General features: G+C 54.3%; 40 protein-coding genes and 3 riboswitches (1 of these 43 running past the window's edge). Of the genes, 21 read left to right on the top strand and 19 right to left on the bottom strand.

The genetic code is table 11. From position 1 onward, the window contains the following. Positions 1-401 carry the 5' portion of a branched-chain amino acid transport system II carrier protein gene (brnQ, locus tag ACF8D4_RS04715; protein WP_044735101.1) on the bottom strand. 1,009 nt of this gene lie to the left of the window's left edge, so the window shows 401 of its 1,410 coding nt (coding positions 1-401); its start codon is at positions 399-401; its stop codon lies beyond the left edge, outside the window. A gap of 576 nt (positions 402-977) precedes the next feature. Between brnQ and ACF8D4_RS04710 the strand changes: the two genes are divergently transcribed. The 7 genes from ACF8D4_RS04710 to ACF8D4_RS04680 all read left to right on the top strand — a co-directional run bounded on the left by ACF8D4_RS04710 (position 978) and on the right by ACF8D4_RS04680 (position 11,191). Then, the gene (locus ACF8D4_RS04710; protein ID WP_392468486.1) at positions 978-1,709 is read left to right on the top strand and encodes a tRNA1(Val) (adenine(37)-N6)-methyltransferase; all 732 of its coding nucleotides are present in this window, start codon (positions 978-980) and stop codon (positions 1,707-1,709) included. A 107-nt stretch (positions 1,710-1,816) separates the two neighbouring features. After that, entirely contained in the window at positions 1,817-3,043 is a 1,227-nt protein-coding gene (srmB, locus tag ACF8D4_RS04705; RefSeq protein WP_025008996.1) for an ATP-dependent RNA helicase SrmB, read from the top strand. A gap of 182 nt (positions 3,044-3,225) precedes the next feature. Further along, positions 3,226-4,437: an efflux RND transporter periplasmic adaptor subunit gene (locus ACF8D4_RS04700; RefSeq protein ID WP_037474157.1), complete on the top strand. Its 1,212-nt coding sequence runs from the start codon at positions 3,226-3,228 to the stop codon at positions 4,435-4,437. Then, entirely contained in the window at positions 4,437-7,586 is a 3,150-nt protein-coding gene (locus tag ACF8D4_RS04695; RefSeq protein WP_037474087.1) for an efflux RND transporter permease subunit, read from the top strand. Before ACF8D4_RS04700 ends, ACF8D4_RS04695 begins: the two co-directional genes overlap by 1 nt. Before the next feature lie 170 nt (positions 7,587-7,756). Next, entirely contained in the window at positions 7,757-8,374 is a 618-nt protein-coding gene (locus tag ACF8D4_RS04690; protein WP_028779394.1) for a TatD family nuclease-associated radical SAM protein, read from the top strand. Between the two features lie 179 nt (positions 8,375-8,553). Then, complete coding sequence (locus tag ACF8D4_RS04685; protein ID WP_392468482.1) at positions 8,554-10,773, top strand: PAS domain-containing protein; 2,220 nt, start codon at positions 8,554-8,556, stop codon at positions 10,771-10,773. A 94-nt stretch (positions 10,774-10,867) separates the two neighbouring features. After that, positions 10,868-11,191: a hypothetical protein gene (locus ACF8D4_RS04680; RefSeq protein WP_392468479.1), complete on the top strand. Its 324-nt coding sequence runs from the start codon at positions 10,868-10,870 to the stop codon at positions 11,189-11,191. A 111-nt stretch (positions 11,192-11,302) separates the two neighbouring features. Here ACF8D4_RS04680 and ACF8D4_RS04675 read toward each other — a convergent pair whose 3' ends face one another. The 4 genes from ACF8D4_RS04675 to gbpA all read right to left on the bottom strand — a co-directional run bounded on the left by ACF8D4_RS04675 (position 11,303) and on the right by gbpA (position 18,644). Continuing rightward, positions 11,303-13,459, bottom strand: coding sequence for a S46 family peptidase (locus ACF8D4_RS04675; protein WP_335901187.1), 2,157 nt, complete (start codon positions 13,457-13,459; stop codon positions 11,303-11,305). A 136-nt stretch (positions 13,460-13,595) separates the two neighbouring features. After that, on the bottom strand, positions 13,596-14,789 hold the full coding sequence (locus ACF8D4_RS04670) for an aromatic amino acid transport family protein (protein WP_025008990.1): 1,194 nt from the start codon (positions 14,787-14,789) through the stop codon (positions 13,596-13,598). A 570-nt stretch (positions 14,790-15,359) separates the two neighbouring features. Continuing rightward, positions 15,360-16,628, bottom strand: a complete 1,269-nt coding sequence (locus tag ACF8D4_RS04665) for a dicarboxylate/amino acid:cation symporter (RefSeq protein WP_198556982.1) — start codon at positions 16,626-16,628, stop codon at positions 15,360-15,362. A 573-nt stretch (positions 16,629-17,201) separates the two neighbouring features. Next, positions 17,202-18,644 (bottom strand): N-acetylglucosamine-binding protein GbpA, encoded by a 1,443-nt coding sequence (gene gbpA, locus ACF8D4_RS04660; RefSeq protein ID WP_392468476.1) that lies wholly within the window; start codon positions 18,642-18,644, stop codon positions 17,202-17,204. Positions 18,645-18,727: 83 nt separating this feature from the next. Next, positions 18,728-18,812: riboswitch (cyclic di-GMP riboswitch) on the bottom strand. Positions 18,813-19,046: 234 nt separating this feature from the next. Next, positions 19,047-19,219, top strand: a riboswitch (yybP-ykoY riboswitch). Between the two features lie 20 nt (positions 19,220-19,239). Between gbpA and ACF8D4_RS04655 the strand changes: the two genes are divergently transcribed. After that, a complete protein-coding gene (locus tag ACF8D4_RS04655; RefSeq protein WP_025889349.1) occupies positions 19,240-19,797 on the top strand; it encodes a TMEM165/GDT1 family protein in 558 nt (185 codons plus the stop codon). A 64-nt stretch (positions 19,798-19,861) separates the two neighbouring features. Here the strand turns inward: ACF8D4_RS04655 and katB are convergent, their stop codons facing one another. The 6 genes from katB to ACF8D4_RS04625 all read right to left on the bottom strand — a co-directional run bounded on the left by katB (position 19,862) and on the right by ACF8D4_RS04625 (position 28,532). After that, positions 19,862-21,325 carry a catalase KatB gene (gene katB, locus ACF8D4_RS04650; protein WP_392468473.1) on the bottom strand — a complete coding sequence of 488 codons (1,464 nt, stop codon included), beginning with the start codon at positions 21,323-21,325 and terminating at the stop codon, positions 19,862-19,864. A gap of 331 nt (positions 21,326-21,656) precedes the next feature. Further along, the gene (locus ACF8D4_RS04645; RefSeq protein ID WP_044735110.1) at positions 21,657-21,944 is read right to left on the bottom strand and encodes a YgjV family protein; all 288 of its coding nucleotides are present in this window, start codon (positions 21,942-21,944) and stop codon (positions 21,657-21,659) included. 10 nt (positions 21,945-21,954) lie between these two features. Then, a complete protein-coding gene (locus tag ACF8D4_RS04640; protein WP_025889350.1) occupies positions 21,955-22,425 on the bottom strand; it encodes a cupin domain-containing protein in 471 nt (156 codons plus the stop codon). Between the two features lie 38 nt (positions 22,426-22,463). Continuing rightward, the gene (locus ACF8D4_RS04635) at positions 22,464-22,901 is read right to left on the bottom strand and encodes a PaaI family thioesterase (RefSeq protein ID WP_025889351.1); all 438 of its coding nucleotides are present in this window, start codon (positions 22,899-22,901) and stop codon (positions 22,464-22,466) included. 118 nt (positions 22,902-23,019) lie between these two features. Next, positions 23,020-25,611, bottom strand: coding sequence for an extracellular exonuclease ExeM (exeM, locus tag ACF8D4_RS04630; protein WP_392468469.1), 2,592 nt, complete (start codon positions 25,609-25,611; stop codon positions 23,020-23,022). Between the two features lie 419 nt (positions 25,612-26,030). Then, positions 26,031-28,532 carry a S8 family serine peptidase gene (locus ACF8D4_RS04625; RefSeq protein WP_392468466.1) on the bottom strand — a complete coding sequence of 834 codons (2,502 nt, stop codon included), beginning with the start codon at positions 28,530-28,532 and terminating at the stop codon, positions 26,031-26,033. Positions 28,533-28,944: 412 nt separating this feature from the next. Between ACF8D4_RS04625 and ACF8D4_RS04620 the strand changes: the two genes are divergently transcribed. Next, complete coding sequence (locus ACF8D4_RS04620; RefSeq protein WP_025008981.1) at positions 28,945-29,373, top strand: curlin; 429 nt, start codon at positions 28,945-28,947, stop codon at positions 29,371-29,373. 18 nt (positions 29,374-29,391) lie between these two features. Next, complete coding sequence (locus tag ACF8D4_RS04615) at positions 29,392-30,828, top strand: curlin (RefSeq protein WP_045282999.1); 1,437 nt, start codon at positions 29,392-29,394, stop codon at positions 30,826-30,828. Positions 30,829-32,385: 1,557 nt separating this feature from the next. Here the strand turns inward: ACF8D4_RS04615 and ACF8D4_RS04610 are convergent. Beyond that, positions 32,386-33,051: a response regulator transcription factor gene (locus ACF8D4_RS04610; protein WP_025008979.1), complete on the bottom strand. Its 666-nt coding sequence runs from the start codon at positions 33,049-33,051 to the stop codon at positions 32,386-32,388. A gap of 211 nt (positions 33,052-33,262) precedes the next feature. After that, on the bottom strand, positions 33,263-33,868 hold the full coding sequence (locus ACF8D4_RS04605) for a DUF2238 domain-containing protein (RefSeq protein WP_107005047.1): 606 nt from the start codon (positions 33,866-33,868) through the stop codon (positions 33,263-33,265). 158 nt (positions 33,869-34,026) lie between these two features. On the opposite strand from ACF8D4_RS04605, the gene serA reads away from it, so the two are divergent. Then, on the top strand, positions 34,027-35,256 hold the full coding sequence (gene serA, locus ACF8D4_RS04600) for a phosphoglycerate dehydrogenase (protein ID WP_028779409.1): 1,230 nt from the start codon (positions 34,027-34,029) through the stop codon (positions 35,254-35,256). Positions 35,257-35,365: 109 nt separating this feature from the next. Further along, a complete protein-coding gene (gene ygfZ / locus ACF8D4_RS04595; RefSeq protein ID WP_096140954.1) occupies positions 35,366-36,328 on the top strand; it encodes a tRNA-modifying protein YgfZ in 963 nt (320 codons plus the stop codon). 58 nt (positions 36,329-36,386) lie between these two features. On the opposite strand, the gene ACF8D4_RS04590 is transcribed toward ygfZ, so the two are convergent. The 3 genes from ACF8D4_RS04590 to ACF8D4_RS04580 all read right to left on the bottom strand — a co-directional run bounded on the left by ACF8D4_RS04590 (position 36,387) and on the right by ACF8D4_RS04580 (position 43,209). Next, positions 36,387-37,418, bottom strand: coding sequence for a two-component system response regulator (locus ACF8D4_RS04590; RefSeq protein ID WP_028779411.1), 1,032 nt, complete (start codon positions 37,416-37,418; stop codon positions 36,387-36,389). 88 nt (positions 37,419-37,506) lie between these two features. Then, positions 37,507-42,810 (bottom strand): PAS domain S-box protein, encoded by a 5,304-nt coding sequence (locus ACF8D4_RS04585; RefSeq protein WP_392468462.1) that lies wholly within the window; start codon positions 42,808-42,810, stop codon positions 37,507-37,509. Between the two features lie 249 nt (positions 42,811-43,059). Continuing rightward, on the bottom strand, positions 43,060-43,209 hold the full coding sequence (locus ACF8D4_RS04580) for a hypothetical protein (RefSeq protein ID WP_157823005.1): 150 nt from the start codon (positions 43,207-43,209) through the stop codon (positions 43,060-43,062). 90 nt (positions 43,210-43,299) lie between these two features. Here ACF8D4_RS04580 and ACF8D4_RS04575 point away from each other — a divergent pair, with 90 nt between their 5' ends. Further along, the gene (locus tag ACF8D4_RS04575; protein WP_392468459.1) at positions 43,300-44,208 is read left to right on the top strand and encodes a LysR substrate-binding domain-containing protein; all 909 of its coding nucleotides are present in this window, start codon (positions 43,300-43,302) and stop codon (positions 44,206-44,208) included. Here ACF8D4_RS04575 and ACF8D4_RS04570 read toward each other — a convergent pair. Continuing rightward, positions 44,193-45,560, bottom strand: coding sequence for an alanine/glycine:cation symporter family protein (locus ACF8D4_RS04570; RefSeq protein ID WP_392468456.1), 1,368 nt, complete (start codon positions 45,558-45,560; stop codon positions 44,193-44,195). The genes ACF8D4_RS04575 and ACF8D4_RS04570 overlap by 16 nt on opposite strands. A gap of 117 nt (positions 45,561-45,677) precedes the next feature. Beyond that, positions 45,678-45,778, bottom strand: a riboswitch (glycine riboswitch). 355 nt (positions 45,779-46,133) lie between these two features. Between ACF8D4_RS04570 and ACF8D4_RS04565 the strand changes: the two genes are divergently transcribed. The 8 genes from ACF8D4_RS04565 (at position 46,134) to ACF8D4_RS04530 (ending at position 55,712) form a co-directional block, all read left to right on the top strand. Next, positions 46,134-46,799 carry an ABC transporter ATP-binding protein gene (locus ACF8D4_RS04565; RefSeq protein ID WP_028779415.1) on the top strand — a complete coding sequence of 222 codons (666 nt, stop codon included), beginning with the start codon at positions 46,134-46,136 and terminating at the stop codon, positions 46,797-46,799. Continuing rightward, positions 46,792-49,365: an FtsX-like permease family protein gene (locus ACF8D4_RS04560; RefSeq protein ID WP_392468453.1), complete on the top strand. Its 2,574-nt coding sequence runs from the start codon at positions 46,792-46,794 to the stop codon at positions 49,363-49,365. The genes ACF8D4_RS04565 and ACF8D4_RS04560 overlap by 8 nt, the downstream gene beginning before the upstream one ends. Continuing rightward, complete coding sequence (locus ACF8D4_RS04555; RefSeq protein WP_392468451.1) at positions 49,365-50,555, top strand: lipocalin-like domain-containing protein; 1,191 nt, start codon at positions 49,365-49,367, stop codon at positions 50,553-50,555. The genes ACF8D4_RS04560 and ACF8D4_RS04555 overlap by 1 nt, the downstream gene beginning before the upstream one ends. Positions 50,556-50,812: 257 nt before the next feature. Further along, a complete protein-coding gene (locus tag ACF8D4_RS04550; protein WP_025889977.1) occupies positions 50,813-51,112 on the top strand; it encodes a chaperone NapD in 300 nt (99 codons plus the stop codon). Beyond that, complete coding sequence (napA, locus tag ACF8D4_RS04545; RefSeq protein WP_025008973.1) at positions 51,109-53,592, top strand: nitrate reductase catalytic subunit NapA; 2,484 nt, start codon at positions 51,109-51,111, stop codon at positions 53,590-53,592. The genes ACF8D4_RS04550 and napA overlap by 4 nt, the downstream gene beginning before the upstream one ends. Before the next feature lie 10 nt (positions 53,593-53,602). Then, the gene (gene napG / locus ACF8D4_RS04540; protein WP_129979636.1) at positions 53,603-54,346 is read left to right on the top strand and encodes a ferredoxin-type protein NapG; all 744 of its coding nucleotides are present in this window, start codon (positions 53,603-53,605) and stop codon (positions 54,344-54,346) included. Then, complete coding sequence (gene napH, locus ACF8D4_RS04535) at positions 54,343-55,275, top strand: quinol dehydrogenase ferredoxin subunit NapH (RefSeq protein WP_392464923.1); 933 nt, start codon at positions 54,343-54,345, stop codon at positions 55,273-55,275. The genes napG and napH overlap by 4 nt, the downstream gene beginning before the upstream one ends. Next, positions 55,272-55,712 (top strand): nitrate reductase cytochrome c-type subunit, encoded by a 441-nt coding sequence (locus tag ACF8D4_RS04530; RefSeq protein ID WP_025889974.1) that lies wholly within the window; start codon positions 55,272-55,274, stop codon positions 55,710-55,712. The genes napH and ACF8D4_RS04530 overlap by 4 nt, the downstream gene beginning before the upstream one ends. A 106-nt stretch (positions 55,713-55,818) precedes the next feature. Here the strand turns inward: ACF8D4_RS04530 and ACF8D4_RS04525 are convergent, their stop codons facing one another. Together ACF8D4_RS04525 and ACF8D4_RS04520 are read right to left on the bottom strand one after the other, a co-directional pair. Further along, positions 55,819-56,454, bottom strand: coding sequence for a class I SAM-dependent methyltransferase (locus ACF8D4_RS04525; RefSeq protein ID WP_208129084.1), 636 nt, complete (start codon positions 56,452-56,454; stop codon positions 55,819-55,821). Positions 56,455-57,299: 845 nt separating this feature from the next. Continuing rightward, the coding region (locus ACF8D4_RS04520; protein ID WP_392468448.1) for an IS110 family transposase at positions 57,300-57,671 on the bottom strand (372 nt) is incomplete at its 5' end.

Genomic DNA, 57,671 nt, shown 5'->3' with positions numbered 1-57,671 from the left:
GGCTTGTTCAGCTCAAGCCCGAGAATATTCACTACCGATGCAGGGTCTTGAATAAAAGGCAGCGCGCCGATCTCATAGGCTACCAGACCGGTACGAGGCGCCGCGAAGGCTGGGCCAATAATGATATAGATAGCGACTGCCAGAGCGGTCGCGGCAAAGGCCGGCAAGAGCTTCATCACCTTGCCCTGCGCCTTGGCCACAGCTATCAAACCGGCCAGCGGCAAACCCACGGCGGTAATCAAAAAGCCAATCATGGCCATTGGCATGTTTTCGCCGGCCAACTGCCCGGCAAAAGGAGGAAAAATCAGGTTGCCCGCCCCCAGGAAAAACGCAAAGGTCATGAATCCCAGGCCCAGGGTGTCACCAAGTGTCAATTGAGTCTTGTGCACTGTATGCCCCATCTTGTTATGTTTTTCTAATAAACTTAAGTGATTGCAACATTTTTAGCTATAGCTGAAATAATAGCCGTCGCGCTCGCCCTACTCGAGTGTAAAGCCTTTATTACAGATATCCGTGGTAAATTTGGCCTATTCTTGGCGAGTTTATGAACAAATGGCAGGGGGTTTTCGCTGCTTTGCTTATCCTAAAACTGTTTTACCTTGATCTAATTCGCAGAATGCCGCGAATTAAGGGGGAACACTAGTACCAGACCCTCTTAAAGTGCGCAATAAGCCAACCAAACAGCAGCCTAAAAACACAACAGATGCAAAACTCAGGATGAGAAAAAGTTGTTCAAGGTCACACCCAGCCCCAATTGAGGCAACAGGCGTAGCATTTTGCAAACATTTGTCGACTCCCCAACGCCCTTGCTGGTACGACCTTTAACACTTGTCCTGCATCACCAGCCTAAAGTTAGCAGCATCCCCTGCCAAAGTATGAACCAGACCGAAACAAAACGGCGCCAAAGCCTTGGCGAATGATGACTCTTTCGGGATAAAATCCCCGCCAAGCATTCTGCTTGGGAGGTTGAGCACTCAATGGCATTCAGTTTCAAGGCATTTCATATCGAAGATTACGGTTGCGGTATGCCGGTCAGTACAGATGGGGTGCTCTTGGGCGCTTGGGCGCCATTGACCGGGGCCAAGCGGGTGCTGGACATAGGGGCCGGCAGCGGCTTACTGAGTCTGATGGCGGCGCAGCGCAGTGAGGCAGAGATACTGGCGGTTGAGCTCGACAGCAGCGCAGCCCATGCAAGCCGTGCCAACTTCAAGGCTTCGCCCTGGGCGAGCCGACTCGCTTTGTATCAAGGCTCAATTCAGGCCTATTGCGATGAGCATGCCTTGGCAGACTCAGCGCTGTTCGAGCATATACTTTGCAACCCGCCCTATTTCGAAACCGGCCCACGCTCGGATGACCCCAAACGAGCCACAGCGAGACACACAGAGCATCTGAGCTTTGACGAGCTGTGTCTGGCGATAAAGCAATTACTCAAGCCACAGGGGCAGGCGAGCCTTATTCTGCCGGTTCAGAGCCTGGACAGATTTGCGTGCGCCGCAATAAAGGCAGGCTTGCGACTGGCCGCGCTGGTCAGTGTCAGCAGCACGCCTCAAAAGCCCAGTAACCGAGAGTTACTGCTGCTTGAACATGCCAAGGAAGGCGAAGCGGTTGCCGCGCCAAAAGCTCATTCCTCCCTCTATATAAGAGAAGCAGACGGCCGCTATTCGGAGGCCATGGCGCAACTGACCCGGGATTTTTACCTGAAACTCTAAGTCGTTGCCTGTTGCAAGGGACTTATTCTCAGCTTCCCAAGCGACAAGCTGTGCACGGCACCCCAGACAAGGTATACTCCCGCGCATTATTGTTTGAGATGCTCCCCATGCTATTTGAAGATTTCGATCTGGACCACAGGCTTTTGGATTCACTGAAAGCCATGGGCCACAAGACCCCGACCAGTATTCAGCAATTGGCTCTGCCTTTGGCGCTGGAGCAGCGGGATATTCTTGCCCATGCCCCAACCGGCACAGGTAAGACCGCCAGTTTCCTGCTGCCGGCACTGCAACATCTGATTGACTTCCCCCGCCGTCGTCCCGGCCAGGCCAGAGTACTGGTGTTGACCCCGACCCGCGAGCTGGCCAGTCAGGTTCACAGATATGCCTGCCATCTGGCGACCGGTCTTGGGCTGGAGATTGGCATAATCACAGGCGGTGTCCCTTACGCCCCACAGGAAGAAACCCTGGCCGGTAACCTGGATATTCTGGTGGCGACCCCAGGCCGCCTGCTCGAATATCTTGAGAAGCGCAAGTTTGAAGCCACCGAAGTGGAACTGCTTATCATAGATGAAGCCGACCGCATGCTGGATATGGGCTTCTCCCAGGTAGTGCAGACCATAGCCATAGAAGCGCAGGGACGTAAGCAGAACATGCTGTTCTCCGCCACGCTGGAAGGTGGCGGCGTGCGCCGTTTTGCCACTGAGTTGCTCAACGATCCTGTGTTGGTGGAGGCCGAACCGCCACGCAGCGAAAAAGCCAAGATCCATCAATGGATCCACCTGGCCGACAACAAGGAGCACAAGTTCGCTCTCTTGTGTCACCTGCTCAATCAGGAAGAAACCAAGCGCGCCATCGTCTTTTGCAAGACCCGCGAAGTGGTCAGCAGCCTCGAGGGTTTGTTGCTGCAGGCCGGGATCCCGGCCGCCTTTATGCGCGGCGATATGGAGCAGAAGAAGCGTTTCCAGGCTCTGGGTCGTTTCACCAAGGGTGAAGTCAAAGTGCTGTTGGCTACCGATGTCGCCGCTCGCGGCATAGATATCGAAGGCATCACCCATGTGATCAACTATGATATGCCCCGCTCTGCCGATGCCTATGTGCACAGAATAGGCCGCACCGGCCGCGCCGGCGCCAAGGGCACAGCCATCTCTCTGGTGGAAGCCCATGATATGCGGATCCTCAGCAAGGTTGAGCGCTATATCGAGCAGAAGCTGAAACGGCGTGTCATCGAAGAGTTGCGCCCCAAGCACAAAGAAGCCAAGGTGCCGACCAAGAAAAAGGTCAAAGCCAAGGATGCCAGCGCCAAAAACAGCAAGAAAAAGAAGAAGAAAAAATAAGCTTCGACTTAATTTCTCGTTTAAAAAGGACCTTTGGGTCCTTTTTTTTGTTACCTGCCTCACAGCCCTCCCGCCGCCGACAGCTTTTGACACATTTTATTTACAAAAACACATTTATTGGCCGCAGCTTGTCTGGTAATTTAAGCTCAGATTAAGCCTCCAGCATGGATATGCAGAAGAATATGAAGACATTTTTCCGAAGAATAGCGCCGCTGCTCATCATAGTGGTCGCCGTACTCGGCGCCGAACTCCTGATGATGACCAAGCAGGAGCCGGAGCAAAAAGCGGAAGAGATCCCGCTGCCTGTGGTCGACGTGACTCAGGTCGAACAACAGACAATGTCACTCAACCTGCCCTCTTACGGCACTGTGACTCCCAAGTACAAGACTCAGCTGGTCAGTGAAGTTCAGGGCCGTATCCTCAGCATAGCCCCGGCCTTTGTGGCCGGTGGCGTGGTGCATCAAGGCGATGAACTGGCGGTGATAGAACCTTCTGATTATGAGGCCGACCTGATGCAGGCTCAGGCCACTCTGGCCCAGGCCAAGGCAGCATTGGATGAAGAAATCGCTCGCGGCGAAGTCGCCAAGATAGAATTCAGCGGTTATGACAACGGTATGCCACCCGAGCTTGGCTTGCGGGTTCCTCAGTTGAAGAAAGAGCAAGCCAACGTCAAGTATGCCGAAGCGGCACTCGCCAGAGCCAAGCGCAACCTGGAACGCACCGTTATCCGGGCACCTTTCGATGCCATAGTGCGCGCCCGCAGTGTCGATTTGGGGCAATACGTTTCCATAGGCACCAATCTGGGTGAGCTGTACGACACGGCTGTAGCCGAAGTGCGCCTGCCGCTGGCCAACAAAGACCTGGCCTATCTGGAGTCGGTGGACAACCCTGAGACTCAGGTAACCCTGAGCGCCGCCCTGGCGGGTAAAACCGTGACCTGGACCGGCAAGGTAGTGCGCAGTGAGGGGGTGATAGATCCGGATAACCGCATGGTCTATCTGGTGGCCGAAGTGCAGGATCCTTATCTGCGAAAGCAGAAACAGACCGGCCAACTGCCGCTGAAATACGGCAGCTTTGTCAACGCCGTGATCAAGGGCCGCACCGTCGATGGCCTGGTGAAACTGCCAAGGTATATGGTGCGTAATCAGCATGTGGCCGTGGTAGACAAGGACAACAAGATAGAGATGCGTCACGTCAACGTGGTACGCACAGATCTTGAGTATGTCTACATCAAAGACAGCCTCAAGGATGGCGAGCGAATCTCCAAGACCAATCTCAACAATATGACCAATGGTCAGTTGGTGCGGGTTGCCAACAGCAAAGATAAAGACGCTTCTCACAGCGAAGAGGATGAAACTCAGGAACAGCGTCTGGCTGCGGCGGGTGAACTCTGATGGAGCAGGAAAAAGGAATCATTGCCTGGTTCGCTCGCAACAATGTTGCCGCCAACCTCTTGATGTGGATCCTGCTTATCGGCGGGATCTTCAGCGCCTTTCTGATCAATAAAGAGGTCTTTCCCAGCTTCGAACTCAACTATTTGCGGATCTCAGTCGCCTACCCAGGCGCGGCGCCGCAGGAGATTGAAGAAGGGATCACCATCAAGATTGAAGAGGCGATTCAGGACATCAGCGGCATCAAGAAGGTTACCTCGGTTGCCAGCGAAGGAGTGGGCTCTGTCACCATAGAGGTGGAAGACGGCTATGATGCCAAAGAGGTGCTGGATGAGGCCAAACTCAGGGTCGATGCCATTGCCACCTTCCCGGCCAATATCGAAAAGCCGGATATCTACCGGATCAAGCCGGAAAACAACGTTATTTGGGTGTCTGTCTATGGCGACATGACACTGCACGACATGAAAGAGCTGGCCAAGGAGATCCGTGATGAGATCACCAACCTGCCGGCGGTGACCCGTGCCGAAGTGACCGGGGTGCGCGACTATGAAATCGGTATCGAAGTCTCGGAAGATAAGCTCAGAGAGTACGGCCTCACCTTCACTCAGGTGGCGCAGGCAGTACAAAACACTTCGATAGATCTACCCGGTGGCTCAATTCGGGCTCAGGACGGTGACATACTGCTGCGTACCAAGGGCCAGGCCTACACGGGAGATGACTTTGCCAACATAGTGGTCAGCACTCGCGCCGATGGCAGCCGGGTGATGCTGCCCATGGTGGCCGAGATCAAGGATGACTTTGAGGAGCGGCTCGAGTACACCCGCTTCGACGGCATGCCGGCGGCCATCATAGAGATCACCAGCATAGACGATCAAAACGCCCTGGCGATTGCCGATCAGGTCAAAGGTTTTATTGCCGAGCGTCAAGCCACTCTGCCCAGCGGCGCCAAGCTGGACTACTGGGGCGACCTGACCCACTATCTCAAGGGCCGCCTCAACATGATGCTGTCCAACATGTTTATGGGTGCCTTGCTGGTGTTCATTATCCTGGCGCTGTTCCTGGATCTGAAACTGGCCTTCTGGGTCATGCTGGGGCTGCCTGTGTGCTTCCTCGGTGCCATGGCACTGATGCCGATGGAACCTTTTGGCCTGTCTATCAACATGTTGACTCTGTTCGCCTTTATTTTGGTGCTGGGGATAGTGGTGGATGATGCCATAGTCATAGGCGAGAGTGCCCATACCGAGGTTGAGCGTCACGGCCACTCGATCACCAATGTGATCCGCGGTGCCAAGAAGGTCGCCATGCCCGCTACTTTCGGGGTGTTGACCACAATTGCCGCCTTTATCCCCATGTTGATGGTGCCAGGTCCCATGGGGATCATCTGGAAATCCATCGGCATGATAGTGATCCTCTGCCTGGCCTTCTCGCTGGTGGAGTCCAAGTTCATTCTGCCGGCGCACCTGGCGCACATGAAGCCCAGCAAACCCAATCCCAACCCAGGGCCATTTGGCCGCTTCAAGCGCGCCTTCAACGAAAAAGTGCAACATTTTATCCACCACAGTTACCGCAACTTTATGGAGCGGATGATCCCCCACAGATATACCCTGGTGGCGGGCTTTATCGGCGTGCTTATTCTGTCGGTCGCCATGGTCACCAGTGGCAAGGTGCGCTGGGTGTTCTTCCCGGATATTCCGTCCGACTTTATCCAGGTCAATCTGGAAATGGATGAAGGCAGCTCAGAGCTCAACACCCTGGATGTGGTGCAAAAAATTGAAAATGCCCTCTATACCATGAACCAGCAGATGGAGTCCGAAATCGGCTACCCTGTGGTGAAGCACAGCTTTATCAATATGAGCAGCCGCACCTCGGCATTTATCTTTGCCGAGCTGACCAAGGGTGAAGACAGGGACGTGGACGGCGTGACCATAGCCGAGGCCTGGCGCAAGCAGTTGCCGGACTTGGTGGCGGTGAAGAAACTCAATATCAATGCCAGCACCAATGATGCCGGCGGCGATATCTCTTTCCGCTTTACCTCCACCGATCTGGAACAATTGTCTGCAGCCGCCAAAGAACTGAAACAGAAGCTTGCCAGCTATGAAGGCGTTTATGATATTGCCGATAACTTCTCCTCCGGCAGCCATGAAATTCGCCTCAAGATTCGTCCCGAGGCCGAGGCGCTGGGGCTGACATTATCGGATCTGGCGCGCCAGGTGCGTTATGGCTTCTATGGCTATGAGGCGCAACGAATTTTGCGCAACAAAGAAGAGGTCAAGGTAATGGTGCGTTATCCGCTGGAGCAGCGCCGCACCATAGGCCACCTGGAGAACATGATGATCCGCACGCCAAACGGCATGGCGGTGCCCTTCTCTACCGTGGCCGAACTGGAGCTGGGGGAATCTTACTCTTCCATTACCCGGGTGGATGGTCGCAGGGCGATTACAGTGACCGCCAACGCCAACAAGGATAAAGTGGAGCCCTCCAAGGTGGTGCAGGAGATCCAGGAGAAGTTTATGCCCGAACTCGAGCGTAAATATCCTCATATTTCCGCCAGTCTCGATGGTGCCAGCCAGGATGAACAGGCCGCCATGGTCGGCTTGTTACAAGGCTTCTTCTTCGCGATATTTACTATCTATGCCTTGATGGCCATTCCGCTCAAGTCCTACAGCCAGCCGCTGATCATCATGTCGGTGATCCCCTTCGGTATGATAGGTGCGCTGTTCGGTCACTTTATTCTGGGGCTGTCCATGAGCATTCTCAGTCTCTGCGGCATAGTTGCTCTGGCCGGGGTAGTGGTGAATGATTCATTGATTTTGGTGGACTTCGTCAACCGCGCCCGTGAGCAGGGTCAGTCAGTGGTCAAGGCGGCCATAGATTCGGGGTGTTATCGTTTCCGGGCGATTATCCTCACCTCGCTGACCACTTTTGTCGGCCTGGTGCCCATCATAATGGAGCGCAGCCTGCAGGCACAGATAGTGATCCCCATGGCCACCTCTCTGGCATTCGGTATTTTGTTCTCCACCCTGGTGACCCTGATCCTGGTGCCCATGCTCTATATCATTCTCGATGATCTGAGCCACAAGAGCCGAGCGTTTTATCACTGGTGGTGGCGGCCGAAAGAGGCAGAGGCCCAGTTAAACGAGTCGCAACACTGAGTAAGTGATTGAAGGGAGCCCAAAGGCTCCCTTCCCTTATCAGGCAACAAATTCAACTCTACCGCATCTCGTGTGGCTCCTAAGTGGGTGTTTTCTGATCCTGCTAGCATTTTTCACTGCGGCTCTTGGTTAGACTCCAAGTTATCTCCTGCATGCCTTATTGAGTCGTTATGAGCAGCACAGCCCAAAGCCAACCCACACTCGTCTATGACATACGCAACAGCCGCTATCTGAATATCACCGGCCGCTGCACCCTGAGATGCCGCTTCTGTCCCAAGCATAACGGCAGCAAGAGCATTCATGAGTATCAGCTGGATCTCAAGGTTCGCCCCCGCGGCAGCGATATCATTCCGCTGCTCGGCGAGGTAACCCGTTTCGATGAATACGTGTTCTGCGGCTATGGTGAACCGACGCTCAATCTCGAAACCTTGCTGGAAGTGGCCCGCGAAATAAAACGCCGCGGTGGTAAGGTCAGGGTCAATACCGATGGCTTGGGTAACCTGTTTCACAGGCGCAACATATTGCCTGAGCTGGCCGAGTGCGTCGATGCCCTGTCGGTCTCACTCAATGCCGACACTGAATCAGGCTACATTAAACACTGTCGCCCACGTCTGGCAGGTTCCTGGGATGCGGTCAACGCCTTTATTCGCGAAGCTCCCCGTTACATCAAGCAGGTGCAGGTATCGGCACTCGATGGCCTGGAAGGGGTGGATATCGACGCCTGTCGCAAAATAGTGGAAGACGCCGGCTGTCAATTCAAGCACAGGATCCTGGGACAGCTGGGTTAGCAAAGAGGCGGCACCAAGCAGATGGACCTGTAAACCCGCGCAGGCCCCATAGGGATGTGTTCGCGCCTTCAGGGGCCACAGTGTTAACTGCCCGGTGAGCGGTCGGTAGCTGCCGATGCCCACTGGGTTATTTCGTGTTAACATGAGCGCAATTTTCACTCTGGAGCCAGCACAGTTCCATGTTCAAAAAGAATACCGGACTCAAAGACACACCTCTGCTTATCTCGGCTCAGGGTATTCACTGGTCCCGGCAGCGCTTGCTGGCCGTTGCCAGTCAGCTGAGCATGTTGGTGATCACTGTGATACTCATTACCAATGTGTTGATCACCTTGGGCGAGCGACGTCTGCAGGAAGAGTGGGCGGTACAAAGATACAGCGAGCTGCAAACCGTTGGTGCCCTGCTGGCCGATAAAATCTCCTTCCAGCAGTTTCGCACCCAGATGTTTGCCAAGTCAGAGTATCTGCGCCAGTACCTGGATAATCCGGGACACAAAGAATATCAACGGCTGATGACGAGCTGGGAAAGCCTGAAGCGCAGCACCCCAGAACTGCTGGACCTGGCGCTGTTTGATGCCGACGGCAAGTTCCGTATCGCCACCAGCAATACCTTCGGCAGCATGTCCATGCCGCCGGCACTCCTGGGTAACAAGCGCAATCTGGGGGGGCAGGAAATCTATACCTCGGCATTGGAGTTTGCCCCGATTGACGGCCGCCTCGAGCCATACATTTACCAGTTGGCCTGGCTGGAAAATCAGGATCAGAGCGTGCGCGGTTATCTGGTCACCTACAACTCCATGTTGCAGATGCTGCAAGCGATAAAGCCCGCCTTCTCCAGTAATGCCTCACCTCTGCTGCTGTTTGACAATCAGGGCCTGCTTTATGCCGGCGCCTCAGATCTGGACCCTTTGGCCAGGCTGCCTGAAACCATGGGCAGCAGCATAAGACAGAGCTATCCGGCACTGTGGAGCAAGATGGCCAGAAGTAACTTTGGTCAATTCCACGGAGAAGACGCCACCTTCGTCTATCTCAAGGTACAACTGGCTTCGCAAAACGATACCAAGCGCGAATATCTGCTGCTTTCCTATATCCGCAATCACGACATCGCCTCCCGTTTCTTTCAGTGGCGCAACATCCTTTTGGCCTGCGCCGCCATACTGACCATTCTGGCAACCGCGGTTATCCTGCTGACCCATATGTTCCGCCTCGAACAGCGCGCCAGACAAAACAGTATCGAGTTGGCCCGCGGCCTGTTCCGCTCCAACCTGGGTTGTGTGCTGGTCAACCCCAGCGGCCGTATCGTCAGCGCCAATGCCACCGCCGCCCGCACTCTGCAACTCGAGCAGGATGAGCTGCCGGATCGCAGTTTGCAACGGATCCTGCAGTTGGAAGACGAGCTTTATTCTTCGATGAAACAACAGTTGGCGGATGTCGGCGAGTGGCGCGGCGAAGTGCAGCTCGAATCCCTGGACAATGCCCAGCTCAGATTACATATCCGCCGCTACAACGCCAGCAGTCAAACCTATTTGCTGATCACCTTTGAAGATATCGGCGAACTGAAACAAGCCCAGCAGGAAGCCTTCCTTAGCAAGCTATTGACCGGCAGCAATGTGGCCACCGCCCTGACCACGCCCTCTGGGCAGTTGCTCAAGGTCAATGAAGCCTTTGATAAGCTGATGCAACTCAACGGTGATCTCAGCCACAGCCTGGCAGCTTTGCTGGAAAACGATCTTGGCAACCAGTGGCAGAGAATTAGCCAGTTGGTGAGCATGCAAGGCCAGTGGCAAGGGCAAATACTCTGCACCCACAGCCACGGCAGTTGCCTGCAGGCCACGCTTAAGGGCTATCTGGATGAAGACGGCGAGATTGAATATCTGGTGTGCACCCTGGAGCAGGCAACCCCAAGAGGCAAGATTGAGGCCAGTGGCGATCTGGTGCCACACCGCAGCACCATCCTGGTGAACCTCAGGGATCTGGATCGCTACTTCAAGTCCATGTCCGAAGAGGAAAAGCTACAAGCCAGTCTGCTCCTGATGGACATCAGCCCCGAGGGCATGCTCAGCCATATGAGTGATATCGGCCAGCTGGAGAACCGCCAACACGAGGTGGAGATGCAGCTGCTCAGGGATCTGCCCAACAGCTATCAGATGTCCCATTGGCAGTTGGGTAAGCTGATTATCATACTACCGGAAACCGATGCCAATCAGGCGCATCACTATGCGGTCAAGGCACTGGCCAACTTGGGCGAAAACGGCTTGGCAGAAGGGATCAGTATAGGCATAGCCGCCTATCTGCCTGGCCAGAGCCTGGAGCAGTTCCTCGGCAATGCCGAAGTGGCGCTGAAACGAGCCAAGCAGACGGGTGAGCAGAATATCTGCCAGGCCTATACCCGTCAGCTCTGAGATGCAGCAGCCTTTGATACTGGTGTCAATCGGCGCTGTTTTTCGCGGCGCTGTTTTTCATGGCACGGGCCGTCGCATTCTACTTCAGTGACAGTTGATCTGGCTGGCCACGTCGGCTCTGCCGCTGACTTTGGGCTCTGTCTTGCTGGCCTTGATGTGTCTCTATGGCCTAAGGCCAGGAACGATTTCCCTCAGCATCCATCAGCATGGCATCTGCTACCGCTCTTTGCTGCGGACACAGAAGCTGGACTGGCAGGATATCAGCGAATTTCATCTGTTTAATATTCAGCGAAACCCGCTAATTGGTTACTACTCAGATAGTTACCTGGCAAGGCTGGCACAGCGCAGCCCGCTCAGGGCCAAGGCCCGCCGGGTACTGCAATCTTTGCCCGCTAACTTTGAACGCCCGGCCGCCTAGGTGTGTGAGTTGTTGGATCAGACGCGCCTTCAGGCTCTGCAACGCTCAACAACCCAGCGCTAGCTAAAAAAATCCCCGCAACTTGGCGGGGATTGTTGTTGATGGCGAAGCTTACTTAACGATTTCCATCTCTTGCAGCAGGTTGTCTGCATTATCCAGATACTTCATCACCCACAGCATGTAACGGCTGTCCACCTGAATGGAGCGGTTGATGTTATCGTCGTAGTTCCAGTCACCTATGATGCTCTCATAAACACCGTCAAACAGCAGTCCCACCAACTCGGCGCGGCCGTTGAGGGTTGGCGAGCCTGAGTTACCGCCTGTGGTATCCAGAGTTGAGAGAAAGTTGACCGGTACCGAGTCAATATCCTTGAAGTAGAAGTCACCATATTGCTTGGCCTTGATAAGCTCCAGCTCTTTCTTGGGAGCATCGAAAGGCTCAACCCCGGTGTCTTTCTGCACTATGCCTTCCAGACGAGTGAAAGGTACGGCGTAGAGACCATCTTTGGGTGAATAGCCCTTCACATGGCCCACCGTCACCCGCAAGCTGGAGTTGGCATCGGCATACACAGGTTTACCTTGCTCACGGTTGTAGGCAATGATGGCTTCCATGTACTGAGGACGCACCTTCATCAGCTCACCGGCCAACTCTTTCTTCTTCTGCTCCAGCTGCATACCTGTGTCATAGAAGGCCACGGCAAACTGGATCATAGGATCTTTCGAGGCCTTGAAATCGGCAACCGACTTGTCCATCCAGGCCAGACGCACATCTTTGTTATCCAGCTTGGTATTCTTGTACATCTTGTCCAGAGTCTTCTTCAGCTTGGCCTCATCGAGCTTGTTGCCTATGCCGAAGTACTTGTCCAGCGCAGGCAGGCGCTCAGACTTGGGCAGCGCCGCATAACGCTTGAGCATCTCAAACACCAGCGCCTTGTCGACACTGGCGGCATAACGGCGATCGATACGCTCCATACCGGCCTTGAAGCGGATCATGTCACGCTCCTGGAAACCCGGCTCACGTTCCATGTCCGGCAGCGCCTTTTCATTGGCCAGACGATAGAGCTCGCGGGCCGTTGGCAACATAGTGGTATACCCCAGATAGCCCAGGATAATGTCACGCTGCTGATCCGCCTGGCTTTGGGCGACCAGCTTATCCAGCTGTGCCAACACCTCGCCATACTGGGCCTTGCGGCTGCTGTCGGCATCGATCCAGCTCTTGAGCTTGGCTTCCAGGGCACGCTTGTCTTCCAGCATGGTCGACTTGCCGTAGAACTCAATCATCGAGGTGAAGTTCTTGGCATAGTTAGCCAGACCGGCGATCAGGCTCTCGTACTTGATGCGTTCATCACTGCCTTCCGGGGCCGTCTCTTTAATGATCTCGATAAAGCGCTCACGCAGCTCCTTGCCTTGTGGGTAAGACCACTCAAACTGGTTTTCCACTTCATTGCCGGTGCGGTATCTGTTGGTGCGGCCCGGGTAACCGGCTACCATCACAAAGTCCCCTTCCTTGACCCCTTTGGCCGACACCTTGAGGAAGCTCTTGGGCTCGTAAGGTACGTTATCCTTGGAGAAATCGGCCGGCTTGCCATTTTTGTTGACATAGGCGCGGTAGAAGGAGAAATCGCCTGTGTGGCGCGGCCACATCCAGTTGTCAACATCACCGCCGTACTTACCCACGCTGGCCGCCGGGTTATACACCAGACGAACATCACGGATTTCCAGCTGCTTCACCAGATAGTACTCGAGACCACCGTGGAAGCTGTAAACCTGACAGCGATAGCCATCTTCTTTTTCACACTGGGCCACCAGTGACTTCTCGGCCGCCTCGACGCCCTTGTAGAAAGCGTCGCCCTGCTTGTTGTCCAGGCCTTGCCTGACCTTGTCGGTCACATTGGTGACCTCTTCGGTGACATATACCCGTGAGCCCGGAGTTGCCGGCAGTTCTTCGGCAAAGTTTTTCGCCAGGAAGCCATCACGCAGCAGATTCTTCTCCGGGGTGGAGTTGTACTGGATGGAGCCGTAGGCACAGTGATGGTTGGTTACCACCAGGCCCTTGGGCGAAACGAAAGACGCGGTGCAGCCGCCCAGGCTTATCACGGCGTTCATCGGGAATTCGGTCAGCTTGGAGATAGACTTGGCGTCTATTTCCAGTCCTTTGGCCTTGAGTTCATCGGCCATGGCCGGCAATTGGTAGGGCTGCCACATGCCCTCATCGGCCTGAGCACCAAAACTGGTGGCTATGGCCGTTGCAAGTAACCATTTTTTCATTCTAGTAAGTCCATTCGCTGGTATCAGTTCAATTTGTTGTTTTTGTGCAACAAAAAAGCCGGGCACAAGTCCCGACTTTAACACAGACTACCAAGCGGCTACAGACTCGGAAAAATTCCCTTACAAAGGGCTTGTCTTAGGCCCCCAGCGTCGCATACAGCTGGGCAGCTATAATGCCTATCCCCAGGAGGGCCATCAGTGCCATCGCCGGTTTGCCACCGGCAACTTTATAGCCTTCCGGCGACTCACGCCGCTGTTTCAGCGCTATGGCTATCGGCAGGAAGATGATGATCACCACTAAAGGCACGGCGGCAAAACCCAGCAGCGCTGAAAAACCTTCGGGCAGATACAGGGCGCAGGCCAGCGGCGGAATAAAGGTCAGCAACCAGGTCTGCAAGCGGCCGACAAAGTTACTCTTGGCGCGGATAAGCTCGGCGCTGAAGTCAAACAGGCTCAGGGTCACTCCAAGAAACGAGGTGATCAACGCCAAGTCGGCAAACAGCCCAATGCACTTGCTCACCAAAGGCTGCTCGCTGATGGCCTGTAAGGCACTGATGAGTTTTGACAGTGAACCGCCAAAGCCGTGAATGGTATCGCCGCCAACGGTACCTAGGGTTACCAACAGCCAAAGCAGATAGCAGGCCAGCGGAATGCCGGAGCCTATCAGCAGCACCTTGCGCAGGGAAACCGTGTCACCATCGAGATAGCGCACCAAAGTGGCAATACAGACATGGAAACCAAAAGAGGTAAATACCACAGGCACGGCGGCCAGCCACACATTGGCATAGGAATCGGTCGGCGCCTGCTCCAGTAAGGTATTCATATTCACCTCAGGCAGCAGAAACAGTACCACCAGCACCAGCATGACTATCATGGCAGAAAACAGCCCGCGGGAGAGCTTATCGACCCAACCGACTCCCAAGGCGGCAAAACTGCCAAGAGCCAGGGTAAACAAGAGTACCGCGTCCTGGCCATCCAGGGTCATATCGAACCAGGCCTTGGCCTTGAGCACCAGGAGATCAGCGCCACCGGTCAGGTAGGCGGCGGTCAGGGCAAACAGCAGGCTGAGAAAAGCGGCGCTTTGAATCAGTTGCCCCGTCTTACCCAAGGCTTTACCTGTGATGGCATGCAGGTTATCCCCCACGCCGGAGCGCAGATTGACTTCCAACATCAACAGTGAGGTGTAGGCGGAAATGCCCCAAATGACCAACATCAATAACAGTGCCGGCAGTAAGCCCATGGCAGCCGTTGCCAGTGGCAAGGCCAACATACCGGCGCCAATCGCAGTACCCGCGACTATGGCTATAGAGCCCAATATTTTTAAGTTCACTAAAATTCGTCCTGTTCTTTTGTCTTATTATCTTTAAGGTCAGATTTAACTCATGGGAAAGGCGAATTGTCAGCGCAGCTGGCAAGCTGTAACGTCTTGGCCGCAGATGAAATTCCGCCTTACGGAGTTTCATTGGCCCCAACAGCTCAGCAAACAGAAGAGGTATGCCACCAAGCCACTGGGGCTAACTAAATCGTGGACAGCGGAATTTGGGACTGCAGAGATGCAAACTCAACACGGAGGCTCTTTCTCAAAAAATTGACTTAACCGGGACATTAACAGAGCCACAGCCCTTGGGCAAGCGGGGAAGCGCGACTATCGGCCCTAAGGCGAAAAGCAGGCCGGTTCCATCAAAAACAGGGCAGAATATCATTATCGGTAAATGCGCCGCTGCTGATATTAGGGAAAGTGCGAACAAGTCCTCGTGGCGTTCTCTTTTGTAGGGATTGGCTTGCACAGCAATTGGCGTTCAAAGCATCCAGGCAGAGCCTATTCACTGCGATAGCCTATCAGGACAATATCGCAGTGAATTTAAGCCCAGTCGATCATGACTCACGTATTGAGTTCGACTCAGGCGACCTCAGCTTGTGGCTGTGGAACTATGTCAGCTGTGTCACTGAGGGCATTCTCGCTCTTGGCCACCACGCTGGCGGCAATACTGTTACCCAGCACATTGGTAGCCGAGCGGCCCATATCGAGGAAGTGGTCGACCCCGAGCAAGAGCAGGATCCCCGCCTCGGGAATGTTGAATTGCCCAAGGGTGGCGGCAATCACCACTAACGAAGCTCTGGGCACACCGGCCATCCCTTTGGAGGTGACCATCAACAGCAATAACATGGTCAACTGCTGCCCCAGACTCAGCTCAAAGCCATAGGCCTGGGCAATAAACATGGTAGCAAAGGTGCAATACATCATGGAGCCATCCAGGTTGAAGGAATAACCCATTGGCAGTACAAAGCTGGAGATACGTTTGCTGCAGCCGAACTCTTCAAGCCGCTGCAACATTTTCGGATAGGCCGACTCAGAGCTGGCGGTGGAAAATGCCAGCAGCAAAGGCTCACGCATCAAGCTCAGTAAACGACGGATACGGCCGCCGAGGAACAAGGAACCCGCAGCAATCAACACCAACCACAACAGCCCCATGGAAAGATAAAACTGTCCCATAAAGCTGCCATAGGTGAGCAATATGCCACTGCCCTCCTTGGCCACCATGGCACCTATAGCGGCAAATACGGCAAAAGGAGCAAAGTTCATCACATAAGCTGTCACCTTGAGCATGATATCTGCGCCACTGCTGAGCACTGAAATCACCGGCTTGGCATGTTCACCGCAAGCCGCAGCCGCCAAACCAAAGAAGAGTGAGAACACCACTATCTGCAGAATTTCGTTGTCGGCCATGGCACCGATAACACTCTTGGGGATCGCATGGGAGACAAACTCTCTCAGGCTCAAACCACCGGCCTCCAGGCCTGTCACGGCATGGCTGTCCGGCAGCGCCAGGTCGAGCCCCACTCCCGGCTCCAGCAAGCTGACCATCAAGAGTCCCAACAGCAGCGAGATAACCGAGGCCATCATAAACCAGGAAAGTGTCTTCAAGCCGACCCGGCCAACAGTGCGGCTGTCTCCCATCTTGGCAATACCCACGGTCAGGGTGGTAAACACCAAGGGAGCTATGATCATCTTGATCAGATTAAGGAATATATCTGTGAGTATGGTAATGCTGTCTGCAAAGGTCTGGGCTTGTTCGGGGGAATACCAGCGCAAAATCTGGCCTGTCGCAATACCCAGCAACATGGCGAGAATAATCGACAGGGTCAACTTGTTCATTTTCATTATCATGTGTCGTGCTCCAGTGAATGCCTGGGAGATGGATCCGCCGCCAACGCAGGGGTGCAAAAGGCCATAAGGCCAGAGAAATGCATAAAAAAGCCAGCTCAGATCCAGACAGAATGTCTTCAATAACGCTCATGACTTACATGCATATCCTATGGAGGCAAAAACTGGCATAAGCAGTCCTGGAAGACGGTGAGATTGCCACTGGAGTAAGCCGATGAGCGTCAGCATCTTGAAACGTATCGTCCCGGAAGGGAAGCCTTAAGACTGGGTGGGCAAGTCGTCACCGTCATCTCTGACGGCTAAAAATGGCGCTTGCACTACAGGCTCGATTGGCGGGATAAGGCGAGTCAGTGTCCAATTCTATATAAATTTCAAATTATTAAAAATGTTTCGACACTAACTATTAAGATGGAAACTTTTAAAAAGAAAACCAGATTAACTGAAGATGAAACTTTATTTATCTAACTAATTTAGTGAGTTACTTCACGGCATTGTTGCGCTTGAAAAGACCACCAGGCATGAAACAGTAGCCGCAGCAGTCGCTGCGGCTATCGAGTCAGCTTTGGAAAGCACTTATCACTCGGCTATCCAGGCCAGTTGCCAATGACTGCCGACACCGGGTTCAAACTGGGTCGCACTGGCCGACCATTGGCGGCAATAACCACTTTCCGGGAAGGGCTTGCAACGGTATATCTTGCCATCTTTGGGCTGCAGTACCCTGGTTCCCTCTGTGTATGACCCCAAACCATCAGGGAAATGGAAATCCGCCGGCGCCGCATCACCGGCTTGACGCAGGAAGAAACCAAACTCCTGGGTCAGCTCCTTGCCCTCTTGGGTCTGAGCCTTCAACTGCATGTGGTAATGTCCGGCAGCGGGCTCCAGCACTTCGATGTTGAAGTCGGCGCTGTTATTGTCAATCTGCTGCACGGCAGAACCGGATGCCTTGCCGTCATGAGTACTGATAAAGGCACTGACCTGCATTCTGGCATCTGTGGTTACAGTAAAGCCAACGCTGGCCTTGCCATCGACTATCTCATAATTGTCGCTCAGGCCGCTGACACTGAAATCGCAGCCGGGCAGAGGCGCCAACTCAAAACCAGTTTCGACCCGGGTAATCCCGGAATCATTCTGGGCGAAGACATCATTCTTGCCATAGACGGGCACTATCTCACCATTGGCATTCAATTGCCCTGCCTTAAGGCCGGTGCCACCGGCATTGATCGCCTCAGCCAACAAACTGGGCCAGGTATTATGATTACCCTGCCCGGCATCGGCTATGGTGAGCCGGGTAGACAACGAAGGTTGTTCTCCGTTGTCACCAAACACCCGAGTGAACACCTGATCGCCAGCCTTAAGATCCTGGGACGGGTTGATATTCCCCACGTCCTGCCATTCGGAAGGAGTCGGGGCAGCGCCGTCAAAGTTCACATCTATGACATTGTAGAAACTGTTGCTGGTATCCCCCACTTCCCAAACCGCCAGCACAAGCTGATAACCGCTACGCTGTGGCAACTGACACTGATGCGTCAGCGTCTTGGGAGGCTGCACCATGCCGCCATCGACACTGCAAAATGGTTCGGACTCAAAGGCCGCCCGGCTCAAAGGTGCGTTGGGGTCCCAGTTTTGCTTGGTCAGATAGTAACGCCAATCGCGGGTAACATGATTGGCGGTCAGCTGCCAGGTAAAGTTGATAGGGCCGGCACTCACAGGTTGTTTGGTCCAGCGACTGGATGACTGCTGATCCAGCTCTCTGAAACTGGCATTTCCGGCACTGGCTATCTGACCATCGGCCGGGCCGGATGCCGGAAATCCTGAAGGCCCTTCGACGCTTTGGGGTTCCCACTGAATCGCACCACAGCTGGTGTTGTTGTGCTGATTACAGGCGTAGGCTCTGGACTCTGGGCTTTTCACATAGCCATGAGCCAACACCTGGGTAGATAACCCTACCCCAGCGGCTGCCAATGCCAAGGACAAAGCTGTTGTTTTAAATGATGATTTAACCACTTTGCAATACTCCATTTTGCTGCCTTAACGACAGTTCCTTGAACAAGCGGTATTTGGGCACACAAGAGAATGACTCTGTTGCAGACACAGTCAGCGACTGTGGCAGCCCCGCTATCTTAACCCGAGGGCCTTAGACCGGAAGCTTTGCGTCCTGAGCTTTCGCTCAGTTTGCCAAATACCCAGAAGCTCCCACCTCAGTTTCCTGCGGCTGAGAGTTCTATGAGTAAAGGCAAAAATGACAACGATGTCAAAGAAGAATTTCTTTAAAAACCAAAAAGTTAAAAACAGACAATGCGTACAGCATACTGAGCATCACAACATCTGCTTGATTCATATCGGATAAACGAAGTACCGTAAAATCCCCCTGTCACTGAGCCGACCAGTGTTGCCATGACGAGCTTTATGGTTATAATGGCCGCCTCTGTCTTAGGGGAGTAGCTAACCTGGGTCCCGCCCAGGGGTAAGCATCAACACACTTGGCCTCATGCCATGGTGCTTACAGCAAGTTTAGGCTTGCCAGGCAAGACCTGAGCACGGTATACCGCACAAATATAAAGGGGTGGGCGGTGGACTGTGCTTGGAATTTTGCCACCCCTAAGGAACGCCCATTTTGGAAGCACTCATCGCCTCAACTCTCACTGTCGCCGTAGCCGAAATCGGTGACAAGACTCAGCTGTTGGCCCTGTTGTTGGCCGCCCGTTTCAAAAACAAGACCGCGATTATCTCCGGGATCCTTGTCGCCACCCTGCTCAACCATTTTGCCGCCGCCTGGCTGGGCCAATGGGCCATGGGTTGGCTCAGTGCCGATATCGGCCGTTACCTTGTTGCCGGCAGTTTCTTTGCCATCGCCCTCTGGGTGCTGGTGCCCGATAAGGTCGATGCCGAAGAAAGCCGCTTCTACCGTTATGGCCCCTTCGTGGCCACCTGTTTGCTGTTCTTTATCGCCGAAATGGGTGACAAGACCCAGGTCGCAACCGTGGTACTGTCGGCCAAATACGATAGCCTGCTGATGGTAGTAACAGGCACCACTGTCGGCATGCTGCTGGCGAATGTTCCCGTGGTGCTGGCCGGCCATTTCAGTGCCGACAAGCTGCCCATGATCTGGATCCACAGAGGTTGCGCCCTGCTGTTTGCCCTCTTGGGGATAGCCACCCTGCTGTGGGAATAGGGAAACCGCTGACAGCGCAAAAGGGGCAGCTCAAGCTGCCCCTGTTATTTCCGGCGTGCCACTATCAGCTGGCCAGCATCTCTTGCACCCGGCGGCCGTAGTCGGCATCGGCCTGGCTGAAGTGGCCAATCATTCGCTGCTGCACATCCTGAGTCGCTTGACTCAGAGTACCGCAGATATTGCTGATAAGCCTGGCCTTTTCTTCTTCCGGCAACAGGCGGTAAAGGTTGCCAGCCTGGGTATAGTCATCCTGCCCATAACGGCTGTATCTGTCGGCTTCACCATCCAGGCGCAGCGGCGGCTCTTTGAACTCTGTGGCATCCTGCAGGCCGCTTGGCTGCGAGTTGGGGCCATAGTTTGCCGACGCATCGCCACCTGTCTGGCTTCCATGGTACGGGCACTGAGCCCCGGCCATGGCACCGGCACGTTGATGGTGATTGGCCTGAGTCGCATGGGGGCAGTTCACCGGCAACTGGTTATAGTTGGCTCCTATCCGATAGCGCTGGGCATCGGCGTAGGCAAACAGGCGAGCCTGCAACATCTTGTCAGGTGACGCGCCGACACCGGGAACCAGGTTACTCGGCGCCAGTGCCACCTGCTCTACTTCGGCGAAGTAGTTCTGTGGCAGACGATTGAGCTCCAGTACCCCAACCTCTATCAGCGGGTAGTCCTTATGTGGCCATACCTTGGTCAAATCAAACGGGTTGATATGGTAAGTATTGGCATTGGCTTCCGGCATTATCTGCACCTTGAGCTTCCAACGGGGGAAGTTGCCATCCTGGATTGCCGCCACCATATCACGCTGGGCATGATCCGGATCGATTCCCTTCACCTTGGCGGCCTGCTCTTCAGTCAGGTTGGCTATGCCCTGCTCTGTCTTGAAGTGGAACTTGACCCAGAAGCGCTCCCCCTTGGCATTCCAAAATGAGAAGGTGTGCGAGCCAAAGCCATGCATCTGCCGATAGTTGGCCGGAATGCCCCGGTCAGACATCAATACAGTCACCTGATGCAAGGACTCTGGGTTGAGCGACCAGAAGTCCCACATCGCCTGAGGGTCTTTCAAATTGGTGTGCGGATTCCGCTTCTGAGTGTGGATAAAGTCAGGAAACTTGATGCCGTCACGCAGGAAGAAGGTGGGGGTGTTGTTGCCCACAATGTCGTGATTACCGCGCTTGGTGTAGAAACGCACTCCAAAGCCACGGGGATCGCGCTCGGCATCGGCGCTGCCCATCTCACCGCCTACGGTCGAGAAGCGAACAAAGGCCTCGGTCTGGGTGCCAATCCCCTGGAAATGTTCGGCTATGGTGTATTGGCTCATATCATTGGTCACTGTGAAGGTGCCATAAACCCCCGTGCCTTTGGCATGCACGACCCGCTCTGGGATCCGCTCGCGGTTGAAGTGGGCCAACTTTTCAATCAGGTGCCAGTCCTGCAGCAACAGGGGACCACGCTCTCCGGCGGAGAGGGAATTCTGATCGTCTGCGATGGGGGCGCCGCTCTGGCTGGTGATATATTGCTTCTGACTCATCTCGTGCTCCTTAATCCTTTGTCTCGTTTAACCAGTTTTCAATCACATCGAATATGGTGGCCATAGGTGCTCCCTTGAGCAGTCGTATTGGCGATGTGGTCATGTTAGTCAGGCGACGATATTTTTAAAAACGATTAAAAATGATTATCATAATTCCATTTATAGATTAAGTTGAATTTGGGATTGAGAAATGGGGATAAGAAGTGCATAACCGAGATAGCAGTGACTGCCATTCGAGATGAAAAACGGCTGAAGCAGAGCAAACGTACATTGTCACGAAAGCAACAAACCTTATAGAAACCTGCGTCTGGGGCCACCTGACACCGGGTTGTCAGCCTTGCTGATCCTCTGATTTTTCCGGGCTTGCCTGAGGGGCGGCCTGCAAATCAGGCTCTGGGCTACGATAGAGTTTAACCAGGTAATAGGCATCGATAAGTACTATGAAGAAGTTCACCAAAGCCACAGGATATGCAGCAATGGCGATCCCATAGGCAACAAACAGCGCCGCTCCAAGCAGGTTCCACCAGCGCAGTCGTTTGATATTGGACATCATCAGAGAGATGGCCACCACTACCGATGCCAGATAACCGACCCACTCCCATATATTGATTGTATCCATTCAAGCTCCCCTATTTGGGATGGCTAATGGTGTCGAGATCCACCAGATCCCAACACCCCTGATTACGATAAAGGCGTTTACCCTTATAAGGATAGTCGGCCACATCATGGCTGAGGCGTTGTCCCATGACTAAATATTTGAGCGGCCTCTCGGAAGTGTTGTTCATGCCATGAGCCACACTGCCGGCCGGGAAAGCGATAAAGTCCCCGACCCCGATGGCGAAGACTTGTTGATCGATACACACCTCGCCTTCACCTTCGAGCACATAAATACACTCTTCTTCAAAATAATGAAGGTGGTATTCGGTGCTGTCACGCCCGGGCGCCAGCTCAATCAGATGCACTCCAAGATGAGCAAGACCGATGACATCACCGAGAGATTTTCTAAGTCGCACCGCATTGGGGTTGAGGAAATGCGTCCGCTCCTCCCCTTTCATGGCATCTATCTCACTGGCTTTCAGCAGAAACTCCCTGGCATTCATCTCTGTCCCCTGAGTCAGAGCGCCCTTGAGTGAAGCTGTCAGCGCTTGACCACGGCCGCGGTCATACGGGAAATACAGGTCAGCTCACCGGCGCTGTTGTGAATAAGCACTTCCCAGACAGAGCTGCGTTTGCCCAAATGTACGGCTCTGGCTGTTGCCTTGAGTTCACCATTGCGGGCTGCCCGCAGGTGATTGGCGTTGATCTCCTGACCTACACAATAGTAGTTTTCAAAGTCCACCGCAAAATTGGCGGCATAGCTGGCCACCGTCTCTGCCAGCGCCACATTGGCACCACCATGTACTATCCCAAGTGGGTTGTGGATAGCCGGAGACGCCGGCATGCTGGCTACCATATAGTCATCACCTATCTCTGTGATGCGGATCCCCAGGGTCTGCATCAAAGTGCCTTTGCCCCCTATACCGGCATCCAGTTTGGCACAATCTTCCAGGGTGATGGGTCGAAACCAAATACTCATCTTATTGTTATCCTTAGTACTCCAATAGGAAAATCAGTGTACTTGGCTGCCTGTATCCAAGTAAACCCGGCCAGCGCAATCCTCTGACCGGGTGAGTGTCAATCAAGACTTGAGAGCTTTAGCCGCGGCGGCGCAGCCCCAATGCTACGAGAAACAGCAGTGACAGATACCCCAAGGCACCACCATCATGCTTGGAAGGCTCAACCTTGGCAGGATAACTGAGTGCCACTATCACAGGGTCATGATCCGAAGCCGAGAAGGCATTGTCAGACTTGGGCAATTCACCTGTGTACTTCTTGCCATACTCGAACATGTTGGATTCGACCGAGTTGATATGCCAGTCTTCAATGGCAACCAAACGCTCCGCCAGACTGGCGTTGGCCAGTGCATGGTCGAGATTTCCCAACTCACCGTTATAGCTGTAGGAGAAAGTATCGACACCATGGGCCAAGGTGTTGAGGTTGATAAGTCCATACCCCTTGCTGATTTCAGTTCCCTGATGCTCATAGACCTTACCGTTCAGAGTGGTCCAAGAGGCGGTACGCAGAACCCGCTCCGATTGGGCGGCATCATAGTCGGTCAGCACCCGCACAGGATCTTCCAGACCATAGGCATTGAGATCGCCGATCACCAGGAGATCGCCGTCGATCTTTTGCAAGGCTTCTCCCAGAACTTTGGCAGCTGACACCCTGAAGGCGTTGCATTTACCCTGCAGATCCAGAGGATCCCGGTTCTCATCAAAGTTCAGCCAATCCTCAAGACAACCCGAGCCCTTGGACTTGAGATGATTCACCACCAGAGTCAGGCTCTGATCTGCTATGTTGAACTTCTGTCCCAGACTGTAGCGCTGATACTTATCAAAGGCAGGGCTGGCTTCCTGTTTACCATCGACTTCCCGGCTGGCAACCGCTTCAGCAGCATGCTGCTCTGGAGTCGCAATCACAAAAGCCTCGGCTGCCGGAGTCACCCTGGCCGGGCGATAAAGCATGCCCACGCTAATGGCATCACCGCCGAGATACTTGCCATCTTTTTTGTCGGCATCGGCTATCTCTACAAAGGAATAGATATCCTCATCGGCTTGCTGCTCATTGAGCGCATCGACCAGATTGCGGATGGCGCTTTTCTCGCCAAAGCCGTTGTTGGCAATCTCCATCAAACCCACTATGTCGGCGTTCATGGCGGTAATGGCATTGACTATTTTAGTGCGTTGCAACAGCATCTCTTCTTCGCTGAGGGCGCCGCGGTTATCACCTGTTGGATTGGCGTCACCACCTACGGCATCGTTGAAGAAATTAAGCACATTGAAGCTGGCGACCCGGATATCCCCCTTCTCGGCAATAGCCGGTGCTTGGCTGCGATCGTCGCCGCGCAATATATCCCCAGGAGTAATACTGTTGGTTGCCACCAGACGATACTGGTTATAGCTGTATCCTATAACCCCCTCAAGACCGGTTAACTGGTCGCCAACCCGCAGATAACCTGTCTCTGGGTTGAAGTCCGGCATCCAGGGCAGCTCGCCGTCTTTGGCCTTGAAGTCTGACTCAACAAACAATTGGTTGGCACGGTTGGCTTGCTCCAGTGCCATCGCCTCTGGCGACAGCGGCAGGTGTACCTGAGTCGGCTTCAGCAGCGGCGCCTTGTGAGACAACATAAGATTGTTGCGACGGGCATCGTAGTCAAAGCTGAAGTTACGGCTGACCTTGAGATCACTGCCGGCATCCAGTACTACCTTCATGCCTTCAAAGCGCTCCAGCGCTTGCTGCAGGGTTTCACCATCTGCCACATAAAAAGGCGCAGCCACCGGCAGTTGGGTAAACTCACCCACGGCAAATTTTTTGTCAGCCTTGATATCCAACTGAGTCAGGCCATAGTACTCCTTGACCTTACCCTGTACGCAAACCTCGACACCGGGCTGCACTGTTTCCGGCGCTGCTTCACCTAGGAATACAAAGATGCCGTCGGAGGTGAAAGGCGAGTTGTCTCCCTTGGGATCTTGCAGATAAAAGCCTTTGAACAGGCTGTCGCCACGGGCACTGACCACACCCTTGAGGGTATATTCGCTGTCGGATTCGAACTTACCCTCAGGGACCAACGGACTGCGATCTCCGCTCCCCTGCACTTCATAGATGGGTGTCAGCGTGGCGCCATCACAGCTGAATGCCGTAACTTCAGGGGCTGCAGCCTCATCCAGGCTGCCGAGTCCTTTGAAGTTATCAGTGCCCATAGGTTGCCAATCGGCGGCATTGAATTGCGTCGAGGCAGTGAGCGCCGACTTGCTGCGGGCCAAAGTGATATTCAGGCCCCAGTCGGTTGGGGTAGGCACGGCGCCGACAATATCGACGACGACGCCATCTTTCATCAGGGCTACCGCATCACCGCCATTGAAATAGAGATTGCCCTTGAGGCTGTCGACTCCAGCAGGCAAGCTTATTTCAGCATTGGGATGCAGAATCACTTTAATCCCCTTGGCCGCCATTCTTTGGCCATCCAATACCAGCATATCGGAGGCATCAGTAGCGCCATCTTTATACCGCACCAATTTATAGCCGTTTAAATCGACTTGACTATCACCAGAGTTATATAGCTCTATGGCTTTATTATTGGCGCTGCCCTCAACGTATTCGCTGATTAAAACATCGGCATTGGCCATCACTGGAATGGTGGCAGCCACGGCAATCGCAATGGCTGTCAGCTTGTTAACATTATCCATATTATCAACCCCTTTAATTGTAATAATGCCGTTAATTTCTATTAACGTGCCGCGGGATTGTCCCAGAGAAGAACGGTCAATTGAAGTGGTTTAATCACATTTAGGCAACAGTTATACCGAACGCAAATTCTATATAAATCATTAATTAACCACCATGTTCTCAACAGAGAACAAAGCAGAAAACCCTGTTTCAACCCAAGCTGTTATTTAACAAACAAATAGTTAGACAACAAATAAAGCCTGTCTTCAAAAAAATATAATAAGCCGTATGATATGGTCGATAAAATAGACAAATATTTTTACATCAAATAATCAGTAAACCTCGAAACTAATTATCTCTCCCCGTCATCAAAAATTAATTTTTGCGCGATATGACCATAAAAAAGCGGCCGGATGGCCGCTTTCATCTATTTGGGTTATCAGAATTGAGCAACAACGGGATCAGAGCAAAGCTCGGCTCCCAGTTCACAAACCTGATAAGTCACGCTATTGGCTTCGGTATTGAAGCGGTCACGGAACTGGCCATCGTTGGCGGTGGTCGCAACCTGTTCGCCGTCGCGGAAAATCGCCACTTCATCACCCAGGGCACCATTCCAGTTAACATCAACCATGGCGCTGCCACGACGGGACTTGAGGGCGCGGCTGATATCGGCAGAGATGCTGTGGGCAAATACCTGCACTTCCATGCTGACACTGTCGCTGAGCTCGGTGGCATCGGTCGCTGTCAGGGTCACTGTGTAGGTACCGGCCTCAGCATACACATGTTGAGGGTTTGCCTCGCTGGAGACTGAGCCGTCACCGAAATCCCAGTGGTAGCCGGCGATATCATCATTGATATCAGAGCTGCTATTGCTGAAACTGACGCTCAAACCTTCGGCTTGATAGTCAAAGCCGGCATTAGGTGCAGAAGGACCGGCTTCACCCAGCGCCGTGATCACCATACCCCAGTTGTTCAGGGTGCCTGTGTCACCACCGGCATGGTCAGTCACGCTGAGAGTCCAGGTACCTTGGGCAATTTCACCGTTGAAGTCGCCCAGATCCCAGCTCTTGACGATATCGTCATTGCTGCTGCCTTCGCGATTATGCAGCACCACTTCGGTGCCGGATGGCGAAGTCAGGATCACTGTCAAATCACCAATCCAGGTGTGGCTGATGTTGACGTTGGTATTGACACCAAAGATCTGCAGCGGATCGGCGATCTCAATGGTGCTGGTCACTGTGGTGTTATCAGCAATAGCCACTGGGGTATCATTGCTGTATGGGAAGTCATTCAGCCCTTGAGGGATGATTTCCAGGCTCACCACACTGCTCTTTTCAATACTGCCGTCATTACCCGATACCGTGATGGCGTAATCGCCCCACTGAGTCTCGGCGGTACTGGCTACGTTCAGGGTAAAGCTGTCACCGGCACCAACGCTGGTGGCAGACAAAGATACCCCTTCCAGAGCAGGCTCCACACTGACACTCAGCTCAACACTACCATCCCAACCGGCCACACTACCGACACTGAAGTCATAGCTGGTGCTTTCACCGGCTTCGATAGTGCGGGCAGCCGGAGTCACGCTGAAGCGATAACTTGGGCTTGGGTTGGCTTGATCGAGCGCGTTGGCCGCGTTCAGACGGGTACCGGCAACACTCTTGCCAGTCATGGCCGCATTGGCATCACCCGAATTCATCAACAGTTCTTTCATCTCAAGCGGTGTCAGATCCGGGTTGATGGACCACACCAGAGCCGCCACCCCGGTCACCATAGGCGTAGCCATGGAAGTACCCGAATAACTCTCGTAACCACCACCTGGAACCGTTGACAGAATGGCACTGCCAGGCGCCGCCATGTCTACGCTGGTAGCCCCCCAGTTGGAGAACCATGAGATACCATCCGAGCTATCGGTACTGGCAATAGACATCACTATGTCCGATTCATAGTTGGACGGATAATGGGGGCTGGCATCATTGTCACTGGTATCGTTACCGGCCGCAGCCAGGAACAGAATACCTGCTTCACCGGCGGCTTCGATGGAATCCTTCAGCGCCTGGCTGAAACCACCGCCCCCCCAGGAGTTGTTCGTTGCTTTAATATCGACGCCATGATTCACCTTGAGATCCGTCATATAGTCGATACAGGCGATGGCATCTGCGGTAGAACCTGTACCGGCAGGGGTCAGGAACTGACAGCCAATAATCGTCACGTCCCAGTTTACCCCGGCGACACCCAGGCCATTATTTCCCTTGGCGCCGATGGTTCCTGCTACGTGGGTACCATGACCGTTACCGTCCATAGGATCGCCGTTATTATTAGCAGCACTGAAACCGTGAATATCATCAATCACACCGTTGCCGTCATCATCTATGCCGTTACCTGGAATTTCGCCCGGGTTGACCCACATATTGGCCTGCAAATCAGGATGGTTATAATCAACCCCGGTGTCGATAACCCCGATGATCACATCCGTGCTGCCTGTAGTGACATCCCAAGCTTCGGGAGCATCAATATCGGCGTCAGCCACACCACCGGTTTGCCCAGTGTTATGCATGCCCCAGAGCTCAGGGAAACGGGGATCATCCGGCATGCCTATGGCGCGCAAAATGTAGTTGGGTTCAGCATATTTAACCGCCGGATGGCTGGAGATCATCTTGATCGCCTGCTCAATATCGGCTCCTTGGCGCAGATTCAGCTTTGCCAGACGGCCATCGAGCAAACGGGCAAATTTGTCATCTATACCATCGGCATTGGCATCACGCAAAGTACCACGTACCAGGCGCTGAGCCGCGGTGCGCTCCTCCTTGGTGGCATTATCCTTGTAAACCACCAGGATAGAGTCTTTGGCGTAACGGATCTCGTTTTTAGCCATTGCAGGCGCACTACCAAGCGCCATAACCCCAGCGACAGCTACTGCCAATGGCGAGAATTTTTTCAACATATTCGGGCTTCCTATAGTCCTTATAATCCCTTGATATCCGGAACGGCTTGCATCTGCGGCACTTCCTTGAAACGACAGGCAAACAGTGACCAGCAAGTGAAATCCGGCGTTTATTTATTGCAAATAGATTGTTACCGCAATGAAAACAATAGCGATAGTAGCAAACGGTAAAATACGACTTTAATACTAGACGTGTTAGGTATGAACAAACTTAAAAATCGCCAGAAATAAAACCCAAATCATTGTTTGTAAAACAAAATAAATCAATTCACCATTATTGCAAAAAGCAATATCGACTAAAGCCTAAATAGCCTTTAACTCCGATTGCGACCCCGGCTCAAGGCGCGTAACTTTTGTTACTGATTTGTACCACTCTGGTTCAATCAAGGATATGTACGAAAAGGAGTCTTAGGTGTCGGTACTCGCAAAAATCCTGTTTGGTTCAGCCGTTTTGTTGACCAGTCTTGGTACAGCAGCGACAGAACGCCAGGTAAATGCACTACAGGAGTTGCCAGTCACCCTCCAGACATTGCTGGAAACTCAGGGACGCGACAACTTGGTCGACCTGATGCAACAAGGCAGTTTCAACCAAGCCATCATAGTTCAAGCCGGAATTGACAACAGCGCCATCCTCACCCAGGCCGGGTTTGGAAATCAGGCACAAGTAGTACAACTCGGGGTCAATAACCAGGTTGAAATGATGCAGGTGGGTGACGCCAATAAGGCAAACATCACTCAAATAGGCAATGACAATCTGGTGCAACTCAACCAGCTTGGCAGCGCCAATTTTTCGATACAACAAATTGCCGATGCTGCCACTATCAGCATCACGCAGTATTAAAAACACAGGGAGCGTTTAATGAAATCTCAAGCTAAAAAGTCACTGATTGCACTGGCTATCACAACGGGTCTGGGTATGAGTGCCCAAGCCTTCGCCGGCAGTGTCAATGAAATCTCAGTTAACCAGCAGAGCCGCAGCACTGTAGGTCAGGAAGTCTATGCCGAGCAAACCGGCATTCTGAACCTGGCAGTCATCAATCAGGAAGGTTCTGCCCAGGAAGCCACCGTGGTTCAAGACGGTGTTTGGCACGAAGCCTATGTTGATTCCAAGGGCGACGAAAACAAAGTTATAGTGACTCAGAATGAAGACTGGCACGTGGCCAGCGTCGATGTAGACGGTAACGTCAACACAGCAACTGTCGCTCAATCCGGTTTCTTCAACGAAGCCAATGTTGAGCTGATCGGTGACAACAACAGTGCCGAAGTAAACCAAAACGGTGACACCAACTTCGCAGTATTCCGTGTCAACGGCAACGACAACTCCGGCTATATCAGCCAAAACGGTAACAACAACGAAGCCGGCATGATAGCCGTTGATTTCAGCCCCAACGTAGGCAACGGTAACTCTGTGACCGTACTGCAGGAAGGCAACAGCAACATAGGTGGCGTGCGTGGCGTTGCCGGTGATAACAACAGCATCGAAATCGATCAGGCAGGTGATCTGAACACTGGTTTTGTTTACGCCCTGTCCGGCTCTGAAAACAACATCGAAATGATGCAAACCGGCACTGCCAACACCGCAGTACTCGAATTCACCACAGGTGATGACAACGACGTTGAAATCTACCAGAAAGGTGATGGCAACGCGGTAGGCGATCTGCTGGTTGCCGATATTCAGGGTAGCGACAACGTAGTCGATATCCAGCAGGAAGGCGACACCAACGGCGTTGAATTCCAAATCTGGGGTGACGACAACAACATCGACCTGGAGCAGGATGGCAGCACCAACTTCGCTACTGCCGCCGCCTATGGCACTGACAACAGCATGGACCTGACGTCACAGGGCGATTACAACGAGCTGGTTGCATTCGCCACAGGTGAAGACAACCAGATCGAAATCCATCAGGAAGGCACAGAGAACTTTGCCTATGCCGAGCTGGAAGGTGAGAACAACGAAGTTGATATGGAGCAAGATGGCAGCGCCAACGAAGCTCTGGTCACTGTTGTTGGCTATGACAATACCGATATCGAAACCACTCAAAGCGGTGACCTCAACCTGGTAGACCTGCTGATCCTCGGTGATGACAACCTGGCTCAAATCGTTCAAAGCGGCGACAACAACTGGGTGAGCGGTGTTGACGGCGGCGCCTTCGCCGTGGTTGGTACAGGTAACAGCCTGATGATCACCCAAAGCGGTAACGAAAACCTGGTTGTCGGTTCTCAGGCCGGTACCAGCAACGCTATCAGCGTAACCCAAAGCGGCGACTACAACGTTGCCACTGTTATCCAGAACTAATCACTCTGGTGCTTTATGCGAAGGGAGCCTCTTGGCTCCCTTTTTGTTTGCCCAATTGCCAACTGAGCGTGAGTCATTATAGCTTGAAAACTCATGGTTCCAGCGGTTTCCAGGAAACCCCATACCATAAGCATCGAATAACAAGGCGAATATTCGCCGCTGGAACAGCGTCTATCATGGCTTTGAACCAAATATCACTAATAAACCTGGTTTTAGCTGCCAGCTAAGTTGCAGCCCATCACCTGCGGTGGGCTCTTGCACAGGCGATCCTGTGACACGGCATTAATACGTCCCTGTCGCCTCGACGAAAACATCTGACCTACATGGACGTAGGAAATGCCGAATTTATCAGGAACAAAATTCGGCCCTGTTTTCGACGGTCACAGTTCCGCCTGTGCCTGAAAATGAGGTGGATGTCTGCAGACACTTCAGATGTTCCAAGCTACTCAGTGCTAACAGAATTACACCAATTCCCCCTTCGGAGCCGCCGCCGGCGTTGTTGTAAATTGGCATAGCCGAGACAGGGAGGTCGAGGCTCGAAGGTCGAGCAGGGCGAATGTTGCGAAGCGACAAGTTCATGAGCGCGAGCCAAGGAAGGCGAGCTGGCCCTTATGCATGGATGCATTTGGCGAGTCCTGAGTGTAGCCAATTTGCTTCATAAGCCAGCGGGGATTTCGGCTACGTCGGGGTGTCCTTGGGGATGCAAGGGGCTTTGGACAAGCAAAGCCCCTTGTCCAGTGTGGTGTGGAACACCACGACTTTAGGCCGCTGGCACAGCGGCTATCATGGCTTCTAACTAAAAGTTACTAATTAGTATTGGCAGGGCTTCCAGCGACGGACGGTCTCCCATTGCCTGCCGCAGGCTTATGCACAGGCGATCCTGTGACTCGGCGAGAGTTGCGCAGCAACATGCTTTCGAGCGCGAGCCTTGGATGGCGAACTGGCCGTTGTGCATGGAGGCATTTACACCACGACTTTACGCCGCTGGCACGGCGGCTAGCATTGCTTTAAGCATTAAATCCCTCACCAATACTTGCCGGGCTTTTGACCACAGACGTAACCCATCACCTGCGGTGGGCTCTTGCACAGGCGATCCTGTGACACGGCGTTAATACGTCCCTGTAGCCTCGACGAAAACATCCTTGTTTTCGACGGTCACAGTTCCGCCTGTGCCTGAAAATGAGGTGTATGTCTGCAGGCATATAGGTAGCTTCAAACAAGTTAGCTCTCACAAAGTTGCTCCAATCCCTCCTCGGTGTCGCCGAGAGCCTTTGGCGCAAATAACGTAGCTGAAGGCGAACACTCGCCGGTGACGAGTGTGCTCATGAGCGCAAGCTATGGACAGATTGGAATGCTTAAGCTCCACGACTTTACGCCGCAGGCACAACGGCTATCATGGCTTTGGCTGAAAGCCATTCCCGACGCGCAAAAAAGCTCAAAGCTGCGGCGATTGCCGCACTCTGACAGGAATTTTCCACTGACTTGGCTTACATAAAAGCCATCAAAGCATAAACAAGCCCCATTCGGGGCCAAGTTCAGGCTGGATCTAGCGACAAATCAACTGATGAGATCGAAGTGACTCTGATAGGTCTGGGCCCAACGCAACAATTCGACTCGATTACGAGATTGAGTCTTGCGGAAAATCGATGAAATATGCGCCTTGACCGTATGCTCACTGATACACAGACGTTGGGCTATCTCTTTATTCCTGGCACCACTGGAAACCAGCTGAATAATGGTACGTTCACGCCGGGTCAACATCTGCAGCATGGAAACCGTATCGGCCGACATCTCATTGCCAGTGTCCAAGGTCTTGACCAGCTTACGGAACATCTTGCTGATAAGGGTTCTGTCGTACCAGAGCTCATCGGCCACCATCTTGCGCAGGCCTGTAAGCATAAGATCGATGCGCTGATCTGAATAAAGTACCCCGCGGATCCCCAGCAACATAGCCGACTCCTGATCCAGTGAACCTCTGGCAACTTGATAGAGGGCGACAGGAACATGAGAGACCAGACGGCTGGCCAGCAGAGGAATGCCCTTATTGTCCAGCGCCGACCCCTTCTGAGAAATTAGATAGAAAGTACTATCGCTCTTCTGCGGATCCAACTGTTCCGGGTGGCGTACTATACGGGTCTTAAGACCAATGGACTCGGCCAGTATGGCCAAATGACAAGGGGCGGCTATCTGGTTTATAAAAACCAACTCATTGATACTACTCATATTTACTCTTCTCCCTGAAAAGTCTCGCTCATACCCCTAAAGGGATAGCTTCCTTAATCACTTTCCGTGAGCTTACACAAAAAGTATAAGATGATTCTGACCAGATAGTGTCCGGTTTTCATCACCATAAAGTATGATTCTAACAATCTTTAGTCGCATTGCCAGATGAAATATTGTAAAGACTGTATATGGCTCTCTCTGTCCCGACCTGTCAATCGGCGCCAAGACGCTGCAACTGGCGGTCATGAAATGAGGATAAAACCAGCAGGGCGGCGATGGCACCGATAAGAGCCATCAGCATATCCGACTGGGTATCCCAGACATAGCCCTGGGTGCCGAGAAAGGCCTCGGCACCTGAGCCTGTAGCCGCGGCAACCCACCATTCAATCAGTTCATAGAAAGCCGACAAGGCCAAGGCAAAACAACTGACTAGAAAAGCACACCAGGCACCAGGTTTCACTGCTTGATTACGCAGCAGTATCTCCCTGGCAATCATTGCCGGGATAAATCCTTGGGCCAAATGACCCAGTTTATCGTAGTTGTTACGCTCAGAGCCCATCCACTGTGCTAAAGTATCGAACAGCGGCACCTCGGCATAGGTGTAGTGGGCGCCGACAAACAGTATCAGGCAATGCACCAAGATCAGGCCATAAAGCAGCGGAGTCAGCGGAAAACGTTTGCGGGTAAAAAACAGTATCGGCAGCGCCAGCATCCCAGGCAGCGCTTCCAGCCACCAAGTGAAATCATCTTTAGGCGCTATCGCCGACCAGATAAGTACCACAAAATAAATGACCAGCCAGATAATTGTGTTTTTCAAGCCACTTTCCTTATGCCAGTGATTGTTCTCAATTAGGAAAAAATACTTTAGCCATCTAGCCCTCCACTTCACCTGAAAAAAGTGCTACTTTGATTGGGCATGGGCAAAAGCATCATAGCATACGTACATTAGTTAATAATCAAGAGGGTACCTATATCATGGCGAAACACTCGCTGGACAAGGATAAAATTAAAATCCTGTTGTTGGAAGGCGTCCACCAATCAGCCGTCGATGTGCTGGAAAGGGCTGGCTATACCAATATCGAGTATCACAAGGCATCACTCTCCGGCTCAGAGCTTCAGCAGTCGATCAAAGATGCCCATTTCGTCGGAATCCGCTCCCGTACCCAACTGACCCAAGAAGTATTACAACAGGCGGAAAAGCTGGTTGCCATAGGATGTTTCTGTATCGGCACCAACCAGGTCGACCTCAAGGCGGCCGAGCAACTGGGTATTCCTGTGTTCAATGCGCCCTTCTCCAATACCCGCAGCGTAGCCGAACTGGTACTCGGTGAAATCATCATGCTGCTGCGCGGTATTCCGCAGCGCAACGCCCTGGCCCATCGTGGTGGCTGGCTCAAGAGCGCCAATGGCAGCTTCGAAGCTCGTGGCAAGACCCTGGGGGTCATAGGTTATGGCCATATCGGTACCCAGTTGGGGATCCTCGCCGAAACCTTGGGGATGAAAGTGATCTTCTTCGATATCGAAGATAAGCTGCCGCTGGGTAACGCCCAGCAGGTACATTCCATGGAGCAGTTACTGTCTCAAGCCGATGTGGTCAGCCTCCATGTGCCTGAAACCCCACAAACCAAAGAGATGATTGCCCAGGCCGAACTGGCGATGATGCGCAAAGGCAGCATACTGATCAATGCTTCCCGCGGCACTGTGGTGGATATCGACGCCCTGGCGGTAGCCCTCAAGGAGCAACAGTTGGCTGGTGCCGCCATCGACGTGTTCCCGGTTGAGCCCAAGTCCAATACTGACGAATTCCAAAGCCCGCTGCGCGGTCTGGACAATGTGTTACTGACCCCCCACATAGGCGGCAGCACAGAAGAAGCCCAGGAAAACATAGGTATTGAGGTTGCCGGCAAGCTGGCCAAATACTCAGACAACGGCTCTACCCTGTCGGCAGTCAACTTCCCGGAAGTATCGCTACCGCAGCATAAAGATGCCTCCCGCCTGCTGCATATTCACCATAACCGCCCCGGTATTCTGATCAAGATTAACCAGGCGTTCTCGGAGAAAGGCATCAACATTTCAGCCCAGTATCTGCAAACCACGGCCACCATAGGTTATGTGGTGATGGAGGTAGATACCACCCAGGCTGAAGAAGCACTGACAGAGCTCAAGTCTATCGAAGGTACTATCCGTACCAGACTGCTGTTCTGATTTTTTGAGGCTTTCACAGGGCGCCATATTGCTATCGGCGCCCTGTTTATTTCTGTCAAATCCGCTACAATCGCAGATCTCTTAATGCCTTCAATCTCAGGATCTTGTTATGAGCATTTGCGTTTCTCAGCCCGATTGGCCACTGGATGCCGGCATTCCGGATCTGCTTATTTCCCGCCTATCTCACTTGGGTCTGCTTGCCGTTACCGGCGAACAGGGCCGCAGCTTTATCCATGGTCAGGTCACCACGGATATCAGCTCTCTCACGGCCGAGCAGTGGCGTTGGGGCGCTCACTGCGATCCCAAAGGCAAAATGCTTTCAAGTTTCAGAACCTTTGCCCTGGGTGATGCCCTGATATTGATGATGCCAAGGGATACCCTGGCTGCCGACTTGCCGCAACTGAAGAAGTACGCTGTGTTCAGTAAGGCCGAACTGGTTGATGTCAGCGACGATTACAGTCTCTTGGGTGTAGCCGGCGCCAAGGCTGCCACTTGGCTGGCAGAGCAGTTCCCGGGCTTCAGTCCAGAGCAGCAAGTAAGTGCTGTCGATGACGGCGTGGTACTGCAGGACGGCGAGCGCTTTATTCTGGTTCTGCCCAAGGCCCGGGCCGATGCCTTGTGCCAGCAGCCTCCTGTCGATGCCAGTGCCTGGCAAGAGCTGGAAATCCTTGCCGCCTACCCTAACCTGCCGGCATCACACATGGGCCAATTTGTACCGCAGATGTGCAACCTGCAGGCCATCAACGGCATCAGCTTCACCAAAGGTTGCTACATGGGCCAGGAAACCGTGGCCAGAATGAAATATCGCGGCGGCAACAAGCGAGCCCTCTATATTCTCAAGGGTAAAGCCACTGTCGATGTCACCCCGGAAACCACACTAGAGATGGCGCTGGATGAAGGTTTTCGTAAGGGCGGCAGCATTATTGAAGCCGTACAACGAAATGGCGAGTTGCTGCTGACCGCAGTGCTGGCCAATGACACAGAAGTCGGCGCCAAATTCCGCATCGCTGATGATGAAAACAGCGAACTGACGGTACTGCCTCTGCCCTACTCTCTGGAAGAGCAGGAGTAACAATGAATGACCCAATAAAGGCGCCGTCGGCGCCTTTATTTTTATCCGCCGTTTGTCGCTATTCGGTGCCGGACTCAGTTTCCATGTGAGTATCACGCACCTCTATCACCTGGGGCAGTATCTGTTTGAACAGTTCCACCAATTCAGGGTCAAAGTGTTTCCCCGACTCAGACTCCAGTAACGCCATGGTATCTTCTATGCTCCAGGCCTTCTTGTAAGGTCGAATTGAGGTCAGGGCATCGAAGACATCGGCAATGGCGACGATTCGCCCCTCAATGGGAATATCATTGCCTTTCAAGCCATTGGGATAACCTGAGCCATCCCACTTCTCGTGGTGAGTCAGCGCAATGCGCCGGGACATCTGCAACAGAGGATCCGGGTGCTCACCGATAATCTCGGCACCGATTTCGGCGTGTTGCTGCATGATTCGCCACTCTTCGGCGTCCAGTTTCCCCGGTTTTTTCAGCACAGCATCCGGAGTACCTATCTTGCCGATATCATGCATGGGCGCCGCATTGTAAAGCAGCTCACAGAAGTTGTCCGGCAGCTTGGCCTGTTGTGCCAGGAGCCTGGCATAGTGGCTCATGCGAATAACGTGTAAGCCGGTCTCGTTATCCTTGTATTCAGCGGCACGGCCCAGGCGGCGGATGATCTCGAAGCGGGTCTGTTCCAGCTCGCGGGTACGTTCGCGCACCTGTTGTTCCAGTAAACGCTTCTGATCATAGAGGGCCAAGTGGTTACGTACCCTGGCTCTGACTATCGGGGCACTGACAGGTTTGGTAATGTAGTCGACAGCCCCCAAATCAAAGCCCTGGGTCTCATCGGCCACCTCAGAGAGAGCGGTGACAAAGATCACCGGAATATGGCTGGTCATGGGTTCCTGCTTGAGACGCTTACAAACTTCATAGCCATTCATGCCCGGCATCATCACATCCAGGAGGATCAGATCCGGAGGGCTCTTCTGCGCCAACGCCAGCGCTCTTGGGCCATCTATCGCCACCTTGAGCTTATAATCGTCGCCGAGGATCCCCACCAGAATATCTATGTTCTCCGGTGTATCGTCCACCACCAGTACAGTGGCTTTTTCCATCTCAATCTCCCTCTTGTTACGGGCCCCACATCCTATTTCAGTGCCACAGCACTTTACCGGCGGCGCGAATATCCCCTAATGAGTATAGTCAGGCCTGCTCGGTCTCGTTCAGCTCCTGCTGCAGCTCGCGGATAAGATCGGCGGCATCATCAAACTGATAGCTGCCGACCATGCTGCTGACAGGTTTCAGGCGCTGCCACAGAGGCTTGCTCACCCTGCGGCTCAATGCTTCCAGTTGAACAACGGCTTCGGCATCGGCGTCTTCCAGACTCTGCAGCAGTTGCTCCAGGGCGGTTTTAAGCGCCTCGGGATCAATCTCCTCGGCGGCATCACCTTCCGCCAGAGGATCGCTTTGTGGCTTATCACCCATCCAGTCCGCAATGGCTTCGACAATGGCTGCAACCCGGGTTTCCACCGCCAGCAACTCTTGCTCACATTCTTCACCGGCCGCCAACTTGGCTTCCAATTGCCTGGCCTCTTCCACCAAAGGCTCGGAGCAGAGGTTACCTGCCAGCCCCTTAAGGGTATGCGCCGCCCTGACCGCTTCTTCCTGCTGTTGTTCCTTGAGCGCCTTGCGAATCCGTTTGCCGACATTGCCCTGACTACCGAGGAAACGTTCGAAGATGCGCCGATAGAGGCGCTCTGAATGCTGTACCAGCTGCAGTCCGCGATCGATATCCAGGCTCTCGTGTTCCGGCCAGCTCACCAGATTCTCAGGAGCATCGCCATTGGCCATACCGGCGTCATTGTTCCCTGCTGCGGCCGGGACTTGCCCACCTCCCAGATACTGCAACAACACCTGATACAAAAGGCTGACTTCTATCGGCTTGGCGATGTGATCATTCATGCCCGCTCGCAGACACATCTCCTTGTCACCGGCCATGGCGTTGGCCGTCATGGCAACCACAGGTAACTGCTCAAGCCCTGGCATCTTGCGCAGTGCCTCTGTGGCCTGATATCCATCCATCACAGGCATCTGGCAGTCCATCAATACAAGATCAAACTGCTGCTGCGCCAACTTCTCCAGTGCTATCTGGCCATTCTCGGCGATGGACAAGTCTATGCCCACCTGCTCAAGAAACTCGGTCGCCACTTCCTGATTCATCTCGTTGTCTTCCACCAGCAACACACGTTTGCCGGCAAGAGCTGCCAGTTGCAGGGATTCGAGATCCAACGCCTTGCGCCTGACAGGAATATGGCCCTGACGCCCAAGAGCCAGCATAATGCCATCGAGCAGCCTGGAGGCACTGACCGGCTTGGTGATATAGCCGTTGATCCCGAGTTGCTCCAACTGTTCGATAAAGTCACTGTTGGCGTGAGCCGACACCATGAGGATCAGCGGCGGCTCTTTTACCTGTAGTATCTGCCGCGCGGTTTCCATGCCGTCCATCTCAGGCATCTTCCAATCGATCAAGGCCATCTTGTAGGACTTACGCTTCACCTTATCCAGCGCCTCCATGCCGCTGCGGGCACAGTCGACGGCAAAGCCCATGCTCTCCAGCGTGGTGCGCAATATATCTCTGGCGGTACCGTTGTCATCGACCACCAGAATGGGCATGCCCTCCAGTTCCTGCTCTACATTTAGCTTGTCGTTTTCCGCAACCTTGAGCCGCACAGTGAAGAAGAAACAACTGCCGTTGCCAAACTGGCTCTCGACGCCGATTTCACCGCCCATCAGTTCTACCAGTTGTTTGGAAATCGCCAGCCCAAGCCCGGTACCGCCGTATTTACGTGTGGTCGAGGTATCTGCCTGGCTGAAAGACTTGAATAATCTGGCTTGCTGCTCGGCCGTCAGACCTATGCCACTGTCGCGCACTGCAAATCTTAGGATCACTTCATCCTGCTCGCGGCTGAGCTCACTTATCGACAGCATCACTTCACCCCGTTCGGTGAATTTGATGGCGTTGTTCATCAGGTTAATAAGTACCTGACCGAGACGCAGCGGGTCCCCTTCCAGGTGGCTGGGCACACCAGGGGCCACGGCAAACAACAGCTCCAATTGTTTATCAGCGGCACGTTCCGAGAACATATCCCCGAGATCTTCCAAAATACTGTCGAGCTGGAACGGCACCACTTCGATATCCAGCTTGCCGGCCTCAATCTTGGAGAAGTCGAGAATGTCATTGATGATCCCCAGCAGGGATTGCGACGCCCGTTCAATTTTTTCCACATAGTTACGCTGTTTGTTATCCAGTTTGGTCTGCAGGCACAGTTGTGACATACCGATAATGGCATTCATCGGGGTGCGTATCTCGTGGGACATATTGGCAAGAAAGTCGCTCTTGGCCTTGTTGGCGGCATCGGCTTCGTCTTTGGCCGTCATCAGCTCATTGGACAAGAGTTTCAAGCGGGTAATATTGGCAATGCTCATGACCACTGAGCGTTCACGATCACCTTCTTCCTCAATTTCAGAAGCGTTGACAGCCATCCACATAGGCTCGCCCGAGGCACTGAGCAGTCGCCACTCGCCGCTGACACTGTGATCGTCACTCTGCTGCAGGCACTCGTACAACTCGCTGGCATTGCTTCTGTCTTCCGGCAGCATCAGTTCGGCAAACGAGCGACGTTTAAGCTGTTCGGCGCTCATTCCCATATCACTGCAGAATTGGCCGTTACAATCCATTATGGTGCCGCGATCATCCAGATTGACTATGCCTATGCCTGCGTTATCAAACAGGGCGCGGAAATGGGCCTCACTCTGAGCCAGCTCGGTTTCCATCTTTTTACGGCCGCTGATATCGGTCAGATAACCGTTCCAAAGCATGCCATCCTGCTGTTTACTGCCTTTGGCACCGGCCTCAAGCCAACGTACCTCGCCGGAAGGATGACGGTAGCGAAACTCTTTGATCCACTGCAGCCCCCCTTCACCGGAAAGCAGCCGAATAATACTGTCTCTATCTTCAGTAACGATCCGCTCGGCCACCAGTTCAAAATCGGCCATTACCTCATTCTTGTGGTGGCCCAAAGTGGCAATGGCTGCACTGGAAAGGAAGGTGAATCTGCGTTGCTGCGGGCCTTGCCAAAACAGTTGATACACAGTACTGGGCACAGACTCAGTGATGGTTTCCAGTTGCTCCCGCGACTGCTCCATCTTTTCCTGAGCCAGTTTGCTGTCGGTAATGTCGTTGAGGCTACCATCGAACCAGAGAGGATTCCCATCTTCGTCGTAACTGGCCTTACCCTTTTCATGGATCCAACGCACACTGCCATCCCGATGGCGAATACGGTACTCGACATCGAAGGCTTGCTGCTCGGCCAGGGCCGAGTTGATGGTGTCGATACACAGCTGTTTGTCTTCATCTATGACCAGGGAACCATAACTGCGCTTCTTGCTGTCGATGAAATGCCAGGCCGGATAGCCGCTTATCTCAGTGATATTGTCGCTGACATATTCCATGGTCCACTGTTCATCGACCCGGGTACGATAAACGGCGCCGGGGATGTTGGATACCAGCCCACGAAAACGGCTCTCGCTCTCGCGAATTTTACGCTCTACCGCCAGTTGCTCGGTCAGATCCCGAATCGATGCCGCCACCTGACGTTTGCCCTTGTGATCGGCCGGCAACAGGCTCAAACCTATCTGCACCGGGAACTGGGAACCATCGCACTTGAGTGCCTGCAGCGCCTTGCCCTTGGCCATCATGCGCTCCTTGCCGTCGGTCACGAAGGCATGGCGCTTGGCTGCGTGTTCCAGCCGGTCCACTTCCGGCAACAGTTGGTCGATATTGAGTTTGAGCATCTCCTCGGCGGCATAACCGAACAGCTCCTGACAACGGCTGTTGGAGAACACCAGCATGCCGCCTTCATCGACGATAAGCATCGCCTCCGGCGCCGCCTCCAGCACGGCGTTGGACCAGGCCGCGGCGGAAAACTGCTCGGTGACATCATTAAACAGCATCTCCACCGAAATCAGCTTGCCTTCATCATCAAGCAGAGGCTGCATAAACAGATCCAAACGCCTCAAGCCACCTTCGGCATCGGCCAACTCCACCTGATGCGGCGGCACCGACTCGCCGGCCAGCGCCTGTTCCATATACTGCCAGTTGGCTTCATTGATACTGTTGCTGGAAAACAGCCGCTGATACTTACGCCTGAGCACTTCAGGAGTGATACCCAAGACCTTCTTCACCCCTTCGCTCGCCTGTACTATAGCGCCGTTGGGATCCATGGAGCAGTAGAAGGACTTATCACTCATGCCGTCGATAAGCTTGGCAAACCTGTTGCCGCGGGAGTCGAGCAGCGCCTGTTCCCTCTCTTCGAGAATTTCAGCCATCTCATTGAATTTATTGCTGAGAGTCGCAATCTCCCGCACCACGCCTTCGGGTTTTTGCAAGCGTTTGATCAACCCCTTGCTGAAGTCCACTATCCCGGCTTCCAACTGCTCCAGAGGCTGGGTGAGACGCTTGGCGCTCCAGTAACTGGTGACCAGCAGTATCATAGCCAGCAGCAACAGGTTGAGCGTCAAGGAGCTGAAATCCTGCAGGAAAGAACGCAGCAACTGCTTTTGCGGCGTGATCACCAACACCCGCCACTCCAGTGGTGCAACCCTGGCGACACTGGCAAGGTACTGCACGCCGTTGAGATCGCTCAGGGCCACCTCGGGGGTGTCGGCGGCATAGATATGCTGCGCCGCTTCCTTGCCGGCGGCGGTATTAGCCAGCCAGTCTTCCAATTTGGCGTTGCGGGTAAGATTATTGTCTGGGTGATAGATGAGCCTGCCCTGGTTGTCCAATACCAACAGCTTTTTGGGATCTATCCCCAAACGTATCGGCAGGCTGGAAAGTGCCAGATCTGTGGTAACCACGCCCAGCGGCGCCCCTTCGCTGCCAAAGGGTTGCGAGAAGGTGATCATCAGTGCGTTGCCGGCACCTTCATCAAAATAGGGGGCCGTCCAGTAACCTTCGGCATGTTTGAGTGCTTCGGTCCACCAGTCCCACTCGCCACTGGTGTAGTCATAGGCTTCCTGACCTATGTCCATGGTGACAATCGACAGGTCCTGACGAAAAGCATAGGGAGCAAAGCGTTTTTGCCCGGGCAGAAACCCGGGCTGAAAGGCGATGGCGCTGCCGTAAAAGTTGGGATTGCGCTGCAACCTGTCCCTGAGCAGTTGATAGAGATTGTCCGCTTGTTGCAGACGTTCGAAAGACTCCAGATTCCCCAGGCTGTATGCCAGTGTCTGGCTATCCCTTTGTGCCAAAGACAGCTCAAACTCGAGCCTTTTAGCGGCGAAGTCTGCCTTTTCGGCCAAGTCGGCAAAGAAGGCTTTCTCTTCTTCCTGATAGTTATACCAGCCGGTAACCCCCGAAATCACAGTCATGATGCTGATTAAGGGAATGGCTATCTGCAACAGAATACGGCTGCGAAAAGTTCTGAGTGTCGCGGTATCCGGCATAGCTCTGCCTCTCTGACGATTTCCTTGCGACTCTGCAACTGCAAAGTCCTATTGTCAGACACACTCTCTTGGGCAATCAATGCCGAAGTACATCAGGCGACTGAAGTCAACTAACTGATTAAAGGTCAAAAATTAACCTTGTTATTTAAGCATTAGCCATGCGGTTAAACAAGTGAAGCGGAGCAAATTTCACAAAAAAGTCAGCTGCAGCCAACTGGCATAAAACACACAAAAAAAGATAAGCTGGAATTATTTAAATAAACTCTTGTGTTGCAGGGAAAGAGAACGGCCAATAGCTGCAAGCCAGCGCTGAAAGCGCCCCTTTCCATGCGGCTTGCTATTGGCAGTAGAATCTCTACTATCTGGGTTTAAACAAGGTTTTTGAGTGGCTGAATTCATGGCGAGCTCCTGTGGTGACCAAATGCATTTTGCTGCGGCGCCCACCGTAAAACCAACGATGATTTCTTACCATTAAAATAAGTACAACTTATGGAACACTTAGATCACTTCAAGGGACTGCGCTGCCTGGAAGCGGCGGCGCGGCACAAGAGCTACACCCAAGCCGCAGAAGAGTTACATATCACCCAAGCGGCGGTCAGCCAACAGCTACGCTTGCTGGAGGCTCACCTGGGGATCAAACTCTTTATTCGCCGCGGTCGCAGCATGCAGCCCACCAGCCGTGCTCAGCAGCTGGCCGATACCCTGACGGCGGCATTCGGCTCCATCGGCTCCTGCTGGCAAGAGATACAATGTCAGGGGGTTCCAGGAGAGCTCAACATCACGACAACTCAGTCCTTTGCCTCCTTGATCCTGCTGCCGAATCTTGGGCAGTTCAATCGGCTGCATCCGGAAATCAAGGTCAAGGTCTGGGCCTCGAGTCAGTTGGAAGATCTCCAACACGCAGAGATGGATATCGGGATACGTTTTGGTGACATTGACGCGGGTGAGCTTTACTGTCGTCACCTGTTCGACGATGACACTGTGCCCCTGTGTTCCAGCCAACTGGCACAGGAGCAAGCACTCACACATGCCTCGCAACTGAGCCAATGCTGGCTTATTGATGCCGACGACAAGCCGGGACAGGATTGGCTGGCCTGGTTTGCGGCGGCAGGTATCACGCCGGATACCCAGGCGCTCAATTGGGTGCGGGTCGCCAATCTGGATATGGCACTGAGCACGGCGCTGTCAGGCCACGGGGTGTTTTTAGGCTCCCGCCTGATGGCCCAGCAATATATCCGCGCCGGTACGCTCACGGCGCCTCTGCCGCAGGTGCTACCGGGTGGGATCCGCTATCACCTCTTGTATCACGCCGCCTCACCCAAACTGGCCAGGATAAGGCGGTTTGAAGACTGGTTACAGGCCTTGATTGCTTCGCTCAAGGCTCAGGTATCGGCCTGAGGCAGGGCCTCATCACCGCAGCCGCGCAGACGCTGAAAATAACTGCGGGTTTCTGCCAGCACCAGGTGGCGCAGACCTATAATGGCAATCAGATTGGGTATCGCCATCAAGCCATTGACTATGTCGGCGAGCAGCCAGATGAGATCCAGCGTGATAAAGGCGCCCGAGGCAATAAGCCCGAGAAAAACCCAGCGATAGAGCGGGATCCAGCGGCCCTTGGTGAGATAGCTCCAGCAGCGATCGCCATAATAGTTCCAGCCAAGAATAGTGGTAAAGGCGAAACACACCAGCGCTACGGTTACCAAATACTGGCCAATCAGCGGCGTGGTGGCACTGGAAAAAGCAGCACTGGTCATGCCGGCCCCGGCGGTATCGCCATTCCAGACACCGGTAAGAATAAGCACCAAGCCCGTCATGGTGCAGATGATAATGGTATCGAAGAAGGTGCCCGTCATGCTCACCAGTCCCTGCTCAACCGGCTCCTTGGTTTTGGCGGCTGCCGCCGCTATCGGAGCACTCCCCAAACCCGACTCGTTGGAGAACACTCCGCGAGCAATCCCGGTTTGAATCGCCAGGGCAATACCGGCCCCAAAAAAGCCACCGGTGGCCGCCACTGGATTGAAGGCGGAATGCAACACCAGCGCTATCGCATCCGGAATCGCCTCGCTAGCGCTCAGCAGCACCCAAAGACAGGCAATCACATAGCCTATAGCCATAGTGGGCACCAACTTTTGTGCCACAGCCGCAATCCGTTTAACACCCCCTAAGGTCACGGCAGCCACCAGCGAGGTCAGCACCACGGCCGTGCTCCAGGCTGGCACATCAAAGGCGATGGTCAGGGCTTCGGAAATCGCATTGACCTGGGCAAAAGTCCCGATACCGAAAAAAGCGACACCGACACCGAAAACCGCAAACAGCTTGGCCAGCCAGCCGAGTCCCAGGCCTTTTTCTATGTAGTACATGGGGCCACCGGCGATGTTACCGTGGCGATCTGTGGTGCGAAACTTAAGTGCCAATAGACACTCGGCGTACTTGGTGGCCATGCCAAACAAGGCGGCAATCCACATCCAGAACAGGGCGCCGGGGCCACCGAGTTTGATGGCAGTAGCCACCCCAACAATATTGCCCGTGCCTATGGTGGCCGACAACGCGGTACAAAGAGCGGCAAAAGAGGAGAGTTCCCCCTTGCCATTGGCGGGTTTGAACAGCAACTGCAGCGCCAGCGGCAGACGCAACAGTTGAATGAATCCCAACCTGAAGCTCAGATAAATACCGGTTCCCACCAACAAGAGTAAGGTGGCAGGTCCCCAGACAATAGCGTTTATCTGGGTAAGAAGTGCATGAAAATCCATAGATTCCTCAGTTATTAAACATCAAAATTAATAAACGGAGGAGGAAAAGAAATGGCTGCGAAACCGCGGCAGCAGAGGCCAAAGGCGAAAGGTCACCAGAGGCAAGGCGGTGCAATCATCCTCTCCTCTGTCCTTTTGCCTGAGCGTTTCGCGCTGGCCTAAGCCGGCACTTTCGCCTTCGGCGCCGGGGCATGCCCGGTCTCTCCAGAGGCTCGTCCAGTAACAGTCCACGCCGTCAATGCTGACCGGCACCTGAAAGAGTACCTCCAACCGGGTTAACCGGTGGAAATTGCCTCGTCGGTGTGGGGGCGATTCCCCACTCTCCTGCTACCTTCATCCGAACGGATTGCCACGTTATTTGTGGCAGGTGGCACAGTTTGCGCCTAAATGGCCCCCGGCTCAAGGGGCAAAGCCGACTCGCGCCCTGTTTGCTGCAAAAAATTTGACCTTGGCCTACACCCCGAGCGACCGAACCAGGTTCGGTTTACGCGGTAACAACAGCTGAAAGTCGAGTTCACCGATTGAAAAAACTTGTTATGCTGTAGCAGATTACTGCGGTTCACAGGAGTTCAAATGCAGAGCCAGGTGTTGCTGGAAGGGGTAAGCAAAGGATTTTTGGACGGCGATCGTCCCCACAGGGTGCTGGAAAATCTCAGCCTGGAGATCAAACCCGGCGAGACGGTGGCATTGACCGGCCCCAGTGGCAGCGGCAAGAGCACACTGCTGAATCTGATAGCCGGTTTTGAGCACCCGGATCAGGGCCGCATTCTGCTGGCAGGTCAAGACAGCAGCCGCTGGCAGGACAAACAGTGGAGCGCCTTTCGCCGCCGCCATCTGGGAGTGGTGTTCCAGCAATTCAACCTACTGACGCCGCTCAATGTTCGCGACAATATTCTTTTTCCCCTGTCGCTGCTCGGTGAAGGCTGGCAAGCCTGGTGCGATCACCTGGTGCAGGCGCTGGGGCTGACGCCACTGTTGAACCGGGAAGTCGAAAGCCTCAGTGGTGGTCAACAGCAGAGAGTCGCCATTGCCCGCGCCTTGGCCCATAGGCCTGAATTACTGCTGGCCGATGAGCCGACAGGCAACCTGGATGCCGCCGCCGGTGATGAGGTGATGCAGCTTTTGTGCGCTCTCGCCGCCGATGCCGGCAGTGCCATTCTGATGGTCACCCACAGCGAAACGGCCGCCGCCTATATGCAGCGCCGCTGGCACCTGCAGCAAGGGCGCATTCATGAATGACACAGGGGCGCTGACCACAATCAAGTTGGCCTGGCAGGCCCTGAAAGTCACCCTGGCCCACTATCGCAAGGCGCCGCTGCAGGCCGGCGCCATACTGCTGGGGATAGTGTTGGCGGTGACTCTGCTGATTGGCGTCAAGGCTACCAACGACAACGCCATCAACAGCTACCGTGAGGCGGGCGAAGCCCTGGGACAACAGGCCAGCCTGTTTATCACCCCCAAGGCCCGCGGGGCCAGCCTCGATGAAGCACTCTATTTTCAACTGCGCCAAAGCGGCATCCAGGCACTGCCGGTGATCAGCGGCGTCCTTGACGACGCTCAGGGTCGCCAGTGGCAAGTGGAAGGCAGTGATATCATTGCCGCCCTCGGCACCTTCGAGCAAAGGGGCAATGGCCGCAACCATCTGCCCTTGAATAGACTGCTCGCCGGTGAGCCCATCATTGTCATGAGCGACAGCCTGCATCAGGGACTCAAGGCGCCGCCAACCCTGTCCCTCGGTGGACGCACGCTCGAAGTGCTGGCGCTCGCCGACTCACAGCAGCTCGGCAACCGCCTCTATCTGGATATCTCGCTGGCCCAGCAGCTATTAAAGCGCGAAGGCACTCTCAGCTATATCGCCCTCTTTGGCGAGCCGCTGAGGCTCAAAGAGCGGCTCAAGCAAAGCGGACTGCCGCTGGGTAAGCTGAATATCAGCGAGCAGGACAAGGGCGCCGCCCTGACAGCGCTCACCCGCAGTTTTCATTTGAATCTCAACGCCATGGGGATGTTGGCCTTCGTGGTGGGGCTGTTTATCGCCTACAACGGTGTACGCTACAGCCTGATGAAACGCCGCCGTTTGTTGCTCTTGTTGCTCAAGCAGGGCCTGGGACGACGTGCCCTGATGCTGGCGCTGCTGCTGGAGTTGTTGTTGCTGGTGTTCATTGGCTCGGCCAGTGGCTTTATTCTGGCGCTGCAGCTCAGCCAGTGGCTGCAGCCCATGGTGGCGCTGACCTTGGAGCAGCTCTATGGTGCGACTCTGCTGCCAGGGAATTGGCGCTGGCAATGGTTGGCCGAAGGCGCCGGTCTGACACTTATCGCCGCACTGCTGGCCTGCGTGCCCCTGTATCTTGAGCTGTGTCATCAGAGCCTGGCACAAAATACCCAGAGCCAATGGCATGCCCACAGACACAGAAGCATGCACAAACGCCTGTTTCTCATTGGGGTTGCGCTGCTTGCCCTGACGGCGCTGCTTTATCCCTTGAGCCAAACCCACCAACACAGCCTGGGCTTGATGGGGCTCTTGACCCTGGCTATCCCGCTGCTGTTGCCGCAACTGTTGCAGTCTTTGCTCGGGCTATTGGCGCGGCTGTTTCCGTCCGGACTCAGCAAGTACGCCATCGCCGATACCCGAGAGCTGGTGGCACCGCTGGCGCTGGCCATGATGGCGCTGCTACTCGCCCTGTGTGCCAATATCGCCATGAATACCCTGGTAGGCAGCTTTGACAAGACCCTTAGAAGCTGGCTCGACACCCGCCTGCATGCCGAGCTTTATATCCGCCCGGGCGCCGGCAATATGGCGAGTCTGGAGCATTTTCTTGAGCAGCAAGCCCCCGGATTGGCTCATTTCTACCAATGGCAGGCGCCCTTCTATGCCAAGGGAAGCGGCAATACGCTGGAGATAAACCTTATCAGCCGGGACGCCGACTCTATCGCGCGCACCACGGCGCTGAAAACCCCAGCCCAGGCTCAGGTGCAAGGAGCCCAAAACAAGCAACAGCAAGCGCTGCAGACTGTGATCCAAGGCCAGGCTCTGGCTATCAGCGAGCCCTTGGCCCTGATGCTGGGGCTGGCGCCGGGCGACAAGCTCAGCCTCTGCCCGGATAAGGAATGTAAGACACCACTGACCCTGCCCATCAGCGCCATCTATTACGACTATGGCAATCCCAAGGGGGAGGTCATGCTGGCACAATCCCTCTGGCAAGGGCTTAAGCTGCCAACTGAAGCCGTTAGCCTGGCGGTGAGTGGCATAGCAACAAGTGCAGAAAGGGCCAAGGGGGCAGGACTCACAAGCATTGCCGCCCTAGAGCGCGCCCTCATTCAAGAGCTTGGACTCAGTCCGGTACAGGTCTACAGCCAGCAAAAAATTCGCGATGAGGCGATTCGGGTCTTCAACAAGACCTTCAGCATTACCCTGGTACTCAACACCCTGACCTTACTGGTGGCCGCCGTGGGGCTTTTCAGTGCCGTGCTGATGCTGACCCAGTCCCGCCAGGCGAGCCTCGCCATGTTACGCTCGCTCGGGCTTACCCGTGGCCGGCTTTTGTCTATGTTGCTATTGCAGATGCTGCTGGTGGTGCTGCTCACCTGTCTCTTGGCCCTGCCCATGGGGGCGATTCTCGGTTACCTGCTTATCCATAAGGTGACGCTGCAGGCCTTCGGCTGGACCATAGCCATGCAGTGGGACTGGCTGGCCTATGGCCGGGTGGTGCTTTTGTCGCTGCTGTGCTGCATCCTGGCGGTGATAGTTCCCCTCTATTGGCAGAGCCGCCGCTCTCTGGTCTCCAGCCTGCAACAGGAGGTGCTCTAATGCGATTGATTACAATGCGGTGGCGTGCCGTAGCGCCCTTGTTAGCGGGTCTACTGCTGGGCTGCGCTGTGCTGAGTGGCTGCGATAAGGCTCATCAAGATCAGGCTCAGCAGCAAGACTCACGGGCCATGAGCCGGGTGATGGGTACAGCGAGCGAAGGTTATGCGAAAGTCGAGCCCGGTGCGGCGCTGCAATTTCCAAAAGATCACCTGCCCCACCCCAGGTTTCGTCAGGAGTGGTGGTATCTGACCGCCAATCTGACCACGCAAAGCGGTGAGCCCCTCGGGCTGCAATGGACTCAGTTTCGTATCGCCCTCTCCCCGGATGAACCTGAATCCAGCTCTTCCTGGGCGACGAATCAGCTTTATATGGCTCACAGCGCGCTCAGTTTTCAAAACAGTCACCAAAGTGCCGAGCGCTGGGCCAGGGGCGCGCTTGCCGCGCCCCAGGGCAAAGCTGCCCATCCCCAGGGAGCCCAGGACAAAACTCAAGCCGGAGCCATGGGCTTGCCGCTCAGGGTCTGGCTCGATAACTGGCGCTGGCAAAGTCAGGCGGCAAGCGGCCCCAATAGCGGGCTGTTTCCCGCCAGTTTACAGGTCAGCGAAGAGGACTTTGCCTTCGAGTTACAACTCGATAGCCAAGCCGAGCTGCAGATTCAGGGAGACAAGGGTTTCAGCCGTAAAAATGCCGCCGGCACTGTGGCCTCTTACTACTACAGCCAGCCCTTTATTCGGGTCAAAGGCAAAGTGCGCCACAAGGAGCAATGGCTGCAGGTATCCGGCAATGCCTGGCTCGATAGGGAGTGGAGCTCAGAATTTCTCAGTCGCGGCCAACAGGGCTGGGACTGGTTCGCCTTGCGGCTCGATGACGGCTCGGCCCTGATGCTGTTTCAGCTCAGAGAGCAGGAAAACAAAGCCTTTTTCAGCGGCAAGCGCATGTATCCCGACGGCAGCGGCCACCTGCTGGCGCTCGAAGATATCAGCCTCAGCGTCAAGAACTGGCAACAAACGGCCAGCGGTCGCTACCCTGTCGCCTGGCAACTGGAGCTGCCGGGAGAGTCTCTGTCTATGACTCTGGAAGCCCTCAATCCCAATGCCGCCATGAACCTGTCTATCCCCTACTGGGAGGGGCCCATCACCATCAAGGGCACACAAACCGGCGTGGGTTATATGGAGCTGACCGGCTATTGAACAACCCACTTTAGATAGTAAACAAGAACTATTCTCAAAATGGCGTTGCATTAATATTGCAGGAGTCAAGCGGCTAATCTGTTTAAATTTCAAACTTGGATTCAGATCACATTGAAAATGTTGATCCGGATCGCCAATCGCTTTCATTACCTCTCAAGAGGTATACCCACATTTTTAATGAGGTCTAGACTTTGATTCAGTTCTGGTGACTCGGCCCATGCCGTGCCAGTCGCCCTTACCTGTCGAGGTGAGCCTCAATGAAGCAACAAACAGAGATGGAATACCATGTCACCAGTCTGGTGGTGCATGCCGCTCCGGGAACCCTGGAGGCGGTGACCACTGCCATCCAGGCCCTTGAAGGCGCCGAAGTCCACGCCAGCAGCCCAGAAGGCAAATTGGTAGTCACCCTCGAAGGCGAAAGCCAGGGCGAGATCCTGGATAACGTCGAAGCAATCAACCGTCTGCCCGGGATACTGTCCAGCAGTCTTATCTATCATCAGGTCGATTCTGAGCCTGTCAGTCAAACAAAAGAAATAAAGAGTGAGGAAACACCATGAGCATAAGCCGCCGCGAGTTTCTTAAAGCCAACGCCGCCGTTGCCGCCGCCACGGCCGTTGGAGTCACTCTGCCAGTGAAAGTCGTCGAAGCCGCTGAGCAGAAAGACAATATCAAATGGGATAAGGCCCCCTGCCGATTCTGCGGTGTCGGCTGCTCTGTGCTGGTAGGCACAAAAGAGGGCAAGGTCGTCGCCACCAAGGGCGATCCTGAGAGCCCGGTCAACAAGGGCCTGAACTGCATCAAGGGCTACTTCCTGTCGAAAATCATGTACGGAAAAGACCGTCTGACCACTCCACTGCTGCGGATGAAAGACGGCCAGTATGCCAAAGACGGTGAGTTCACCCCGGTGAGCTGGGACAAGGCCTTCGATGTGATGGCAGAAAAGTGGAAGCACTCGCTCAACACCAAGGGCCCGACTTCTGTGGGCATGTTCGGCTCAGGCCAGTGGACCATTTGGGAAGGCTACGCCGCCTCCAAGCTGCACAAGGCAGGTTTCCGCACCAACAATATCGACCCCAATGCCCGCCACTGTATGGCCTCGGCCGTGGTCGGCTTTATGCGTACCTTTGGTATCGATGAACCCATGGGTTGTTATGACGACCTGGAAGCCGCCGATCACTTTGTGCTCTGGGGCGCCAACATGGCCGAGATGCACCCCATCCTTTGGGCCCGCCTGTCGGATCGCCGTCTGAGCCACCCCGACGGTAAGGTGCATGTACTGTCTACCTTCGAGAACCGCTCGTTCGATTTGGCCGACAACCCGATAGTGTTCAAGCCTCAGTCCGACCTGGTTATCCTCAACTATATCGCCAACTACATCATCCAAAACGGCGCGGTCAACAAGGACTTCGTCAACAAGCACACCAAGTTTGCCCTGGGTGTGGATGACATAGGTTATGGCCTGCGTCCGGATCATCCGCTGGAGAAAAAAGCCAAGAACCCAGGTAACGGTAAGTTCAGCGATATCAGCTTCGATGAGTACGCCAAGTTTGTCAGCCGCTACACTCTGGAATACGCCAGCGAGATGAGCGGCGTGGAGAAAGAGCGCCTGCTGGAGCTGGCCAAGGCCTACGCCGATCCCAAGGTCAAGGTGATGAGCCTGTGGACCATGGGTATCAACCAACACGTGCGTGGGGTTTGGGCCAACAACATGCTCTATAACCTGCACCTGTTGACCGGCAAGATTGCCACTCCGGGTAACAGCCCCTTCTCTCTCACAGGCCAGCCCTCTGCCTGTGGTACCGCCCGTGAAGTCGGCACCTTTGCCCACCGTCTGCCCGCCGATATGGTGGTCAACAACGACAAACACCGCGCCATCACAGAAAAGGCCTGGCAGCTGCCTGAAGGCACTATTCCGCCCAAGCCAGGTTTCCACGCCGTGTTGCAGAGCCGGATGCTGAAAGACGGCAAGCTCAACTGCTACTGGACCATGTGTACCAACAATATGCAGGCTGGCCCCAATATCAACGATGAAATCTATCCCGGTTTCCGTAACCCGGAAAACTTTATCGTGGTGTCAGATCCATACCCAACAGTAACCGCCATGGCGGCCGACCTGATCCTGCCTACCGCCATGTGGGTCGAGAAAGAAGGTGCCTATGGTAACGCCGAGCGCCGCACCCATATGTGGCACCAGCAGGTGAAAGCCCCTGAAGGCGCCAAGTCGGATCTGTGGCAGCTGATGGAGTTCGCCAAGCGCTTCAAGGTAGAGGAAGTCTGGCCCGCCGAGCTGATTGCCAAGAAACCTGAATACGCCGGCAAGAACCTCTATGAAGTGCTGTTCGCCAACGGCGTGATCAACAAGTTCCCCGCCAGCGACTGTCAGGCCGAACTCAACGATGAATCTGAACACTTCGGCTTCTATGTGCAGAAGGGGATCTTCGAAGAATACGCCGCCTTCGGTCGCGGCCATGGTCACGATCTGGCTCAGTTCGACCGCTACCACGAAACCCGCGGTCTGCGTTGGCCGGTAGTGGATGGCAAGGAAACCCTGCGCCGCTTCGTTGAAGGTTCTGACCCTTACGTTAAACCGGGTTCAGGCTATCAGTTCTACGGTAAGCCAGATGGCAAGGCGGTGATCTTCGCCCTGCCCTACGAACCGGCCGCCGAAGAGCCCAACAGTGAATACGATCTGTGGATGAGCACAGGCCGGGTGCTGGAGCACTGGCACACAGGTTCAATGACCGCCAGGGTACCCGAGTTGTACCGCGCCTATCCTGATGCGCAGATCTTCATGCATCCTGATGATGCCAAGAGCCGTGGCCTCAAGCGTGGTGATGAAGTCATCGTCGCCTCGCCTCGCGGCGAAGTGAAGACCCGGGTTGAAACCAAGGGCCGTAACAAGCCGCCCAAAGGCGTGGTGTTCATGCCCTTCTTCGATGCCCGCCAATTGGTCAACAAGCTGGTACTGGACGCCACCGACCCTCTGTCCAAAGAGACAGACTTCAAGAAGTGTCCGGTCAAAGTGATGAAGGCCTGAGGCAGCAGTAATGGGTGACAAACGCAATAGTGTCAATAACATCAATCGTCGCCAGTTTCTGGCGACCACGGCCAAAGCCGGCTGTGTGATGGGGTTGGCCGGGCTGGGGATTTCAGCGCTGGCCAAGTCCCAGTCGCTGGCGCCCCAGGCGATACGTCCCCCGGGCGCCCTCGCCGAGGACGCCTTTCTCTCGGCCTGCGTTCGCTGTGGCCTCTGTGTCGAGGCCTGTCCCTATGACACTCTGAAACTGGCGCGTTGGTTTGAAGGGGCAGCCACAGGCACGCCCTTCTTCAGCGCCCGCAGTATCCCCTGCGAGATGTGCGAGGACATTCCCTGTACTCGCGCCTGTCCCAGTGGGGCACTGGATACCGGCCTCGATAAAATCGAGGATGCCAGAATGGGCACAGCCGTACTGATCGATGAGAAAAACTGCCTTAACTTCAAAGGCCTGAGATGTGATGTCTGCTACCGTGTCTGCCCGCTCATCGATGAGGCCATCACCCTTGAGCGTGCCCGCAATGAGCGCAGTGGCCACCACGCCATGTTTATTCCTACCGTGCATGCCGATATCTGTACCGGTTGCGGCAAGTGTGAACATGCCTGCGTTTTGGAAGAGGCGGCGATCAAGGTGCTGCCGCAGAAGCTCGCCAGCGGCAAGACAGCCGAGCACGACACTTACATAGACACGGAAAAGACCACCCTGGAGATGCTCAATCAAGGGCTGCCCGGACTGGGTAACGGAGGGGCAATATGAGTCGGAAAAAAAGCTCAGACGCCTTTGCCGCCGATGCCATCGCCACCCTGGGTTGGTGGAAGGCACACAGGTTCCTGCTGCTCAGGCGCCTGTCACAACTGAGCGTTTTGCTGCTGTTTGCCATAGGACCACTGTTTGGCCTCTGGCTGCTGAAAGGCAACCTGTCGGCCAGTCTGTTACTGGACACAGTGCCGCTAGCCGATCCGCTGGTGACACTGCAGAGTTTGGCCAGTGGCCATCTGCCGGAACTGAGCCTACTGCTCGGCGCTGCCATTGTCGCCCTGGGTTATGGCCTACTGGGTGGACGGGTGTTCTGCAGCTGGGTCTGCCCGGTCAATATGGTGACAGATACGGCTGCCTGGCTCAGACGCAAGTTGGGCCTGCCCAGATTGCCCGAGCTGCCAAGGTCGCTGCGCTACTATCTGCTGGTATTGGCGTTGCTCTTGCCCCCACTGACCGGCCTGTTGGCCTGGGAGTGGCTCAACCCGGTTCCCGTGGCCTACCGAGCCTTGTTGTTCGGTGGTTTCAGTGGCCTGTGGCTGCTGCTGGCGATACTGCTGCTGGATCTGTTCGTCAGCGAGCGCGCCTGGTGCAGCCACCTGTGCCCCAGTGGTGCCCTCTACAGCCTGTTAGGCAAGCTGCGACTGGTCAATATCGAGGCGGTAAGAGCCAACGACTGCAACAACTGCATGGACTGTTTTACCGTGTGTCCCGAACGGCAGGTGCTCAAACCCGCCCTCAAGGGAAGCAACCCAACGATAAGCAGTACCGATTGCACCCTCTGCGGCCGCTGTATCGATGTCTGTGCCAAGAAGGTCTTTGAGTTTGATACGCCATTAACCCGGCTCTCACCCAAGGGTGAAGCCAAAGACAAATCCAACAAAATAGATTGCAACCGAATTGCCACCAAGGCGGAGAACAAGCAATGAAAAAAACACTCAGCGCAGCCGCGATGCTGCTGGCACTCAGCGCCTGCTCAGGACAGCAGGCAGAAACGGCTCAGCCGGTTAACGTCAGTTCTCTTGGCGGTGGCGATGCAGAGATTAGCTCTGTACGCCCGGCCGATGCCATGCCTTCCTATCCAATGCGTGGCAATGCCATAGAGCGTAACTACGCCGAACAGCCGCCGCTCATTCCTCACAAGGCCGACTACCCCATCAGCCTGAAGAAAAACAGCTGCATGAACTGCCATGACTGGAGCAAGGCCAAGCGCATGAAGGCAACGCCTGTGGCCAAGTCCCATGTTATCGACGACAAGGGCACCCTCAATGGACAGAACTATTTCTGTACCCAGTGCCATGTGCCTCAGGCCGATAACAAGCAGCCGCTGGTGGAAAATAACTTCAGCACTGGCGCTGCCAACTGATAGCGAAAAAAACCGGGTCGCTGCTTCCTGGAGGCGCCCCGGTTTCAAGGTACAGCCCCAAAGGGATTGGGGCTTGCCGCCCTTCCCAGCCCTTCACTTTGATGCCTCAATGTTTCTGAAAGATGGCAATCCGCCGCTCATCGACAAAACATAAGCTCAAAGCAAACGTCTCACAGAGCCAGTCCAATGTTGCACGATGGAAGAAACTGCAATGGGTAGGATCCCGGGTATAGTGCCAGTCATAAAACTGGGCTTCACTCTGCCAGCGGTCTGTCATTATGCCTAAATAGCCCCCCGGAACCAGACGTGCCAGCAGCGCGCTTATCTCGGCGGCGGGCTTGTGCAAATGCTCGAAACACTCGCTGGAGAGAATAAAGTCATACTGCGCCTGCAATGGATTGGGGAAAAACAGCGGGTCGAAATCGTCACACGCTATCCCTTCCCGGGCCAGGAGCCTTGATAGTGTCGGCCCAGGGCCACAGCCAAAGTCCAGCCCCTGCATGCCCGGGCGCAGAAAGGTCATCGCCGGCGTCAACAAGCGCTGCAAAAAGCCCACATAGCCGGGATCGTCAATGCTGTTCTCGTGGGTATCGTAAAACTGCTGCTCCTCATTCAAGGGCAGAAAATGCGCAGGGTCGAGAAAGATGAGCCGACACTCTGGGCAGAGAAAATAACGTCTGGCAACCCTGGCGGGAACTATCTGCTTAGGCTGGGTGTTGGCACACAAGGGGCATGGATTCATCGATGACTCGGTTCACTTTAACGGCTTTGGTTTAACGACTTTGGTTTTACAGCCTTGGCCTAAAGGCTTTAACTCAGAGCTTTAACTCATAGCTCTAACTCAGAGCTTTGGCTCAGTGCCTGGCTCATTACTTTGACTCGGCGGTTGGCTATCGGGCAGGAGCTTTCATACTTTCCCGCAACAGTCGCCGCCAAAAACTGCGCCTACTCTAACAAACCCCACCCGCTGCTCCTAGAGCTTAATCGGCAAGACGCAACAACCACTTTTCTCCAAGGCACAGGCGAAAGTCATAGAGTTTCACCTCACAGCTGTCGCGGGCTTTCGTCCTGGCGACTTTTCGGCATGCCGTGAAATCATCCCTGATGGCTCCACTCTGGCATCCCTGCCAGAGTGGGCCTCAAATCCACCAGGACCTGGATTCAGGTGTCGTCGGCTAAATCACCGTCAATACAACTTCGCAGTTTAAGATGTACACCTTTATCCAGGTACAGGCGGAACTGTGACCGTCGAAAACAGGGATATTTTCGTCGAGGCTACTACCGCATTTGTTCCAGACAAATGTCGGTATACACTCCATATATGGACCCATCCCGTTTGCAAGACATTTGATTTCAATTTGAGAAGAGTTCATTGCACCCATATATTCGGCCTGTTACTGAGTTAAATCTCTGGCCCTGATGGATATGTGCTTCTACTTTCCTCATCATCCCTGCGGCTTCACGATGAGCCTATGGATTCAACAGGTTTTAAGTAGAACAGTCTGACTGTCTCATCATCAAATCAATTGTCACCGCAACTTGGTGATAGGTTTGCATTATCTTACTTCACAACCTGATTTATAAGCTTCATGTCGCCGGCCGATACGTTTCTTCTTTGGCCGCTATGACCCAGGCAACTCTGGCAAGCTTGTTGGCTACTGCAACGCAGGCGCGATTAAAGCCTCGACGCTCCACGAGGGCCTTCACCCACAGGCTGAGCTTATCGGTTTTGTGCTCGCAGTGACGCAAAATGGACCTGGCACCATGAATGAACAAGGTTCGTAGATAGGCATTGCCTCGCTTACTGATCCCCAGCAGATTATCCTTGCCGCCACTGCTGTGCTGCCTGGGCACCAGACCGCACCAAGCTGAAAAATGGCGGCCATTGTGAAATGCCTTCCCCTCCCCAACAGCGGCATAAAATGCCGTCGCAGTGACAGGACCACCCCCCAAGACGGT

It is taken from the genome of Shewanella sp. YQ_9, assembly GCF_043103185.1.
In the GTDB taxonomy this organism is placed as follows: Bacteria; Pseudomonadota; Gammaproteobacteria; order Enterobacterales; family Shewanellaceae; genus Shewanella; species Shewanella algae.
The sequence above is the reverse complement of the archived record's forward strand: the minus strand, read 5'-3'. Positions and strand labels throughout refer to the sequence as shown.

Excerpts from the sequence above, each read along its gene's own strand:
- exeM (WP_392468469.1), bottom strand. The coding sequence starts at position 25,611 with ATGGATAATGTTAACAAGCTGACAGCCATTGCGATTGCCGTGGCTGCC.
- ACF8D4_RS04695 (WP_037474087.1), top strand. The coding sequence starts at position 4,437 with ATGGAGCAGGAAAAAGGAATCATTGCCTGGTTCGCTCGCAACAATGTT.
- ACF8D4_RS04690 (WP_028779394.1), top strand. The coding sequence starts at position 7,757 with ATGAGCAGCACAGCCCAAAGCCAACCCACACTCGTCTATGACATACGC.
- ACF8D4_RS04585 (WP_392468462.1), bottom strand. The coding sequence starts at position 42,810 with ATGCCGGATACCGCGACACTCAGAACTTTTCGCAGCCGTATTCTGTTG.
- ACF8D4_RS04590 (WP_028779411.1), bottom strand. The coding sequence starts at position 37,418 with ATGGAAAAAGCCACTGTACTGGTGGTGGACGATACACCGGAGAACATA.
- srmB (WP_025008996.1), top strand. The coding sequence starts at position 1,817 with ATGCTATTTGAAGATTTCGATCTGGACCACAGGCTTTTGGATTCACTG.
- ACF8D4_RS04525 (WP_208129084.1), bottom strand. The coding sequence starts at position 56,454 with ATGAATCCATGCCCCTTGTGTGCCAACACCCAGCCTAAGCAGATAGTT.
- ACF8D4_RS04570 (WP_392468456.1), bottom strand. The coding sequence starts at position 45,560 with ATGGATTTTCATGCACTTCTTACCCAGATAAACGCTATTGTCTGGGGA.
- ACF8D4_RS04550 (WP_025889977.1), top strand. The coding sequence starts at position 50,813 with ATGAAGCAACAAACAGAGATGGAATACCATGTCACCAGTCTGGTGGTG.
- ACF8D4_RS04560 (WP_392468453.1), top strand. The coding sequence starts at position 46,792 with ATGAATGACACAGGGGCGCTGACCACAATCAAGTTGGCCTGGCAGGCC.
- napH (WP_392464923.1), top strand. The coding sequence starts at position 54,343 with ATGAGTCGGAAAAAAAGCTCAGACGCCTTTGCCGCCGATGCCATCGCC.
- ACF8D4_RS04645 (WP_044735110.1), bottom strand. The coding sequence starts at position 21,944 with ATGGATACAATCAATATATGGGAGTGGGTCGGTTATCTGGCATCGGTA.
- ACF8D4_RS04565 (WP_028779415.1), top strand. The coding sequence starts at position 46,134 with ATGCAGAGCCAGGTGTTGCTGGAAGGGGTAAGCAAAGGATTTTTGGAC.
- ACF8D4_RS04625 (WP_392468466.1), bottom strand. The coding sequence starts at position 28,532 with ATGTTGAAAAAATTCTCGCCATTGGCAGTAGCTGTCGCTGGGGTTATG.
- serA (WP_028779409.1), top strand. The coding sequence starts at position 34,027 with ATGGCGAAACACTCGCTGGACAAGGATAAAATTAAAATCCTGTTGTTG.
- gbpA (WP_392468476.1), bottom strand. The coding sequence starts at position 18,644 with ATGGAGTATTGCAAAGTGGTTAAATCATCATTTAAAACAACAGCTTTG.
- napG (WP_129979636.1), top strand. The coding sequence starts at position 53,603 with ATGGGTGACAAACGCAATAGTGTCAATAACATCAATCGTCGCCAGTTT.
- napA (WP_025008973.1), top strand. The coding sequence starts at position 51,109 with ATGAGCATAAGCCGCCGCGAGTTTCTTAAAGCCAACGCCGCCGTTGCC.
- ACF8D4_RS04710 (WP_392468486.1), top strand. The coding sequence starts at position 978 with ATGGCATTCAGTTTCAAGGCATTTCATATCGAAGATTACGGTTGCGGT.
- katB (WP_392468473.1), bottom strand. The coding sequence starts at position 21,325 with ATGAGTCAGAAGCAATATATCACCAGCCAGAGCGGCGCCCCCATCGCA.
- ACF8D4_RS04615 (WP_045282999.1), top strand. The coding sequence starts at position 29,392 with ATGAAATCTCAAGCTAAAAAGTCACTGATTGCACTGGCTATCACAACG.
- ACF8D4_RS04635 (WP_025889351.1), bottom strand. The coding sequence starts at position 22,901 with ATGAGTATTTGGTTTCGACCCATCACCCTGGAAGATTGTGCCAAACTG.
- ACF8D4_RS04675 (WP_335901187.1), bottom strand. The coding sequence starts at position 13,459 with ATGAAAAAATGGTTACTTGCAACGGCCATAGCCACCAGTTTTGGTGCT.
- ACF8D4_RS04640 (WP_025889350.1), bottom strand. The coding sequence starts at position 22,425 with ATGAATGCCAGGGAGTTTCTGCTGAAAGCCAGTGAGATAGATGCCATG.
- ACF8D4_RS04555 (WP_392468451.1), top strand. The coding sequence starts at position 49,365 with ATGCGATTGATTACAATGCGGTGGCGTGCCGTAGCGCCCTTGTTAGCG.
- ygfZ (WP_096140954.1), top strand. The coding sequence starts at position 35,366 with ATGAGCATTTGCGTTTCTCAGCCCGATTGGCCACTGGATGCCGGCATT.
- ACF8D4_RS04530 (WP_025889974.1), top strand. The coding sequence starts at position 55,272 with ATGAAAAAAACACTCAGCGCAGCCGCGATGCTGCTGGCACTCAGCGCC.
- ACF8D4_RS04665 (WP_198556982.1), bottom strand. The coding sequence starts at position 16,628 with ATGATAATGAAAATGAACAAGTTGACCCTGTCGATTATTCTCGCCATG.
- ACF8D4_RS04610 (WP_025008979.1), bottom strand. The coding sequence starts at position 33,051 with ATGAGTAGTATCAATGAGTTGGTTTTTATAAACCAGATAGCCGCCCCT.
- ACF8D4_RS04575 (WP_392468459.1), top strand. The coding sequence starts at position 43,300 with ATGGAACACTTAGATCACTTCAAGGGACTGCGCTGCCTGGAAGCGGCG.
- ACF8D4_RS04580 (WP_157823005.1), bottom strand. The coding sequence starts at position 43,209 with ATGAATTCAGCCACTCAAAAACCTTGTTTAAACCCAGATAGTAGAGAT.
- ACF8D4_RS04700 (WP_037474157.1), top strand. The coding sequence starts at position 3,226 with ATGAAGACATTTTTCCGAAGAATAGCGCCGCTGCTCATCATAGTGGTC.
- ACF8D4_RS04685 (WP_392468482.1), top strand. The coding sequence starts at position 8,554 with ATGTTCAAAAAGAATACCGGACTCAAAGACACACCTCTGCTTATCTCG.